Genomic DNA, 57671 nt, shown 5'->3' on the forward strand with positions numbered 1-57671 from the left:
TCTGTTCAAAGCTATCACTAGCCGATTTTGCAGTCTTAAGTACTCGATTACGGTTAATTATCATCGCCCACGAGTAAATAGACATACTCACCAACAATAACATTACAAACTTAACTAATAGGCTCGCCTGCCAAAACAAGCCGATAAATGACATATCAGAGTGCACCGAGTAAATCCTCTTTAAGTGTTTCAGGAATGGCCGTGGCCTTCATTGATGACAATGTGACACAAGCCACGGTAACCATTCCGTGGGCAATGACTTGTTGTGCAGCATTTGTGATTGTTTGTTCGAAAACCATGCTTGCTCGTTTCATCGTATCAATTCGCGTTGTTACGTTGAGCATTTGGTTAAATCGAGCAGGAAGCTTGTAGTCGATAGTAAGAGAACGAACAACAAAACAAAGATCTTGTTCCATCAAGGTATCTTGATCGTAGCCGAGTTCTCGTAGCCATTCTGTACGCGCTCGTTCAAAGTACTTGATATGGTTAGCATGATAAACAACGCCTCCCGCATCAGTATCTTCGTAATAAACCCGAACAGCTAAAACCGACATTACACCTACCCTAGTATTTCAATTAGAAAATACTATACACAGGCAAGTGCATAAGGTTAAGACTCAAACCACTTAATTTAGAGAATTGCGTGAGAAAACTGGGGTAACGGCTTAAAACTAAACACTTTAAGCCGATTTTTAAACCACACTGTCGTGACTAAACGACAGCATTTTTAACGCTTAGGTATATCAAAACCCAAGTGTAAATAGGCTTTATCGCTAGCAATGCGACCACGTGGGGTACGTTGTAAATAGCCTTGCTGAATAAGAAACGGTTCGAGTACATCTTCAATGGTTTCTTTATCTTCACCAATGGCTGCAGCAAGGTTGTCTAAGCCAACGGGACCACCTGCAAAAGTTTCCGTTATCGCTTTGAGTAGCTTAGTGTCCATGTAGTCGAAACCAGCACTGTCTACGCTCAGTAAATCTAGCGCCTTAGCAGCTACTTCTTGCGTTACTTTGCCATCAAATTTTACATCAGCAAAATCACGAACACGTCGCAGTAAACGGTTAGCGATACGCGGGGTTCCTCGTGAACGCCTAGCAACTTCCCACGCCCCTTCAGCATCAAGCTCTAAATTTAGATAATGCGCACTTCGTTTAACAATCTCAGCCAAGTCGTCGGTTTTATAAAACTCCAAGCGTTGCACAATACCAAAGCGGTCCCGCAAGGGTGACGTTAACATGCCAGCGCGCGTGGTGGCGCCAATCAACGTAAATGGGGGCAAATCGAGTTTAATCGAGCGGGCCGCTGGGCCTTCGCCAATCATAATGTCCAGCTGGTAATCTTCCATCGCTGGATACAGCACTTCTTCAACTACTGCGCTAAGCCGGTGAATTTCATCAATAAACAATACGTCGCCAGGCTCAAGGTTAGTGAGCAATGCTGCCAAGTCACCGGCTTTCTCTAGTACAGGGCCAGAGGTGGTTTTAATATTCACATCGAGCTCGTTAGCCACAATGTTGGCTAAGGTGGTTTTACCTAACCCCGGAGGACCAAAAATTAACAAATGATCGAGCGCGTCATCTCTGCGCCTAGCCGCTTCAATAAATATTTCTAATTGCTCAACTACCGCTTGCTGGCCGGTGTAATCGTCCAACTTTTTGGGTCTAATTGCGCGGTCTACAGTTTCTTCTTCAATCACCGGCGTGGCGGAAACTAAGCGATCTGCTTCAATCATTTACTCTACCTTTGTTCACAAAGCCGCTTTTAGTGCTTCGCGGATCAACTCTTCACTGATCATGCCGTTTGAATACACTTGCTTAACCAGTTTTTCTGCTTGAATGCCTTTATAACCCAGCGACTCAAGCGCTGCAACGGCTTCTTCTTTAGGATCAACTGTAGCCACCAAGGGTAAGTCACCATGGCTAGATAAACTATCGCTTAATGGTGTAGCGGGTAGTTCGGCGTTCCAGTTCTTCAAACGGTCTTTCATCTCTACTAACAAACGCTCTGCGGTTTTTTTACCAATGCCTGGCACTTTTACCAAACTTGATAAGTCTTCGTGTTTAACCGCGAATACAAATTGCTCGCAACTCAAGCCAGACAAAATGGCCAAGGCCACTTTAGGCCCAATACCGTTTACTTTTATCAGCTCGCGGAATAACGAACGCGAGGCTTTGTCGTGAAAGCCATAAAGTAATTGGGCATCTTCTCGCACAATAAAATGCGTTAATAAACGCACCGACTCACCCAGTTCGGGCAATTGGTAAAAGCAGTTCATAGGAAGTTGTATTTCGTAGCCTACTCCGGCTACATCTATCAATACAAAAGGTGGGACTTTTTCTTCTAAGATACCTTTAATGGTAGCGATCACTGCAAAGACTCCTAACTTTAGATAGCGTAAGCTTACCTTAAATACTGGATATATATCCAGCCCTCTATATTTGAAATTGGAAAATGTGTTGGCTAAGGGATGATTAACTCGCGCAGCGATAACTCTATGAGTCTGTTAGCGATATATCTAAAACAAAAAGTTGACATTACAATTGAACAAATAACCAACAAGGAGAGTGTACGTAAACTAAATCGAGGTAATACATGAATAAATTAATGCTTATCGTTTCCGCTAGCCTAATTGTTTTAACGGGCTGCTCTAACACTCCCACTACTTACCATGGCGTAACGTTATTGGAAGACGACCGAGATATCTCCCAATGCACCGCACTTGGCAGTGTTTATTACACTAGCCACCATGATTCAAAAGGACATGAAGCTCGCGATGAATATGTAAAATCGGTACGCCCGCAATATCCAACGGCAGACACAGTATCAATCACCAGCTATCGTCAGGGCTCTAAAAAAGCCTTTAGGCGAGATGTGGCCATTAGAGGAATTGCTTATCAGTGTTACGACTTAGCCTCAGCACACACCTCTACTGGCTAATTACCTAAATTGACCAAGCCTCATACTTAAATAAGCAAGAGGCTTGGCCGTATAACTAATGTAAGCTTTTATGCTTATGCACTAAGTTCCAATCGGCCAAAATAGCGTAGGCCGCCGGAATAATAAACAATACCATCATCGTTGACGCTACAATCCCAAACACAATAGACACCACAATAGGCTGCACCACTTGTGCTTGTAAACTAGTCTCTAACAACAACGGCAGTAAACCCGCGGCGGTGGTAAGTGAGGTTAAAAACACCGCTCTGAAGCGTTCTTTACTGGCGTTCACCACCGCTTGATAAACATCGTCTCCTTCATCTAAATGGTGCCGAATATATTGCACCAACAATATGGAGTCATTCGTCACAATCCCAGCCAATGAAATAAAGCCTAGTATAGAGGGCATACTTAGACTGTGCCCTAACAAAAAGTGTCCCCACAACACACCTATTAACGCCATGGGAATAACAGTTAATACGATCACGGGTTCAAGGTAACTTCTAAATTGAAAGCTCAAAATGGCAAAAACACCAAAAATGCCAATTGTGAAGCTCTTACCCAAAGACGACCCCACTTTAGCGCTCTCTTTAGCCTCCCCTTCAAAATCAACTCTTAAGCCAGGTATCTTAGCAATTAGCTCCGGAAGAAAACTTTTTTGTACCAGTTGCATCACTTCGTTGGTATTAGCAACTCGAGTATCAACATCAGCCATCACAGTTACCGTGCGTAAGCCGTCTATACGCTGAATGCGGACAAACGACCGTTGATATTCTAAGTTGGCAATTGAAGATAGAGGCACTTGTTTTCCGTCGCTAAGCACTACCGGGAAATTAGCCAAGGCTTGTAAACTACCGGATTGCGACTTATCTAAACGTACATCGATTTGAATGTTTTCAGGGCCAAGTTGAAATTCATCTGCAATCGCTCCTTGATAAGATGCTCTCAGTTGTTCAGCCACCATTTGTCCGTTTACATTAAAAGATTCAGCGCCGCCACGTAACGAAATTACCACTTCTTCTTTACCAGGTCGCATGTCATCAAGGATGCTATTCACCCCTTTAAACTGGCTCAAATAGGCTTGCAACTCTACCGAGGCAGTCTTTAAGGTGTCTAAATCTGAATGCTGTAGCCTCACTTCAACAGCTCGTCCTGCTGGCCCCATAGTAGGTTGCGTAAACGCCAACGCTAACGGTAAAGCTTGCTCACCTACTTGTTCGCGCCAGGCACTAATGAACTCTTCGATATAAGTATTGCGCACTTCTGCTGATAGAATATCTAAACGAACAGTTGCCACATGCGGACCAGATTCTCCGGCATCAGCGTTGTAATTGTATTGAGCGGTAATGTCGTGAATTAAACGCTGCGGCTCGTGATTCTGTTCGGTAAATTGTTCGCCAACTTGACGGGCAGCAGTCACAATTTCTGCCACTAAGGTTTCGGTTTGCGACAAGCTTGAACCGGGTGGGAGAATGATTCTTGCTTCAGCAATATCACCATCAAGTTCAGGGAACGCGGTAAACTTTAGTAAACCGCTTACCACCAACGAAAACGATAGCAGCAATAAGCCGAATACCGCACCCACAGAAACATAGCGCCACTTAACCACAAATGTTACGGCCGGCACTAATTTGTTAAGGCGAAAATCTTCAAACATATTGAGGAACTTGGCTTTAAAGCCAGACTCTGGCTTTTCAATGCCTTGATGTTGCAAAGTGTGGCGCAGGTGGTTTGGCAAAATAAGAAATGCCTCTACTAAGCTAATACATAGCACTAACAGCAATGCCATTGGCACTACGCTTAACACTGCGCCCATTTGGCCATCTAGCCACATCAAACTACCCAGCACAAAAATGGTAGTAAAGAAGGATGAAATAACCCCTGGTGCCGCTTTTTTAACACCCTTAACTACCGCTTCGTCAGCACTCATTCCCCGCTCTAAATGCGCTGCAATTGACTCAGCGATCACAATCGCGTCATCCATCATAATGCCAATGGCCATTAGCAAACCGACTAAGGTCATAATGTTGATCGATAAGCCAAACACCGACATTAAGAACATGCCACCCATAAAAGCAACGGGCAGACCGGCGGCTATCCAAAACGAATATCGCAACGAAAAGAACAGCCACATGCTCAAAAATACCAAAATGATGCCCTGCCAGCCGTTTTTAAGCATCATGTTTAAACGGTCGCTCAACAGTGACGACATATCATTGGTTAAGGTTAGGCTTACCCCGTTTGGCGCAACCAGACGCTGGTCATCAACAAAACGTTGAACCGAATCTTTTATTCGCAAGGCATCGTCGGCTTTGTTTTTACTGATTTTGAGCATCGCAGAGGGCAAGTCGTTAAACAGTATTTTTTCTTCATCTAGCTCAAAGCGATCACTAATATTTGCGACATCGCCTAAATACACCACGCTGCCATTGCTGTCTGAGGCGACAACGGTTTTTGCTAATGCAATTGGGTCTCGTTTTCGCTGGTCAAAACGGATCAGCAAATTCTTTTCGTTTAATTCAATGGTGCCTGCTGGCAAATTGATATTCTGTTGGCTAATAGTGCTAGCAATATCGTTAACACTTAAGTTCAGTCGCCGTAGCGCTGTTTGGTCTAATTCCACCCGTAACTGGTGATCAGAAAAGCCACTCACACTCACCATAGCCACGTCGTAATCTACTTTTAGAATGTGTTTCAATTCTTCAGCATAGGCTTTTAAATCGGGCCAACTAGCTGGCGCACTAATAGCGATATCCACTACCGGCTCAGCCCAATCCATTTCTTTTACGACTGGCGGTTCAATTTGCTCTGGAAAGTCTTTAATGGCGTTTATTTCGGTTTGTATATCCACCAACATGCGACCAACATCTGCGTCTCCGTCTAACTTAACGATTAGCGAACCTAAGCCTTCAACAGCCTCACAGCGTGTTTCTTCAATATTAGACAAGCCGTCTACTGCATCTTCCATGCGCATACATAAGCTTTCTTCTACTTCGCTTGGCGACGCGCCAGGGTAAACCACCGTTGCAATAATAAAGGGGTTAGTAAACTCTGGAAATGTTTCACGCTTTAAGGTACCTAAGCTACTTAAACCCAGCAGCAAAAAGGTGATCATGCACAAATTGGCAAGGGTTGGATGGCGAATAAAGAAATTAAGCATCACCCTGCTCCTTGGTACGCAAGGTCATGCCATTTACAGCAGGAATTAAATCATTAAGAATGAGTATTTGCCCCTCATGTAACTCACCACTAATCGCAACGCCCTGCTCACTTCTAAACAACACATCAATGGGCAGTATTTGCAGGTTCCTCTGTTCATCCATTAAATAGATATTGGCGCCATGTAAAGCTCGCTCTGGCACCACAAAATGAGATTGAGGATAGCCTTGTATTTTCGCTTGCACATACATGCCTTTGGTTAAGGGGATCTGTTGAGCAAGATCCATCGCCGCGAGATTTTGCTCAACCTCTAAAAACATGCCAACAGTGGCTTGAGCTACATTGACAGATTCGGCAACCCTAGCGACTTTTGCTGGCCATTTGTATTCAATGCCTGAAGCAACCAAGCTAATAGACGCATCAAAATTTAAGTCGTCAATGGAAGGTAAACCCGCAGTGTTCTGATAATGTTGAACGCTAGCGATCAACTGGCGCATATCGCCCAACGACAACTGTACATCGGCGACCATTGTGTCGAGTTTTTGCGCCACTACCATGACCGATTGCAAGTTAACTACCTGCTCGTTTTCAATATTAACTTCCGCTATTTTGGCATCAAAAGGCAATACAATTTCGGTTTTACTTAGTTGCCGTTTGGCGTCTTCATATTTGGCTTGCTCTACAGCTAATTGCGCTTCTAATACACGACGATCATCAGGTACTAACTGCAGTGCATTTTCTAACTCTTGAATTACTTTATTTTGTATCAGTACATTTTGTTTTTCATTCTCTAACTCAGAGCTTGAAATAAGGTTTTGTGTTTTAAGTTTTTGTTTTCGTAAGTACTCTTCTTCCACCAATAACGCCCGCTGTCGCTCTATCGATAAACTGGTTTTTAGATTGGTTTCTTCCTGAACTAAGCGGGTGATTTGGGTTTTGCTAGCGTTTAAATTTGCTTCCGCCTGAGTCATTTTTAAGGTGTATTCCAAGGGATCTATTTTTAACAACAATGTCCCTTGTTTAAGAAACCGCCCTTCTTCTAGTTGCGGATGACGAAACACCAAATTGCCACTCACCTCGGCAACCGCTTCCCAATTGGTTTTAGGTTCAACCTGACCAAAAGCAATTGCCATGGGTGCGGCATCAACTTTAGTTAGTGTTGTTACTTCCACTAAGCGAGATGATTGATGCTCAGTGTTTAACGGCACCACTTCTTTACTGGTGATAGCTAACACCAGCACAATTATGCCTATTGCTACGCCAGGTATAATTAGCCAAGGTTTAGTGATGCTCATGAATCGGTTCCTTTGTGTTTAAATAAGCCACGTTGTAGCAATTGAATATTGTGGTCTGCTAGTTTCAAAAACTTAGCTTTAGATAATGCGATTTGATTGGCTTGTAATAAGCGTTCTGGTATCAAAAATGGAAATACCATTAAACTTAAAAAACTTAGCTGAGCTAGCTCTGTGTCAACGTCGTCTAGTAACACATTGTTGCTTAATAGCTGGTCGAATAAATGTTTGCTTTTAAAGCGCCCCATATTATCGATCATATGTTGCAGTTGTTGAGCACTTTCATGTTCTTTAGGGGTGTTGCTCAGCTTAAATATAAGCTTAGGAAAATACGGATTTTCTACCATTGTTTGGTAGTAACTGCGCATCAAGCGACCTAAGTCATCGGCATCAAAATCACGACTGGCTTTATCCAAAGTAGCAAAAACTGGTTTTGCCACACTGTTAAGCATTTCTCCAAACAACTGAGCTTTAGATCCAAAGTAGTAGCGTATTAAAGCCGCATCTACTTCTGCCTTGTTCGCTATCATGCGAATTGACACTTTGTCGTAATCAAGGCTCACGAACAATTCTGTGGCTGCCAACAGCAGCTGTTCTCGAGCTTGGCTATCCCCTTTGGGTCGGCCAACTTTGTTCTTAATGGTCATAATCGTTTGGTTATTCTTCAACTGTAGAATAATTCTAATCTAAATGTTAAATCGGTGCGTTAAGTTAAATTCCTCAATCCAGCGCATTCAATGAATTTTGTGAAACTCATCGCTTCAAGCCATTGTTGAAGAAAGCCTTATTGCAAACTCACAGATGCTTACTCTTTCACGAAGGAGCTTACTCGAAGAGCGGTATTAACCTCAGATATACCGTTAGTTATACGGAAAGTGACATATCTATAAGTCATTTATCGATATTTCTAAGCACTGGGTGAATCAATATACTCCCTCCTAAATAGGATTCATCAGACACCGGACGTCACCATACAAATAAGTATTTAATAAGGTGACACGATGACAAAACAATTTAGCAAACGTTTTCTTGGCGTAATAATCGGGCTAACGGCTTTTATCGCCCCTCATTCCCTAGCAAGCGAACTAACTGAAACCACTTATCAACGTTACGAACAACAAACCGCTTGCGCTGCTTCGGTCATTTATCTGCAACAGAAGGTATCTAACGACGCGTTTGACAGTGGATATACCCCTCAAGAATTAATGAACCTAGAAATAAGCTACGAACAAGCAGCCTTAGTACACTTAAGCACTTGGGATGAACTGAGTCATACCGAGCTAGGTAGCGAAGAAGACCTTAAGCGCATCACCTTCACGGAAATTGGTCGACGATTTGGTTGGATGCAGTCTTTAGACAGCGACAGTTACGCCGAACAAGTACTGAGCGCTCTCAACGACTGTATATAGGATTCAATCATGCTAAAACTATTAAAATCATTACGTAGTAAACGCGCGCTACAAAAACAATTACAACTCTTAGATGTAGATCCTTACCTAAGTGCTATGTTGATGAAAAGCATTACCCGCAACGAATGGGGAAAACACAGTGTTGCAACCAGTCACATGAACGAGGCTCATGCAGGGATATTTAGCTTACACCTCATTGTTATAGCTTCTCGAGAACTCGCACACTTAAGGCGCCAGTGGTTTGGCTATAAGGTATTCAACGAATTGTTAGCAGCTAACGCTTTAGACCTTGGTTATTTGGATCAACAGCAAACGAGTACCGCACTCAATAAAATGAAATGTTTGCAAATGCCGCACTACAACATTGCTAAAACAGTTTGGGGAACCTAATGAGAAGAAGACAAGAACGCAAACAGCTTATATGGTGTGTGGCATACGCCTTATTAGGGTTTACCATTGGAATGGCAACAGTAAAAGCAGAAAACGCCGTTTGCCAAGAGGACTACCAACAGTTTGTTCAAGGCGAAGTATTAAGAAACCAGCACTAGCGCTATTGGTACCGAAACTAAAGCAAGCTGATTACTTTAACGTGAATCTGTTGCTTGCGCCGTTGCAGTCACCGCTAATATCAGCAACACTTGCTCGGTAAATACTTGGATTCACAGAGAGATAAAGGATGCGGAATAAAAAGGACCCGGTTATCGGGCTTGCCCTAGGCAGTGGCGCTGCTAGGGGCTGGTCGCATTTAGGTGTCATTTTGGCTTTACGCGAAATGGGCATACAACCTCATATTGTATCCGGTTGCTCCATTGGTGCATTAGTGGGTGCAGCTTATGCCTGCCATCGAGTAGATAAGCTTACCGATTGGGCCTTAAGCCTATCTAGCTGGCAAGTATTTAACTTAATGGATTTCTCGTTGTATAGAGGCGGATTACTCACTGGTGAGAAAGTGTTTAATGCCGCCGAACAATACATTGGAAGCGACAGCATAGAGCAGCTAGATATTCCTTTTGGAGCAGTAGCCACAGAGTTAGAATCAGGTAAGGAGATTTGGCTACAAAAAGGCAGCGTGCGAGACGCCGTACGTTCATCTTGTGCTATGCCCGGGTTAATGGCGCCTTATCGATTAAACGACCAATGGTTGGTTGATGGAGCAGTGGTTAATCCAGTGCCTGTTTCTTTATGCCGAGCCATGGGAGCGGATGTAGTTATTGCGGTAAACCTAAACAACGATAAATCACGGATTGCACTACTCGATGACGACTTAAACGAGACCCTTAGCCACAATGAAAACCCCAGTAATCAGCCATTTTGGCGTTTATTAGGCGGCGGCAAAGACTACCTCAATTCCATGCTAAGCAATTTAAAGCAACAAAACAGCAACCGCTCTCCGGGAATGATTGGGGTAATGTCTACTTCAATAAACATCATGCAAGAACGATTAACCCGCACTCGTATGGCTGGCGATCCACCAGATATCCTACTTTCGCCTAAACTTGGAGATATCGGCATCATGGATTTTCATCGAGCGGAAGAAGCCATTAGCGAAGGGAAAAGGGTTACTGAGTTAATGTGCCCACAAATCGAAGAAGAGCTTTTTTACCGATAACGAGATAAAACTAGACACTGAATAATATTGATTAATTTAATCAATATTATTGATAAGCAATAGAATATACCAATAAAAACAATAATATATTTATCTTTAGTCGATTTTCATCAATAAAAACTTGCTCTACCCTCAGAAGCGTCAAGGCTCTACAATAAAACTCTATTCGATGGGGGCGATATGCAGATAAACCTTAAACAATTTCAAGCCGCAGACCTGCTATGTATCGCCATTGCGCTATTGGTGTTAAGTCCCTGGGTTAATGGCCCTGCTGCTTTAGTTATAGGTGCCTGTTTAGCGAGTTTTGGATTTACGCCTAAAGCAATTAATATTGGTGCGGTAACTAAACGTTTATTAGCCATCTCGGTGGTAGGTTTAGGTTTCGGCATTTCCATCGACCAAGCCATTGAATACACCCAAAATGGATTTGGCCTTATTGTAGGTTCTATCCTATTTACCTTAATATTGGGCACTATAGTCACCAAGCTACTCGGTATTGAAAGAAAAACCGGCTATCTGATCTCTGTGGGTACTGCTATATGCGGTGGTAGCGCCATTGCAGCAGTCTCGCCGGCGATAAAAGCCAGCAGCAAACAAATCTCATTGGCGCTTGCTACGGTGTTTATTCTTAACGCTTGTGGCTTATTTCTTTTTCCAGTGCTGGGCCACCTATTTGATTTAAGCCAAAGCCAATTTGGCTATTGGGCAGCCATTGCTATTCACGATACATCTTCAGTTGTTGGTGCTGCCGCAGCTTATGGCGACGAAGCGCTAACGGTGGCAACCACCGTTAAGCTAGCGCGAGCGTTATGGATCATTCCGGTAGCCCTATTAAGCGCGGTCTATTTTAAAGAGAAAGATGGAAAATTCTCTTTCCCCTACTTCATCGTTTTTTACATACTCGCCATGCTGGTGAGCAACTACGTGCCTATGTTTAATAGCTTATATCAAGGCTTGTTTAGCATATCTAAACAATTATTGGGTGTGTGTTTGTTTTTAATCGGCTACGGGTTAACCGCAAAGAATATGCAAAGTACTGGAATCAAACCCTTATTATTGGGAGTAAGTCTTTGGATTAGTATCGCCAGCGCCTCATTACTAATAATACTGGCTTACTATTAAAAATAGCTTGAATGGCTTGAACGCTTTGGTAGGTTGAAAATAGGCTTAACGAGATTGTTTATTTCGCTTAACCGAGAATGAGCAAAGTAACATAGCAATAACCGCAACAAACGCGCTAGCTTCAAAAATAGCTCGGGTAAGATCAGCGCTAACCCAAGCAGCAATCAAACTTATCACAACAATTAATAACAATAACTTACGTAACATAGCATCTCTCCAGTTAAGCTTATCCTAACCCTTGCTAAGCCCCTTACAAATTCACTTTTCCTATAAGCTATTTCCCTTACTTATATAGTGCCACTGATAGATACGCGAATAATAATTAGACATACATCACATTTTTGGTAGAATCGTCGGCGATTCCTAAACTTACGGCAGAAATAATGCTTCGAACTTTGCTCTATCGAATTCTTTTTCCATTCATTATTGTGCTGCTGGTTATGATCCTAGCCATTTTGCAAATGCAGAAAGTGACCTTAGCGAAGTTTTACGACAAAGAGCTCAGCGTGTCTGATTACCTTAATTGGTTTTCTACCCACCCCGCCAACACTGTTGATGTACTCACCGTACTTAAAGCCAAACAGCCAAATCATCATGGTGGAACCACCAAAGATTGGTGCCCTAGCGTAAGTTCTGACGACGGTTTTGTTCATATTAGCTATTTAGACGAGCAACCCGTTTGTTGCATGTTGGGTAAAGGCCAACGTTACGTTTATTACAAGGAAAATGAACAGGAAATCACTTTACTGTGTGGCCGTTGGCCAAGAACGGAAGTAGTGAGCGTGAACAAGAAAGGAATGCGCGCTGTGCAGTCCTATCGTAGTGCCAACCCAATTGTTCAACCTTAATGTTCGTCAAAGTAGTCTTTGTTACGAATATACTTGCGCATGTAATGGTAAGTAAAAGGAAGCAGTAACCAACTCACTATCGATTTAGATAAGCGATACCAGGTTGGTGTGTTCTCGTAAATTTTCTCGTCATGCAACCAAAGCATTCGCCCTACGTGCCAATACATAAATGGCACTGGCGGCAAAAACGTGACTACATCTAAGTCACAACAAATTCGATAGGTTTTTCGGTGTAGCGTGTAATGCTTTTTAAAATTCCACAATCCCGTTGCTGGTTGACCAAAAGTAACCACCCGTTTAACTTTTTTGGGATACTTCCTCTCTAAACGATCTGCCACTAACACAGCCATGCACCCACCAGAGGAATGCCCAGTAAGTGATATGCGTTTTCCCTGTGCCATTAAGGGTAACAGTATCGACTCTAGCCGCTGGTATACGGTCAGCTGGTGTTTGCTACGGTGTGGATCACAACTTAACTGTTCGAGCAGCTGCAAATAGCCCCAGTGCACATGATATTGGAAGCCTTCTGCCACATATTTTTTAGGTATAAATGCCAAGTTAACTAACCAATCAAAAATGTTCATTGAGCCGCGAAAAACCACAATTACTTCGTCTTTGTTTTCCTTCCACAATACACGTGTGGTAGAACGTCCCCAGCGGTCAAACACATCTTGATAAACGTATTTGTCTAATTGCTCAACCATGCCTTCCATCGCAGAGGGATAAGCAAGTCGGCACAATACTGCGTAGCGTTCATATTGGTAACGTTTTAGCTTTTTGAGTTTAGCTGTGGTTTCTTGATGTACAGTGTGGTTCAACAGCAAATCCCAGACTGAATAAGGTAGCTTATTGAAACACAGTGTTTCCTGCGCAATATGACACTTTAGTGAAACACAGTGTTTCCTGCGCAATATGACACTTTAGTGAAACCACACAACTTAACCTTATTCAGCGTAATGCTTTAGCCAGTATTTTTGAGCTCGTTGTGGGTTTGGGGCAACAAGTTTGAACACATAACCCTTAGTAGTGGCGTGCGCCGCAAAAAAGCTGATAGCTTGAACACTACCACTTTCTTTTCGCTCTACCCTGCCCCAATGTTGATTGAAACTTAGTAAATCAGGAAAAGCTAACTGTAATACTTGTTGGCGACATTGCTCGTCACTAGTGGGGAAAAGCACCAGCAAATTTGCTTGTTGCCAAGGTTTGTTTTGGCTAATCAAAGCAAGCTGCTTTCCAAGGGTTGCTGTCCAAGCTAACTCAACAATGACTAACCGGCCTTTTAAAGGTGCAAGCGTTTTGTTGATACAGCTAGAGCTAGTAGGAAGGACAACTTGTATATGGTCTTTTAGTTCAGGCTCAAAGCCTGAGCTTTGCGTATTAGCGAGATGTTGAGTTAACTCTGTTACTTTTTCCAATCTAAGCGTAAGTTTTGGATAAGCGCCTTCTACTACCTCTAGGGCTAACTGGTTAGCATATAAAAGTGGGCTAAAAAGTACTAATAGTGTTATCCATAACTTCATATGTCACATCCTTCTACTCTACCAGTTTTAGTCTTAGATGAGGTCTAATCTGAGGTCAAGCTTTCTAACCACGCTTGTATTTGTTTTGCAGTCCAATCGGGTGCGTCTAACGGTAAGTCATGCCCGGCGCTTGTATGTTGCTTATGTGTGCAGGCCCAATGCTTGGCGAGCTGCCCACTACATTCCGCACTAACCAACTGATCTTGCTGACTACTTAACACCAAAACAGGCACCACTGGTTTAATGGCTAATTTAAACAACATCGCTGCTTTTAACTGACTAAAGGCATTTGTCTTTGTTACAACATGTTCCTTTGACCATGCTAGCCAGTTTTCCACAACATCGCCATGTAAGGCTGGAAATTGGCTTGTTACCTTCATTATGCGCTGCTGTCGTTGTCTATCTGTTTTAGCAAATAAAATACCCCACACTTTTAGGTATGACTGCCATCTTAAACGCTGATAAAACGGCGAAAACGCTGCGTTTGAAGAATTGATTAATGTTATCGAGTGTATTTCTTGTGGGTATCTATCTGCCCAATCTACTGCCAACATTCCCCCCAAAGAGATCGCGACTAAATCAACCTTGTTTATCTCAAGCGGACTTAGTTTTAGTTGAATCCTCAAAGATTGTCGCAACTCGGCAATACTTGACGGACTTCTATGGTTTGCAAGCGAACCATTCCCAGGAATATCAAAGCTTAATATTTTTCGCTCAGGCAAAGACTGTTGAAGAGCAGTTTTGAAAAATCCCCAATGGCGTTGCTCGCGAACCAAGCCTCGAATAAGCACGATTGGATGAGGCTCCCGACTTTTATTTGTCATTAAACCATTTTTCCTTAGCCAATTTTGTAGCACGCTTTAGCGGCTCAGTTTGATGAAGTACGCGCCAAGAGTAGCTGGCGTTAATTAAAAACTCCATTAGCACCAGGTGTCGCCTTAAAACACGCTGAACCCGATGTGGTTTCATTGGATGGTACAAACCTAAACTACTAAACACTTGTAAGGGGTTTTTCTTTAACCAACGCCAAGATCCCATTTCCAAGGTTAGTGGGATGAAGATGCCTGGTCGTTTTAATGATTGCTCGTAGCAATAATCCCAGAGATCACCATTGCAGACGTAATGTTTGGTTTGAGGCTCAAATAAGTAGTTTTGATGGGGAAAGCTCTCAAAAAATACCTGGCGTAAACGATATACAGAACCAATATCTTCAATAGCCTTGGTGGCAGACTTTGCATAGGGAAACCAAATTCGATCTTGGTGACCAAAACCACTGTGGCAATCCAACACTAAACTAAATGGCCTGCCAAAAAGGTGTTGTTCGGCAAAGTCATAAATGACTTGGCTTTCTGTTTCCATAACGCCGTTTTTATTCCCCTGATACCAAGGTAACCGTCGACTAATACGCTGGCCTCCCACCATAAACGTAGCCTTACCTTTCGCATAACTAGGAGAATTGCGCATTAGGTCTACCCCATTACCATTAGCTCTTCGCTGTAACACCATTCCGCTCGGGTTTACGATGGGAATGAAAACCAGATAACACGCCTCTAACAACAACTGTAGTTGTTTGTCCCAATCCAAACGGTTTAACAAACTATCCATAAAAGACAGCACAACTTGGCTACCAATGCGTTCTACTCCATGGACCCCACCAACAAAACAAATAGCAGGTTTGTCTTGGCTCGCATTACCGAGTGAGATCAGATGTACTGGAAAGCTGTCGGTTTTACATTCAACTTGGCAAAGCTGTTTTACCGTGACTTTGTCTTGGTGTTTATTAAGTAAGGCTAAAAGCTGTTCCATCTCTGGAAATTCAGATTGGCTTCGCATCGCTAGTCCACTTGCTATAATTGGCAAAATACATCTAGCAAAAAGCCATTGCAGATATATTACACTGGTGACTTATTTAGACCATTCAGCTTTTGGAAGTAGTTGATTTTGCGAGAAAGCTTAGCTTCAGTTACACTGCAATTAAGCGTAAAAAAGGATACATCATGCCACTTAACGACAAGCTCGATTTTTCTTCGGTTTTGGCTACCGCCGTTCACGATATGAAAAACTCTTTAGGCATGTTGACCCAATCAACTGAAGCAATCGCGCTTCGTTCTAAGCAGAATGGCCGTGAAGATAGCGAAGAGTTATCTCGCTTGCATTACGAGGTGTCTCGTTTAAATGGCAGTTTGATGCAGCTTCTCGCGCTATATCGCTTTGAAAAAAAACAATTACCCATGACCATTGAAGAGAATTATCTAGAAGATTTACTCAACGATGTGTACTACAAAAACAAAAGCTTCATTGAACAAACCCAAATGAAAATAGATATTGAGGTGGATGAATCTCTAAGCTGGTACTTCGATGTCACCTTAATTGAGTATCTGTTAAGTGATGTAGTAATTAACGCGCTGCGCTATTCTAAAAAACAAATTAAAATATCTGCAAAACAAGCCGATAACTATTTATGTATACAGGTAGATGATGATGGCGATGGTTTTCCGCAAAGCATTATTGACCTAGCAAATGCAAAAGTAGCGTCTCAACTAGATTTTGTTAATAATCGTAGTGGTTTAGGTTTGTTTTTCGCGAAATTGATCGCTAAAGCACATATAAATTCGGGCAAGGAAGGTAGAATACATATCGAAAATGGCAGCTTCTTAGGTGGTAGTCGTTTTAGCTTGTATCTCCCATAGCCCAGTAAATAGGAAATTTTCGGTTAGATTATGGTATTTACCTTAGTATTGCTTGGCGTTGGCGCATTGTTGTTTCTGGTTATCGGATACAACATGGTGCAACAATTTAAACAAAAACAAGAAACAGAACGTCGTTTAGCAATCGCCAAACAAAAGGCCATTATTAACGAGACTGAAGAACTGTTACTTCACTCCTCTATTCTCCCCTACAGTAAAGAACTGGTAGAGCTTTTACACAAACGTATGCTAGAAGCGCTTAATCAAATTAAAAACACCGACCCCAGTGTAAAAGGCCTAAACAACCGAATTCGCGCCACCCAAGGGCAACTGAGTCAAATCAAAAATGCAGGTGAAATAAGCGACAGCGCATTTCGTGCTCCAGATACCGACAAAGACGCCTTACAGATGCTGCAAATCGTTAAAAAAATACGTGCCGTGGTACGTTCAGAACACGCTAAAGGCCGTTTAAACACCCAAGTATTTGTATTAGAAGACCGCCGTTTAGAGTTAATGCAACTTAAGGTGAATATTGAAAACGCCTTAAAACGTGCCATCGAAGCCCAAGCGCTTCGCCAATGGGGTACGGCTCGCCAGTTACTCAACAAAGGCATTTCTGCACTGAGTAACATCTCTGACCGTGATGCCTACTTGGAGCAAAAGCTACAAGATATGCGCCGCATGAATCAAGAAATGAGCGACAAACTGAAGTCTGACAGTAAACAAGAAGCTGAAAACTTAGCCGAAAAAGAAACTGACGAATTGGATGTTTTATTCCAACCTAAGAAAAAATGGTAAGCCTAGCCTTACATCTTCACCCTACTTCACTTGCATAGCTTTACAGGCCGCTCAGCGATTACACAGAGTTAGACCTAACCATTAAAGCTATGCGAGAATAACCTCAAATAAAAAAGCTAAAAACTCAACCATGCGCAAAACACTTCAACAGATCTCAAGTGACCCTTTTCATGGGGTGTACTTTATTGGAACCACTCCACCTAAACAAAACACCGACATAGAGAAAGTAAGTGATATTGCTGACAAGTTACTGTCTCGTTTAGATGAAATTGATTACGACGGTTTAATTGTTTACGACATTCAAGATGAAAGCAGTCGTATAGACAAACCACGGCCGTTCCCTTACATGCAAACACACGACCCGCGCTTGTATGCTCAACTTTTGATGCACAAAAGCCAACGCTCGGTAATTACTTATAAAAGCGTCTCACAGCGCAATGAAGCAGACTTTGTTAGCTGGTTAAAAGAAGCTTGGCACCAATACGAAATTCGTGATTTGGTCTTAGTAGGCAGCCCTGCGGCTAGCAACGACATTCAATTAAGCTTGGCTGATGCTTATAAGGCAATAGAACAGCATTCACCCGATTTTTATTTGGGTGGTGTAACCATTGCTGAGCGCCACGCTAAGAAAGGTGACGAACACGCGCGCTTGGTGCATAAAACCGAGCAAGGTTGCCAGTACTTTGTGTCTCAAGCGGTGTACAACGCCCAAGCAACCATCGACATGCTTACCCGTTACGCACACGAATGTAAAAAGACTCAGCAAAAACCGCAACGCATCATCCTTACCTTCTCCCCTTGTGGCAGTGCTAAAACCTTGGAGTTTATTGAATGGCTGGGTATATCGGTACCAGAGGCGACCAGCTTGCGTATTCTCGATGCGGAAAAGCCGCTTAAAGAATCGATTCTAATTTGCTACAACAACTTGGTACAAATTCTAGAAGCCTGCTTACCCTTAGGGATACCGCTAGGTTTAAACATTGAAAGTTTAACCAATCGCAAAGAAGAGATTGATGCGTCAATTTTGTTGTATAAGTTGCTTAAAGCCACAATGGACAAAAAGTTAGCTCAACTGCAGTTAAACAACTAATCCGCGTTAACCACGCCCAATAAAAAAGGAAGCCTAGGCTTCCTTTTTTAGTGACATAAGTGGCCTACTTTTTAGGCTTTTTACGTTTATCTTCTTCTACCCACTTACCGGTGGTGTGGTAAGCACGCCACCCCGTAGGTTTGCCTTCAACTTCAGTACTTAAATACTGTTCTTTCGTTTTACGGCTATAACGAACTAGAGACTTAACGCCATCGGGATCTGCTACCGGGCCATCGGCTAAGTAATAGAACTTCTCAGGTAATCTATCTCTGAAGCGTTTCAACTCTTCAACTAAAGGCGCGCGTGTCTCTCGTGAGCGTGGGAAGTTGCTAGCTGCCATAAAGATACCAGATGCGCCGTCACGCAATACAAAGTAGGCATCACTGTTAACACACTCTAGTTCAGGCAGATGAACGGGATCTTCACGTGGTGGAGCCACTTCGCCATTTTTAAGGATTTTACGCGTATTACTACAATCCTCTCCTGTACAAGCCATGTACTTACCAAAACGACCAGTACGTAGCTGCATGTCGCTGCCACACTTTTCACACTCAACAATCGGGCCGTCGTAACCTTTAATTTTAAAGCTACCTTGCTCAACCACATAACCCTCACAATCAGGGTTATTACCACAAACATGCAGTTTACGGGTTTCGTCAATCAAGTAACTGTCCATTGCGGTACTACAAACCGGACAACGCTCTTTAGCACGCAGTGCTTCAGTTTCTTGCTCTTCAGAGTCGGCGGCTACAGCCTCCTCCCCAGGGATCAAGTTGATCGTGCACTTACAGCGTTCTTTCGGCGGTAGCGAGTAACCCGAACAACCTAAGAATACACCGGTACTTGCTGTGCGGATCCCCATAGGACGTTCACAGTCTGGACATTTAATATCGGTGATCACCGGGCTATTGCTACGCATGCCGGTTTCGTCATCATCTGCTTTGGTTAGCTGGCCTTTAAAGTTTTTGTAAAACTCGTTTAACGCCTGTTTCCACTCAAAACTCCCGTCAGCTACTTTATCAAGACGCTCTTCCATATCGGCAGTAAAGTCGTAACTCATTAAGTCTTGGAAGCTTTCGGTTAAGCGTTCAGCGACAATCTCACCCATTTTCTCCGCGTAAAAGCGACGAGCCTCAGTGCGAACATAACCGCGATCCTGAATGGTTGAAATAATTGAAGCGTAAGTAGACGGACGACCAATTCCACGTTTTTCCAATTCACGAACCAACGAAGCTTCGTTAAAACGCGCAGGTGGCTTAGTAAAATGCTGTTTAGGATCAAGTTCTACAAGGTTTAGTTTGTCGCCTTGGCTAACAGCAGGCAATACGCCATCGTCAGCTTTACTTGCTTTGCCTACCGGTTGTACTTTTGTCCAACCGTCGAAGCGTAAAATTTTACCTTTAGCGCGTAATTCATACTCGGCGGCATTCACAGTAACTGTCGTCGCATCGTATTGTGCATCGGTCATTTGACATGCTACAAATTGGCGCCAAATAAGGTCGTACAATCGCTTGGCATCTGCGTCAACACCATCAACGTGTTCGCTTAATACCGTAACATCAGAAGGTCGGATCGCTTCGTGAGCTTCTTGGGCGCCTTCTTTGCTCGAATAACGCAAAGCGTTTTCTGGCAGGTACTTAGCACCAAAATTATCACCAATATAGCCTCTAGCAGCCTCTACAGCGTCGTTACTCAAGTTTGTTGAGTCAGTACGCATATAAGTAATGTAGCCGGCCTCGTAGAGCCTTTGAGCTAGCATCATGGTGCGTTTCACGCCAAAACTTAAACGCGTGCTCGCGGCTTGTTGTAACGTAGAGGTGATATACGGGGCTTTCGGTTTTGAGCGAGTCGGCTTATCTTCGCGCTTAGCAACCGTGTAATTAGCGCCTTTTAAACTATCAACCGCAGCAGTTGCCTGCTGCTGATTAACCGGTTTAAAGGCTTGGCCATTTTGTTTGGCCACTTCTACCCGTAAACCTTCGCCCAATGTCGTCGCTAGGTCGGCGTGAATGTCCCAATACTCTTCAGGTACAAAGGCCTTAATTTCACGCTCTTTTTCTACCACTAAGCGAACCGCTACAGATTGCACGCGGCCTGCAGATAATCCTCGAGCGATTTTCTTCCACAGCAATGGAGAAACCATGTAACCAACAACACGGTCTAAGAATCGACGAGCCTGCTGGGCATTAACCCGGTCCATGTTTAATTCGCTGGGTTGCGAGAAGGCATCTTTAATCGCAGATTTAGTAATCTCGTTAAATACCACCCGCTTAAAACGGCTATCATCACCGCCGATAATTTCTTTTAAATGCCACGCAATTGCCTCTCCCTCGCGGTCCAAATCGGTTGCGAGATAGATGGTGTCAGCATTTTCGGCGAGAGCTTGAAGCTCGCTAACTACTTTTTCTTTGCCAGGCAAAATTTGGTAATTAGCTTTCCAATCTTTTTCTGGGTCTACACCCATTCTAGCCACAAGTGCTTTCTTGTCTTTGGCCTTCTTTAACTTGGCTTTTTCTTCAGCACTTAGGCCCTTTGTAGACACTGGCGCTGCTTTCTTTTTATTGGTCGCGCTACCACTGCTAGGCAGATCACGAATGTGTCCAACACTTGATTTCACCACATATTGGCGTCCCAAGTATTTGTTAATCGTTTTTGCTTTAGCTGGTGACTCTACAATTACCAGAGATTTGCTCATATTGTTCTTTTTACCATTGTGTCCGTCTGGTTGGCCCACCGACGGAAAGTAGTAGACAGTTGTTCTTTTTTATATTGCTCGAGAGTTAGCATAGGTCAATAACTTTTTTAAATCTTTGGTTTATTGGGTGAATAATTAAGCACTCGACCACAAAGATACAAACTGATAACATCTGAAACTCCCTATTAAGGGTAGTGTTATACGCTTGATTTTCTTCACATGCCAATATAAATAACCATTGGTAAAGATTTTTTCAACAAAAGATAACTCATTTTTCGATGAGCGTAGTAAAAGGAAGACTATGAAACATTTTGAAGTCAACTTTGACGGTTTGGTGGGTCCCACTCACAATTATGCCGGTCTTTCATTTGGTAATGTGGCTTCGTTATCCAACGCCCAAAATGCTTCCAATCCAAAAGAAGCAGCCAAACAAGGTCTTCTGAAAATGAAGGCCTTAAATGATTTAGGGCTAACTCAAGGCGTGCTGGCCCCGCAGCAGCGTCCAGATTTAAATTTATTACGTCGTATCGGCTTTAGCGGTAACGATGCGCAAGTGTTGCAACAAGCCGCAAAGAAAGCTCCAGACGCTTTACTGGCCAGTTATTCAGCATCAAGTATGTGGACAGCCAACGCAGCAACCGTATCACCTAGTGCAGATACCGAAAATGGAAAAGTACATTTTACTCCAGCCAATTTAACTAACAAATTGCACCGTTCCATTGAGCCAGAAGTGACAGGCAATATTCTAAAAGCGGTATTTTCTGACAGTAAATATTTCGAACATCACCAACACCTGCCCGAAAATGACTATTACGGTGATGAAGGTGCAGCCAACCATACCCGCTTGTGTAATAACTACGGTGAAGCGGGTTTGGAACTATTTGTATATGGCAGAACAGCGGCTAACAGCAGCGCCCCTGCCCCTACTAAGTTTCCAGCAAGGCAAACCTTAGAAGCCAGCCAAGCGGTGGCGCGCTTACATGGCTTAGACGCTGATACTGCGATTTTCATCCAACAGAACCCCTCAGTGATTGACCAAGGGGTTTTTCATAACGATGTAATTGCAGTAGGCAACCAAAATGTCCTGTTTTATCATCAACAGGCATTTTTAAATACTCAGCAGCAACTTAAGCATATTCAGCAACGTTTCGGCGAAAATAAACTACATTTCATCGAAGTTAGTGACAATGAAGTAAGTCTAGATGAAGCCGTTAAAAGCTATTTATTTAATACTCAAATCATCACTACCGCGCCTGGCGAGATGGCCATTATTGCCCCAACTAATTGCCAAGAGTCTGAGCAAGTACATCGCTATTTAGAAGATTTAGTCGGCCGAAATACACCAATTAAACAAGTACATTATTTTGATGTTAAACAAAGCATGAGCAACGGTGGAGGCCCGGCTTGTTTGCGCTTACGTGTAGCTTTAAACGATATGGAGTTAGCTGCTGTGAACCAACACACCATTATGAGTGAGCAGTTGTTTAACACCTTAAATAGCTGGGTAGATAAACACTATCGCGATAGCTTAGCGTTTGATGATTTACGTGACCCGCAAATGATTACAGAAGTGAATACCGCTTTGGATGAGTTAACCCAAATTCTTCACTTAGGTTCTGTTTATCCTTTCCAACAAAACTAACTCGCAGATACAAAAAAGCCTGATAATAATCAGGCTTTTTTCATTCAAACTAAATGCTATTTAGTCCAGTCCCAAGACTGTGATTGAACTAATTTCATTACGCCACGTTCAACCCCAACACTAGCGGCTTGGCTGAGTTTTTCAGCGAGTTTTTTCTTAGTGTGATATTTAAACTGAATAACTTGTTTATCGCTAAACTGTTCCATTAAGTAATCATCACTAGTACTGACTTCGTCTACCAACTCTAAACCAAAAGCTTGCGTGCCATACCAGTGCTCACCAGTGGCTACCTTGCTAATATCCAATTGCGGGCGAAACTCTTGCACAAACTCTTTGAATAGCACATGGGTCTCTTCCAGTTCGGTTTTAAACTTCTTACGTGCTTCGTCAGTATTCTCACCAAACATGGTCAATGTACGTTTAAATTCGCCAGCGGTTACCTGCTCAAACTCTATATCGTGTTTTTTCAGCACTTTATTAAAGTTTGGTAGTTGCGCTATCACACCGATAGACCCAACAATAGCAAAGGGTGCTGCAATAATTTTGTCTGCAATACAGGCCATCATATAACCACCGCTTGCGGCAACCTTATCAACCGCAATAGTCAGCTTAATACCTTTCGCTTTAATACGTTTAAGTTGAGATGCAGCTAACCCATATCCATGAACCATACCGCCGCCACTCTCTAAACGAACTAAAACTTCGTCTTGTTCTTTAGCTGCAACGAGTACTGCGGTAACTTCTTCGCGCAAACTCGCGACTTCTTTAGCGTCAATACTGCCTTTAAAGTCGATAACAAATAACCGTGGTTTGTTTTGTTCTTCGCCTTTTTTCTTATCTTCTTTTTGTTGGTGTTTCTGCTGCTTCTTATATTGCTTAAGCTGCTCTTTACTCATGAGGTTATGATTCAGCTTGTCTTCTATCTCATCTTGTCGCTCACTAAGATCAGTGACCTCTAATTCGCCACTCTTGTGCTTAGTTTTTGAAGATACCGCGATAACCACAACCACCACAGCAATAATGGCGATAACAATGGTTAAAGCCTTCGCAAAAAACAATCCAAACTCGATCAAAAAATCCAAACTTCTGCCCTCTTAAATTCAAGCTGTTATTAGTACCACAGCTTGAAAGACTAACCAAGCAACAAAAAAGGCCTGCGCGATGCAGGCCTTAGATTGGTTATTTTTTACTTATTGAGCGGTACTAATTACCGAGCTGTCATTCACCACTACCGTCGCGTTTCCAGCATCGGCACTTACTGCATAGCCCACAAATTGGCTTTGCATTTCAACGGTTGTCGCTAAACTCACCGTCGGTGAAATCAATGAACTATGAGAGCCTTGGCCAAAGCGAATCGCATAACTACCCGCAGACGTTACTGCTGCGCCCTCTAATCCCATGGCAGCAATTAGCGGCTCGGTTCCCACTAGCGGTAACGTTGGCAGCGAGTTTGGTATCACTTGGTCACCACTTCCTTCGCTACCATCACCTACAACCTCATGCACCAATACTGGCATAGAAAAGCCTGCTTGCGCATAGTTTAGCGGGTCTGCTCCATCTACTACTGTTTGGCCCAAAGCACCAAATACTTGAGCAAAAGCCGCATAATTGGAGTCAATAACTAGCTGCGCTGCTTCTGGGTAGGTGGCTTGATAAACCGCAAACTGCTCCAGTGCCGTGGCTGAGTCGTTATCTTCAAACCCTAAACCGGCAGCCACTAAACCTAAGTAACCAGGGTTTGCTTTAAGATTTGCTTCAACTAAGGGGGCAAAGCTAGGCGAATTTTGGAAAATACCTGCTAAACCACCACCTGGCACGCTAAACGAAGCACTTTGCAAGGAGTAATCTATGGGAAAGCCACTAACCATGACTTCACCAGCTAATGCGGCGGCGCCAACTCCAACAATAGAGCCTAATGACTGGCCAACAAAGTGAACCTTGCTACCATCTAATTCTGCCGGAGCCGTAGCTGCTTGAAGTGCAGCTCGCAGGGCTAATAAATCAGCACTAGATTGGCGCAAGTTTTCTCGAATGCTTAAAAAGCTACCTAGATTTGCAAATACTTGCGCATCAGCATTAGCACTTAAATCTGCATTTCCATCGCCTGTTAAATCAATGCCACGGGTGCCGTGATAAGGTAAATCCATTGCTAACACCGCATACCCTTGAGCAGCATAACTTGCGGCTATGCCCGCGGCAGTTTCTTTTAACGAGCCAATCCCATGTTGGAATACCACAACTGGCCAACCATCTGCTGGCATAGTTTGTCCAGTTAAGGTTTCGTCAGGAAGGTAAATATCTAGGTTGAGTAAAGCAGTACTGCGTGTTTCTGGAATCGGGTTATAAGCAGTTAAATGGCGATGAGCATCAACCGCTTTAGTCTCACCATCTTCAACATAAGTTAGCCCTGCTAAATCTGCTTGGGCTAGCATAGTTCCCGCTGTTGCTGTATCGCCACTGGCAACTAGCACTCCAAAAGCTGAAGTATCAAACCCTCTAGCAAAGGCCTGTGTCCAAAAACTTGTGCCACTTGCCTGGTCGGCAAAGTCCGCATTAGTTTGTAACAACTGAAGAATGGCAACAGGGCTGTCCGTTCTAGCTTGCGCCCACTTATTCATATCAGCCCCCGTAATGTCTGGATTATCTAAGTCAGACAAATAATAAGGAACCGATAAGGTTGATTTGAAGTACTTAGCAGCAGCAAAACTCGGCTGGCTAGCGCCTAACACGGTATTTGCTACATCTTCTGCAGTGCTACCAGTATCAACCAATGCACCTAAAGGCAGTAGCCCGCTCAGTGCCATACCTCCGTATACTTGTTGCAATGCGCTAAGTACACTTCCTACTGATTGCGTAGTAAACACCGCGGCGTAACTAACAGCTTCTGTTACCCCTTCAGCAGCTAACAGACCATTGTTGAAGCCAGTTAAACCTTTTAATTGCTGAGTGGTTGCATCGTCTTCAGCAGTAGCTGCAGTGCTTAGTAACTGATAACCACTGCCCGCTTCTACCGGGCGACCGTTGCTATCTAACAGCGATTCTGTAATCGCAACCATGTAAGATGTTGCCGTGGTGAAAGGTTTAAGCGGCGTAACAACTATGTTGCCGTCGCTAAAGGTAGCAACGTAGTCTTCGCCATAAACCAACTGTTCATCAATCCTACAAGTTTGGCCGGCTGAAAAACTACCGCCGTTTTCGGTCACATCGGCACAGGTATCAACAAAACCAGAGGCTCTCACTTTGTAAAGCAAAACGCCTGCAGCAAAGGTGCTTTCATCTAAGGTAGTATCAATTTCTGCATTATATTCGCCTTCTTCGTCACCATAACCAAGAGGAATACTAAACGGTACGCTGGTCTGCCAGCCATCTAGGGCGCCAAGTACGTTGGTAATAGATTGATACTCTTGCGTAGCCACAATAGCAGCTTCGCTAGGTAGATTAACGGTCCCGTCTTGGCTGCCATTAAACAGCAAATTATTTGGTGTAGAAACATCACCAATCAGCGGATTGAAACGAATTTTTACTGAGTTTGGCTCATTTGGCGTGATATCATTACTGAAATCAAAAGGCGAGTTGCTACTACCACAACCTGCAAGAGTAACAGAAGTAAATAAAGTGACAGCTGTAGCTATTCGGGACAAACGCATATTAGCAAATTCCTTTTTATTGTATGTTTTTCAAAGAAACCTTAAACATTTGTTTACATTTTTGCAACAGGTCTAACCAGGCGTTAAACAGATGTTTAAATATTAAACAAATATTTGTGGGCTAACGCACATCTACAGGAACAAATAATGAGCACGGAAATCTCTCCTCAACACTTTCAAGCCAGCGCAGATGAACTTAAAGATAAAGTAATTTTGGTTACCGGTGCAGGCGACGGAATTGGCCGTCAGGCAGCGTTAAGTTTCGCTGAATTAGGTGCCACCGTTATCCTCCTTGGCCGAACAGTTAAAAAATTAGAAGCTGTATATGATGAGATAGAAGCGCTAGGCGCACCGCAGCCCGCAATCATTCCGCTTGATTTAAAAGGCGCCAGTCAACAGAACTACCTTGATATGGTTGCCACAATCGACAATCAATTTGGCCGCTTAGATGGCGCATTATTAAATGCCGCGCATTTAGGCGTGCTTAGCCAATATGTGCAAATTGATGAAGATCTTTGGGATCAACTGATGCAGGTAAACGTGAAATCTCAATTTCTACTTAGCCAAGCCTTAGTACCACTGATGCTTAAAAGCGATAAGGCCTCATTGCTGTTTACCTCTTCTAGCGTTGGTAAAAAAGGTCGCGCCTATTGGGGCGGATACTCGGTATCTAAGTTTGCCATTGAAGGCATGTCTCAAGTGATTGCTGATGAATTTGACAAAACTGGCCTGCGCAGTAACTGTATTAATCCTGGGGCCACTCGCACTCTAATGCGCGCTACGGCCTACCCCGGTGAAGACCCAAAAACGTTGAAAACGCCTTTAGATATCATGCCTAACTATGTGTACTTGATGAGCGATGCGAGTGCTGGTGTGACCGGGCAAAGCATTGACGCTCAAGCGAAATAGAACAACTACCTATGAGCATACCCTTTCGAGCAAAAAGCACATTAGAACAATGGCGTATTTTTCAAGCGGTGGTGGATTACGGAGGGTATGCTCAAGCTGCCAGTCAGTTAAACAAGAGCCAATCTTCGCTTAACCATGCGGTAAGCAAACTGCAAAACCTACTTGGCATTCAATTGCTCGAAGTAAAAGGCCGTAAGGCTTATCTCACGCCAATGGGCGAAGTAATGCTTCGCCGAAGTAAATTACTCAGCCAAAATATTCAAGAGCTCGAACTGCTCGCTGCAAGTTTAGAACAAGGCTGGGAACCACAATTGAGCCTAGCCTGTGAAATTATCCAACCTCGTGCTCCTATTATTAAGGCACTTAAAGCGTTCTTGCCCGAAAGCCGTGGAACCCGAGTAGAAGTCATTGATACGGTAATTACTGGCGCCGATGAAGCAATTACCGATGGCAAAACCGATTTAGTGATTACCGGATTGTTGCCTAAAGGCGTATTGGGCGAGCGACTTAGTTCCGTTACTTTAGTGCCTGTAATTCATCGCAGCCACCCATTAGCTAAAATGCCCCAACCAGTGTCTATCGACGAAGTATTACAACATGTACAGCTGGTGGTGCGTGATACTGGGAAAAACCCTCAACCTGATCGTGGCTGGCTGCGTGCTGAGCAACGTTGGACATTTAGCGGCTTTAATCAAGTACTGGAAGTACTCAATCAAGGTTTAGGTTTTGCCTGGTTACCAGAGCATGTAGCAAAACCATTTTTTGAAGACGACAGCTTGGTTGAGTTAAATATTCAAGGAGGGGCATCTAAAACGCTAAATACCTACTTGGTGATTCCTCGACCCGAACAACTCGGCCCTGCGGGTCAATATTTCTCTAAGCTATTGTTACAACACTGTAAGGCTGCTCGCTAAGGACTGACATGTTATTAAATTGCGATATGGGCGAAAGCTTTGGCGTATGGAAAATGGGCATTGATGAGCAAGTAATGCCTCATATTGATATGGCGAATATCGCCTGCGGTGGACACGCTTCAGATCCCGACGTAATGAGTAATACCTTAGCCCTAGCAAAACAACACAATGTAAGCGTAGGCGCGCACCCAAGTTACGCTGATATTGCCGGTTTTGGTCGGCGTTCAATTCCCTACCAGCCCGATCAAGTAACTCACCTAGTTCTAGCGCAAGTAGGCAGTTTACAAGCCTTATGCCACTACCATCAACTCCACTTGCATTACGTAAAACCGCATGGCGCGCTTTACAACGACATGCATAAAGAGCCCAGTATTTTTGAATCGGTGGTTAAAGCTGTCGCCTCACTCACCGGCGATATTAAGTTAATGGTTCACGCTACCCAGTCTGCTGGATTTATAGAGAAAATTGCCGAAAGCTATCGCATCGAATTAATCAAAGAAGCCTTTTGTGATCGCCGCTATTTGGCCAATGGTCAACTGCAAGCTCGCAGCGTAGCTGGCGCGGTAATCACTGAACAATCCCATTTGATTAATCAAGTCACTACTATCCTATGCAATCACAAAGTGGTCTGTGCAGACGGTAGTGAATTAGCCGTAAAAGCTGACACCTTGTGTGTTCATGGTGATAATCAAGCCGCGCTTGATACCATCAAACAAATAAAGCAGCACATCATTCAAGCTAATCGAGGCAGCTAGCCTGATATGTACTGTATTGATTATGTAAATGAAGACAGCATTTTAATTAGCTGTAAAAACTCAAAAGATTGCTCATCCCTGCCCGCGCTTTCTCAAATACTCAAACAGCAGCTCCGCGGCATTCTAGATATCATTGTGGCAGCAGACAGCTTACTGATCGTATTAGAGTACAATGCCGATATCGATGCTTTACTATCAGTGGTAACCCAGTTTAACCCCAGTGAAGTAGTCAGCGGCTCGGCAAATGTTATCAACATCCCCGTATGTTACGAATCAAAGTTAGCGCCAGATTTAGCTGAAGTTTGCCAATTAAGTAAGCTAAGTGCTGACCAAGTAAAAGATCTACATCAGCAGGCAAGGTACCAGGTTAAAGCCATTGGATTTATGCCCGGTTTTGCTTATTTGAAGGGTTTACCTGCTCAGTTACAACTTCCGAGAAAAGCCGTACCCGCTTCAAAGGTTGCGGCAGGCAGCCTAGCCATTGCTGAAGACATGACTGCGGTCTACCCCGCTAGCAGCCCTGGCGGTTGGCATATTATTGGCCAATGCCCAATGCAGCTATTTAATAAACTGTCTGCTCCAATGTGCCCTTTTAAGGTCGGTGACGAAGTACGCTTTGTTGCCATTACTTATCAAGAGTTTATTGCTTTTAAGGAGACCCGATGAGCTCTCCAGCCGCCATGAATATAATCAGAAGTGGTCCGCATACATTGGTCGTCGACCAGGGCCGTTTTGGTTATCAAGACATAGGAGTCAGTCCTGGTGGGCCGGCAGATTTACACGCTTACTATTGGGCAAACCGTTTATTAGGCAATTCAGTAAACTGTGCAGCATTAGAAGTTACCATTGGAGGTGCCCAGTTCCAATTTAGCAGCAGTTGCACAATCGCCGTTTGTGGTGCAAACATGCCAATCACAGTCACGGCGGCTAACACTAATACCTCAATAAACTTAACCACTTGGCAAACTATAAAGGTAAACGCTGGCGATAGGCTAAGCCTAGCCCCTGCACGTAGTGGTTTGCGCAGTTATTTAGCAATATCTGGGGGATTTAATATCACGCCAGAGCTAGGCAGTATGAGCAGTTCAATAAAACAAAAGTTGGGAGCGTTTAATGGTCGCTTGCTGGCGGCTGGAGATAAGCTTGAATACATAACGTCATGCCAACACCCAGCACTCTCACAGCAACAGGTGCCAAACCGCTTTCTGCCTGATTACCAACAAACACTAAAGCTAGCGCTTATTCCAAGCTACCAATTTCAACAGTTTACCCAAAAAGACATTGATATCTTAAGCCATCAAACCTATACGCTTAGCGAATTAAGTGACCGAATGGGCCTACGATTGGTCGGTGATCCATTAGTAGATATTCCTCCCAGTGGAGAATCTGAGGCCATTGCTTTGGGTGCGGTGCAGGTTCCTCCCAATGGGCTACCCATTGTATTGTCGGTAGATAAACAAACCATTGGCGGTTACCCCAAACTAGGCTGCATAGCCCGCCTAGACCTATATGCATTAAATCAACGCCGCCCTCAGCAAGCAGTGCAGTTTTACATAAGCTCTTGGCAAGTTCAGCGACAGCGTTGGTTGGCATTTCAGCAGTTCTTTTCAATACCACTGGGCGTAACAAGAAATGCCTAAAACAAAACAAGCTACACAACTTAGAGATTTAAAAGGTTTTGGCCCTAAAAGCGAAGAAATATTGGCCAAAGTGGATATTCCCACCGTCGAACAATTTATGGCAAGCGACCCTTTTGAGCTTTATGCCAAACTTAAACAAACAGTTAAAGGTACTGGATTAAATTCGATATACGCAATTATTGGCGCCCGCGAAGATCTTCATTGGCAAATCATCAAACAACAAAGAAAAACCGAAATTCTACTAAAACTCGACGATATGGGCCTTGCACCTAAATAGACGATATTTTTGAGTTACTAGGCTAAGAACTACAAACTCAGCCAATGACGTAAGCTATTTACGATATGGTCCATTTCACTCAGCTGATTTAGTCGATCGATAGTTTCTAATGCAATAATCGGTGAATCCGTCACTATGCCATCAACCCTCAGATAATAAAGCCTCTCCACGTCGGCTGCGCTATTTACCGTCCACACGTGCACTTGCTGGCCTCGCTGCTGAGCACTTAACAAGCGCCAAGCATTTACCCATTGTTGGTTAACAATCAACATATCTACGTTTTGCTGTACATCGGTTTCACCAAAACTAGCAGCAGCAATAAAGGCAGTGCTAATGTTTTTTGCCTGCGGAGTATCACTCATTTGAAGCTTTAAGGTTTCTAGCAGTTCACCATCTAAACTACTTATGATGACCGGGTGCGGATAATCTTTGAGCGCGTCCAGCAAGGCAGGAACCAAAGCCAAAGAATCGTTGTAGCGTTTGAGTTCTATATTCAAGGTTATCTTGTCTGCACTTTTAGCTAACCAAACAGGCAAAGCTTGAGGCGTACTAAAACCCGCATTAACAAAGGCTTGTTGAACTTGTTCAAAGCGACTTAAATGCACTACCGCGCTATCGGCTGTTAAACGCCGTAAATCTCTATCATGCACAACCGCAATTTGGCCATCAGCGGTTAACTGTACATCTATTTCTGTGACTTCTAACCCAAGGTTTATCGATTTTTGTAAGCCTTCTAAGCTGTTCTCTAGCGCTAACCAGCCACCAGCTCGGTGGCCCATCACCACAAAAGAGTTGGGTGCGGAAAAGCGCTGGCTAAAGCGATTAATTTCATCACTTATTTCGTTAGCGCCAAGCACCAACACCGCCAAAAACATCAGTCGTAAACCTAAATGCAAACGATGGCTTTCTCTTAGTACCCGCTGATGAGCCTGTTTTAGCCCAGAACGATTACGTTTCACCAATACTTTGAACATATAAAACTGAATGCTGGCATATAGCCAAGTATCAAGAAAGCTCAGTACCGAACCACCAGCAAGCACAGCAAAGCTAAATAAAAATAGCCATAAACTGGTGACCTCTTCAGGCTGCCACCAACTTAAACTAAATCGTAGCAACCAAATAAAGCCACTAATAACCGAAACAAACACCAATGCACGCAACGCAAACCAACCGGCATTTAACGCCAAGATAAGTCTGCGTTGATGGCGGCTTAATTTGGTTGAATCTCTAAGTTGATTGCTAAGCGGCTTTTTTTGCAGCATGCAGTATGGAAGCGCAAACCACCAGTTAAGCCACTTTGCGCCAAGCCATAGCGCTAATGGGATCCCTCCTACGCTTACGGCAGTAACAAAAATCCATAATTGATTACGCTGTTGATCGAGATAATAGTTTATGTCCCAGTCGGCCAGCATTAAGCCAAACAACCAACGGCCAATAAACAAAATGGTACAAGAAATACTGATTAACAAAGCAGATTGCAAAAACGCTAAACGGGCAATTAACCAAGAGCGATTCAGCAATAAACGAACGGCTTGTGATACAGAGCGCCGATTAACTTCATGCTGAGCCAGCAGTAAAGTAATCACCCCCTGCTGTAAGAAAAAGTTGAACAACGCCATGGCAACGAGCCAAATAGCAAACAGGTATCCACTGGGCGAAAGAAAAAAGGCCAGTAACTGCTGATTAGCAACGCCTTGTAAACCATACCAAGACATTAAAGATTCGCTCACCACAATCGACACAGGGGCTACTACTGCCAACCAACATGCCTGCACCAGCAAATAAGCGCCAAACATTGCAATGCCGCGGCTTTTAAGCGAGCCGGCTAAATAATATATAAAGTGTCGAATACGATGTAATGCGTTGGGGAGAATCACTGGGTATTTAGCCCCAATATAGCGACCATTTGTTTTACTTGTTGTTGCGATACTTGCAATCGACTTAACTCTTTATCTGAATCTTTTTCTGCAGCCATGGCTAAGGCATATCGCTTATCGAACTGAGAAGGTAATGCTGTTGAGGCAGCGCTATGAAAATGCCTGAGTCCACTATTTAATAGACCGAGTATATTGTGTTCTCGCAATCCACCAGCAGCCAACCATTCAATGGTTGGAAAACATTGTTGCATGTCGAGTAACAAGTTGAGTCCATCTTCAATGTTGTTTTTCTGACCAGAACTAAGCACACGTGTAATATTCAATGCGTCTATTTGTTTTGCTGCCTTTTTAGGCTCAGCCACACAATCAAAGGCTCGATGAAAGGTAGTACTAAGCCCCTTTGCTGCATTAACCAATTGTTGGCATGCAAGTTCGTCCACCGAAGCGTCAGCATTTAGCGCACCAAAAACCACGCCATTAAAGCCTAAATCTTTAACCATCGTTATATCGGCAACCATTTGAGCAACTTCGTCATCGCTATAACAAAAGTCGCCGCCGCGTGGCCTAATCATTACAGTAATGTCGATTTGGCTTAAATAATCTTTCACCAATAACAAGGCGCCATAACTAGGAGTCGTGCCGCCTTCTGCTTGGCCTGCGCAAAACTCTACCCGTGTAGCGCCACCACTAATAGCGTTTTTTACATCACTAATGCTATAGCAGCAAATTTCAAGAACAGGAGAATTAGATTCAGATTTAAACAAGTTTTGGCCGACGTTCACGGGTTAAGTGTTTTTATTATAACGAATTATGCTCTAGCTTCACCTTCGTAAGCGATACATAATTAGCTTTTTCATCGATAACCCTCGATTTTTATAGCAATAAACCATGAAACTTTGCCTAACTATAGAGAATCGTTAAGCTTTAATGCATTAAACCAAGCGACCCATAGCGTTGATTTTGAGTTCACAACTTAGTAGTTCAAACAAGCGTTTTGCTAAATATCTGTGTATATTAAACGGGTTATTCTAGGGAAAGAAGACACTTTTAGGTGAAACCATGAAACGATTTCCACTTTATTTATTAACGGTGGCATTAAGCATCAATGCTAATTACACCTTAGCTAATGAGTATTTATTTGTAGGTACTGGTAATGTTAGCGGCGTTTATTACCCCACTGGGAACGCCCTTTGTCGCTTGCTAGAGCAGAGCAACGAACACCGAAAATTAAGTTGTACTGCCGAGAGTTCAGGCGGTTCCAGCGACAACGTGGAAGCACTGCAAAGTGGTGATATTGATTTAGCTATTGTTCAATCAGACGTGCACTGGCAAGCCTACCAAGGTAGCGGCGAGTTTGCTGAACAAGGTGCCTATAAAGAAATGCGATCTCTTCTTTCCCTCTATGCTGAAGCCTTAACTATCTTAGTGCATGCAGACATGAACATAGGGCAAATAGAGCAACTTAAAGGACATTCGCTAAACCTTGGGCCAGAGGGTTCAGGCCAGTATTCAACCATGCAACTGGTGATGGAAGAACTCAATTGGCAAGCCTCTGATTTCTCTAAGTTAAGTAATTTAAAACCCGACGAGCAAAGCCGTGCCCTGTGCAGTAAAAAAGTAGACGCAATAATCTATGTGGTTGGGCACCCTAATACCTCTATTACCCGCGCCACAACAATGTGTGAGTCCAACCTTATTAGCTTGTCTAAAAAGACCATTATGGCCTTAGCAGATAAGTATGATTACTTTTCGCCAGTGACTATCAAAGGCGGCACCTACCACGGTAACCCTGACGATGTTTCATCTATAGGGGTAAGTGCCACCTTAGTGGCCGACAAGCAACTTTCGGAACAAACGGTTTATAACTTTGTTGCGGCAATTTTTGAAAACTTAAACACCATGCGTTCACTGCATCCAGCGCTAGCCGATCTGCAAGTAGAAGATATGATCAATACCAACTTAACCGCTCCGCTGCATGACGGTGCCAAACGTTACTATCGTGAACAAGGTTGGATAAAGTAAGGTGCAGGCGGGTTTAAAAACCCGCGTGTTTGGCTAACTGACTTAACGGTAAATCTAAAGAGTCACACATTCGGTCAAGTTCCTTCCCTAGAACTTGGTGCCAATCTTCACACTCCCCTTGCCAACCTAAGTGCTCAAGCCAAGCTTGCCTAAATGTTTTGTTAGTGAACAAATCATGCAAGTAAGAACCTTGAACATTGCTAAGTTGCCAGCCCGTATCAGCTTCGACAAAGCTAGCTAAGGGCTCAATGCACACTGTTTTACCGTGATGAATTTCGTAACAATTCAGCTCACTATTTTGCCAACTCAGCTGCCGTTGGCGAGTCGTTTTTTGATCTGAGTATTCGGTAATAATTGGCAGTAAAGACAGGCCCTTAAAGCTCTCTCCTTCTACCGAATTAGGATCAAGATTTTGCTCGCCTAAAATTTGCAATCCTCCACAAATCCCGGTGATTAACACTCCAGCAGAAGCCGCTTTAATGATCTCATTATCCAAACCACTCTTGGCTAAGTGAGCCCGACTTGCCGCAACATGTTTCGAACCAGGCAATATAATCGCATCAAATTGGCTAAGATCTTGGCAGTCACGCATTGGAACTACGTTCACACCTTGTTGGTAAATGAGAGGATCAAACTCATCAAGATTACTGGCATAAGGGTAAACAATCAGCGCAACGTTTATGCTGCCGGCTTGCCAAGTACTGCGGTGGAAGAAATTGTCTTCTTCAGGAAGTTGATGCGCAGTCCAAGGGATGACCGCAACAATAGGGATACCGGTTTTTTCCTCTAACCACACATTTGCATCGTGTAACAAGGCTTGCTCACCACGAAACTTATTAAGCACAAAACCCTTAACTCTTTGTTGCTCCGCTTCACTTAAACACATCCAAGTACCCAGTAAATGAGCGTAAGCGCCACCTCGGTCAATATCTGCAATTAAATATACTGAAGCATTGGTATGCAATGCTACTTCCATATTCACAATGTCACTTTTACGCAGGTTAACTTCGGCTGGGCTGCCAGCACCTTCAATCACCAATAAAGGGTGTTTACTCTGCAAACGCTGCAAACTGGCTGTAACGGCCGGCCAAAGCACCGCTTTACGTTGGTGCCAATCTTTAGCCAGCAGCTCATGGCTCACCTTACCGTTCACCACTACCTGCGCGCCCTTTTCACTATGCGGTTTAAGCAGCACAGGATTCATATCGATAGAGGGTGTTTGTTTGGCGGCAATCGCTTGAAGATATTGCGCTCTGCCTATCTCGCCGCCTTCGTGGGTTACCGCAGCATTATTACTCATGTTCTGCGCTTTATAGGGCGCGACACCAAGGCCTCGAGTAGCTAAAAAACGACACATTAAGGCGCACACTAAGGATTTACCCGCATCACTAGTGCAACCCATAAACATGATAGGATTGGTTGTTGAGAGCTGTAGTTTCATTAGTGAGTGTTTTCTACCAGTAATACCGACAGTACGTCGCGCCAAGTGACCAAGCCGAGTAATTTATTCGCCTCATCTATCACCGGTAAACAGCTAATACTTTTATCCACCAGCAACTGCCCGGCATCTCTAACGCCGGTAGTCGGTGTGCTGCACAACGGCTCTCTGGTCATAACATGATGTACCCGCTGGGTTAACGTTTGTACATCTCGCTGATTTTCTGCGGCTTTACCTAAATAAGGACTTAGCGCAGCCAGCAAATCAGATTCGGTGAGCACCCCTACCACTAAATCTTCGTCATCAAGTACCACCAAATGATGAAAGCTCACGTTATCAAAAATGTCTTTTATGTCGAATAGGCGTTGATCCATTCCCACAGTGACAACTCTGGTTTGCATAATATCTTTGATTATCAAGTGATTCTCCAATCCGCTGATGTTTCAACCATTATAAACACAACAATGGCTTTTTCGCTGTTTAGTTAATGACAACTATAGAAAAATTCATGCACATACGTACACTAGGGCGGTAACTAATTAGAGTAAGAAATCATGGCCTATCAAATTATTCCGGTAACTCCTTTTCAGCAAAATTGTAGCCTCATTTGGTGTGAAGCAACCATGCAAGCAGCCATCGTTGATCCAGGTGGCGATCCCCAGCTCATTCAAGCTGCGGTTGATAAGGCAGGCGTAACCGTAAGCAAAATCTTGCTAACGCATGGTCACCTTGATCATGTTGGTGCTAGCAGCCTTATTCAACAACGTTACCAAGTGCCGTTAATCGGCCCACATATAGAAGATGACTTTTGGATAAGCAAAATGGCCATGCAGTGCCAAATGTTTGGTTTTCCTGAAGTGGCTAATTTTACTCCAGACCAATGGCTAGAACATGGCGAAGTGATTGAAGTGGGCGAGTTAAAATTGGAAGTACGCCATTGCCCAGGACATACTCCTGGCCATGTGGTATTTGTTGATCACGACAATAAGCTAGCGATTGTAGGCGATGTACTGTTTAACGGCTCAATTGGTAGAACAGATTTTCCAAAAGGCGATCACCCTACTCTCATTAACGCCATTAAAACTCAGCTTTACACGCTAGATGATGAGTATCAGTTTTTACCAGGTCACGGCCCCATGTCTACTATAGGGCATGAGAAACAACATAACGGCCATACCCGCTAAACACAAAAAAGCACCTTTTGATTCAATACTTCAAAAGGTGCTTTTTTATTATCTATACCATTACACTGGGCCAATTAGCTTGTGTTTATCACGATAAATCAAATAAGCACAACTTAACCAAACTCCCACCGCCATAAAGAATAATGGATACTCCCTCGGACAACCTGCTTGCAAACAACTTAGGTCGGTATACGGAAATAGACCTAAAGGCGTGAAAATATGGAAGAAAATCGCGCCCGACATAATACCCAAACCCAACAAGGCACCATAAAGGCGAGTTGCCTTACGCAAAATGAGAATGCTAGCAATCAGCTCAGCTAAACCAATTACGGTTTCACCGTATTGGCCAAACAAGTCGCCAATTAGCGTTAAGCCTAAACCTTCCCGCATCCATTGCCCTACCGTTTGAAAAATGTAAACGGTGATATCTGCTGGGCTACCAAACCAACCTGCAAATTTAAATACTAACGATTGTAAAAATACAAAAGCCACATAAATGGCAAGCACCAACGGTATATGTTTTTTCAAAGCAAACTCCCTGTTTTAAGCTTTTGTTTAAGCGTAGTTGATCAAATTGCTTACGCCTGTTTAAGCGCCAAGCATGTGACCCGACAACCAAGCCTTCGCTTTCAAAAAAGCTCAGCCGCTAGGTAACAAAACGGCTGAGCTTGAACAGAGCTTATATTGGAATCGCTAAGTATTGTTAAGCGGCAACTCCAGTACTGGCGGTTTATCTTCACTAAGCGTTCTGCCCGAAAAACGCTCTCTTAAAGATTGGAATAACACAAAAAACGCTGGCACAAATAAGCAACCAAGAATCGTAGCCGCAAGCATCCCACCAAAAGACGCCATGCCAATTGCTTTCATCGCCGATGCCCCCGCAGACGAAGCGAGCATTAATGGAACCACACCTAAAATGAATGAAAATGCGGTCATTAACACTGCACGAAAACGTAACTTAGCAGCCGCTACACCCGCCTCAACAATACTGTAGCCTTTCTCTTCCCGTAACTGCTTTGCAAACTCAACAATAAGAATTGCGTTACGACTTGCCATGCCAATTAACAACATAATGGCAATTTGGGTATATAAGTTCACGGTAGTGCCACTCACTAACACCGCAGACAACACGCCAAACACAGCAGTAGGCACTGCAAGCAAAATCGCTAAGGGGGTTAACCAAGATTCATATTGAGCAACCAAAAACAGGTAGGTAAACAACATGGCAAAAGCAAAGGCAATTAAGCTAGCGTTACCGGCTTGTTGCTCTTGTAAGGTTAAACCTGTCCATTCGTAACTAAAGCCACTAGGTAGAACATCTTCTGCTACTTGCTCCATCGCACTAATGGCTTGGCCAGAACTAAAACCAGGCATAGCAATACCGTTAATGGTGGTACTCCCGGCAACGTTATAACGCACCAGCGAACTTGGGCTCAATACCGTAGATACCGACACTAAGTTGCTTAAACGTACCATCTCGCCTTGAGTAGAACGCACATACAAATTAGACAAATCATCAATCTGTTGTCGCGAATCAGCTTCGGCTTGCAACATTACTCGATAGTTGCGTCCACTTTTAGTGAAATCGTTAATATAGCTACCGCCGTATTGCACATTTAAGGTATTTACGATATCGCCAAAGGCAACGCCCATCGCAGCCGCACGCTCTTCGTTAATATCTAGAAACAAGTTAGGCATGCTAATACTAAATGTTGAAAACGCCGAGGCGATCTCTTCGCGCTGATTGGCTTCAAGCAATAGCTGTTCTAGTACTTCTGCGGTGCGTTCAGACCCGTGGCCCATTTCATCTTTTAGGACAAATTCAAACCCATTAACCATACCTAAAGCTGGAATCGCCGGTAAACCGAAGGCAAAACCTACGCCTTCTGGCAGTGCATCTATCGCACTTTGTACTCGAGCAATCACCGCGTCTTGGTGTTGTTGCTGGTCAGTTCGCTGCTCCCAGTGTTTCAAACTAAATACCAATAAGGCTGAATTTGAATTACTAGACTCATTAAGCAAGTTGTAACCCGCTGCTGAAAAGGTCATCTCAATATCTGGATCATCACTAAGCGACTCAATCAGCAACTTGGTCATATCACGCGTACGATTTAGCGCGGCCCCTTCGGGTAAATCAATCACTGCGAAAAACGTTCCTTGATCTTCATCAGGCAAAAATCCACCTGGTAGCTTAGCGCCCATCCACGCACTTCCAGCGATCACAATGGAAAACAGCAATACCGCTAAGCCTAAACGGCGACACAATACTGCCACTGATTTACCAAAGACTTCGGTAAACCTTTCAAAACCACGGTTAAAAGCCCGAAAAAAGCGGTTAGGTGTTAAATCGCGGGTCATTAGCAATACACACAAGGCAGGCGTTAAGGTCATCGCCACTAGGGTAGAAATAACAACCGATACTGAAATGGCAATACCAAATTCAGCGTAAATAATGCCTACCATGCCCGGCATCACCAAGGTTGGACCAAATACCGCTAACAGCACAGCTGCAGCCGCTATACAGGGTCCAATCACCTCTTTCATGGCAATTTCTACGCATTCTTTTACCGGTTTAGTGGTTTCGTGTAACAGGCGTTCCACGTTTTCAATCACCACAATGGCTGCATCGACCACCACACCAATGGCTAACACCAAACCAAACAAGCTGATCGTATTAATAGTCGAGCCAAACGCTTTCATCACCGCAAAGGTAGCAATCAGGGAAACCGGAATAGCAATTGCGGGGATCAACGTAGCTTGCCAAGTTTGCAAAAACAGGTAAGTCACCAATGTGACTAACACTAAAGCGATAATGAGCGTTTCTTTCACATTGTAAATAGATACATCAATGAATGCAGTAGCATCGTAGGGCAAGGTAAACACCATGCCATCAGGTAAGCTTTGCTCAAGTTTAGCCATGGCTTCTTTTACATCCGCCGCGACTTGCATAGCGTTAGCAGTAGGGTCTTGATAGACCATCATTGCTACCGACTCTTTATTGTTTAGGTAGGTATCCACTAGGTACTTCTGCGCACCCAGTTCAATACGAGCAACATCTTTTAGGCGCACTAAACTACCGTCGGCATAAGCTTTAATCCGAATGTTACCAAAGGCTTGTTCGTTGGCTAATCGTCCTCTAACTTGCACCGTATATTGCCAGTCATTATTCCCAGCAACAGGCTCTGCACCAACACTGCCCGCTCCGCGTACTGCATTTTGATCCGCAATAGCGGCAGCAATATCATTCACCGTTAGGTCTAGGGCTTGCAGGCGTTCAGGCTCTAGCCATACGCGCATCGCATATTCTTTTTCGCCCAAGGGCGTTACTTTACTCACCCCTTTTATTCGTGAAAGGGTTTCTCGAACAATGCCAGTAAGGTAGTAACTCAGCTCCAAGGTATCATGAGCACCAGATTGCGAGTTTAGGCTAGCAATCATTAACATAGACGGGCTCATTTTTTCCACGTAGATACCCGAGCGACGTACTTCTTCGGGCAATAATGGCTGGGCTGCGTTAACCCGGTTTTGTACTAACGTGGCTGCACGGTCGGCATCAAAACTTGTTTCAAAAGTCACGTTAAGGTTATAAGAACCATCGTTGTTCGAGGTAGATTTCATGTAAATCATACCTTCAACGCCGTTCACTTCTTTTTCAATCACCGAGGCTACAGTGTCGTTTACGACTTTGGCGTTAGCACCGTTGTATTGAGTAAATACATTGATCATTGGCGGTGCAACATCAGGGTATTGCCCTACCGGCATGGTGTAGGCGGCTAACGCACCTAATACACTCATGATTACCGATAAAACAATGGCGGTTTTAGGGCGAGAAATGAAGAATTTAATCATATTAACCTCGCTGTCTTACAAGACTACCATCTGTCAGTTTCTGCTGGCCTCTAGAGACCACCACTGTGCCATCATCTAAGCCTTGTAATACCTCGGTTTGATTTCCTAGCTGGTCACCCAGCTCAATAGCTTGCAACTGAGCTTTACCGCGAACCACTTTAAATACTGCGGGGCCGCTTTGGGTTTGCACCAAGGCTCGACTAGGGATCACCACAGTGTTTTTGTGTTCCCGTAAAACAACTTCTACAAATTGACCCACAAATACGCTGTCGTCGTTATGAAATTTGAAACCAACAGCTAATGCGCCTGTAGCCGGGTTTATTTTGTTGTCGATGTAATCAAGATCCCCCCCTATTGGGTACTCACTGCCATCTAAGAATCTCGCCAGTACTTCAAACTGCGAAGTGCCATTGCGGTATTGTTGAACCGCTTTAAGCACAGTTTTTTCATCAATGCTAACGGTCACTTTAAAAGCGCGGTCATCAACAATAGATGCGAGTTGGTAACCCACACTCACGGTATCGCCAGGGCTGAGTTCAGCTTGACTAATTCGACCAGCACGAGTGGCTTTAATTTCGGTTCTACTAAGCAGTAATTGGGCGTCGTCTACTTGCTTTTCAATCGCCTTAAGACTGGCTTGATTGACTAAAAATTGCGTTTCAATGTCTTCAAGCTCTTGCTTAGAAATTGCATCACCCAGTTTTTGGGCACGCTGCAAACTGTTTAAAGCGGAATGGTATTTTGCTCGTAAGTTAACCAAATTGGCTTGTAAGCTGGCTAGGTTAATTTCAAATTCTAAAGGGTCTAAACTAAACAGGAGTTGCCCAGTTTGTACGTAATCACCTGCTTGAAAATGTTTATCTAGCATGGTGGAGGTTACCCGCGATACCACTTTTACTTCTTCATCTGGAAGAACAGTGGTGGTGTAGATTTCTTCAAATACCAAGCTCTCTTGGCTGGCATTAGCTAAGTCCACGGGAATAGTGTCACTTACCGCACTTTGTAGTGGCTCATTACCAGTAGAAGTTTCACAGGCTGTTACAAACATGCTCGCCAACAACATACTTAATAATCTTATTTTCATTTTCTGCCCTTGTTTTGGATTTATTATCCTTAGCGTTTAGCAATTGGTTACTTCCCTGCAGGAGCATGGTAAGCCTTAGGTAGAAATAGCTTAAATTAGGAGCTGTAAGGACAGCTTATAGCCAAGAGGTATTGTGAAAAAGCTAGATAGTAAAAAGGGAGCCCAATGGCTCCCTCTCCTTACTGGCTAAGTTTAACAATCATGAGGCTTCACAAAGCTCTGGATTGCCAGCTTGTTGCTGCCGTTTATCTAAAGCGCCACTGATTCTTGTGAGAAGCAATGCGCCCAGTACAATTAGCGAGCCAGCCCAAGGTGTATGCATAACACCAACCTTAGCTACAATCATCCCACCGCCCCACGCACCTAAGGCGATACCAACGTTAAAAGCCGCAATGTTTAAACCAGAGGCTACATCTACCGCGTTTGGTGTATGTTGCTCGGCAAGCTTTACCACATAGACTTGCAAACCCGGTACGTTGCCAAAGGCAAACGCTCCCCAGACTAAAATGGTCGCTACCGCCGCTATAGGATTAACAGCAGTAAAATTGAACACCATAAGCACTGTAGCTAAACCTAGAAATATCCAGCTTAAAGCTTTAATGGGCCCCATTTTGTCGGCCATCTTTCCGCCCCAAATGTTGCCAAACGCTACCGATACGCCATAAACCAACATAATTAAACTAATTGCACTGGCGTTAAAACCACTGATGTCTTGCAAAATAGACGCTAAAAAAGTAAATGCGGTAAACGAACCACCGTAGCCAATAGCGGTAATCGCATAAACCAACAGTAAACGCGGCTGGGTAAGTACCCTTAATTGGTCTTTTAATTTGGTCGCTGGTGGTTGTTTTAGGTTATTAGGCACTAATAACGCACTGCCGATTAAAGCGATAAGGCCCAAGATGGCCACCACTAAAAAGGTTGTTTCCCAACCAAAGTGCTGGCCAATGTAAGTACCTAAAGGTACACCAGTAACCAAAGCCACCGTTAAGCCAGTGAACATAATCGCTATAGCACTGGCGGCTTTATCTTTAGCCACCAAGCCAGTAGCAATGGTGGAACCAATTGAAAAGAATACGCCATGCGCCAAACCAGTGAGAATACGCGCCCCCACTAAGGTTTCATAACTAGGCGCTTGCCAAGCGAGTAAGTTTCCCGCTACAAACAAACTCATTACCGCCAGTAATACGTGTTTTCTATTCCACTTACCGGTTAAAGCGGTAAGTACCGGAGCGCCTATAGCCACACCCAAGGCATATAAGCTTACCAGTAAGCCGGCAGAAGGAAGCGAAACCGCTAAGTCTTGCGCCATGGTGGGGATTAGCCCAACAATAACAAACTCGGTGGTTCCTATGGCAAATGCGCTTAAGGTAAGCGCGAATAGAGCTAATGGCATAACAGTAATCTCTCGTCATCGATTAAGTTGTTGCACTGCGCAACAAGTGATGGCGAGCATTATTATCCAAAGAACTATTGTCAAAAATGGCACTTAGAACAAAATACTTTTGTAGAAATTATTGTTAATCCGCTAGGTAAACTGATCTAGAAGTCGCTAATATTAAGCAACCTTATTGTTAGAGTGTGGCTATGTTTACCCTTAAAAACCGATCTGATGAACTCGAAATACTGCTAGCGGTGGTAGACAGCGGTGGCTTCTCGGCTGCTGCAGACGCCTTAGACATTCAAGTGGCTAAGGTATCTCGAGCGGTTAGCAAAATAGAGAAGCAGCTAGGCATTACTATTCTTAATCGAACCACCAGACGGGTGGTACAAACCGACGAAGGCCGCCAATTTATAGAAGCGGTACGTGTAGGCTTGAGCCAAATTCAACAAGCTGAAGAAGACATTATTAGTAAGGGTGAGTTGCCTCAAGGCAGGCTGCGTGTTGATGCCGCCAGCCCATTTGTGATTCACCAATTAGTGCCACTAATTGGTGAGTTTAAACGCGCCTACCCCAATATAGAACTAGAGCTAAATACTAACGACGGTTTTGTGGATCTGCTGGAAAAGAAAACCGATTTGGCGATTCGCATTGGTACATTAGCAGACTCCACCCTGCATGCTCGCCCCATCGGCGTGAGTAACTTGTATATTGTCGCCGCGCCCGCTTACCTGGAACAGCGCGGGGTACCGCTGCAGGTTGCACAACTAAACGAACATGAGCTGATCGGCTTTAGCGGGGCAAAGGTGCTAAACCATTGGCCATTAAAAGGATTTAAATCAATGAATCCTGCCATTACCGCCAGCAGCGGAGAAACCATTCGCCAGTTAGCTTTAAGCGGCAATGGCATTGCCTGTTTGTCGGGATTTATGGTGAAACACGACATCGAGCAAGGAACCTTAGTGAGTTTATTCCCAGCCCTGCAGGTAGAAGAAACTAACCAGCGTCAAATTAACGCGGTGTATTACCGTTCATCTAAAGTAGCGCGACGCATCACTGCGTTCATTGATTTTATTAAACCTCGCTTAAGCTTGTAAGTTGCAGCTTGACTTGGAGTTAGCTCCAAGGTTTAGGCTACACCTTGAGTCGCAAACTTTGGGTCATTACATCAGAGGAAAAGATCATGAAAAGTAACCGATACCAACGCGGATTAGACAAGCTTAATGAAATAGACGGTGAAGCAGGCCATAAAGTTATAAATAGTCTTGCTACTATTTGTCCTGACCTCGCTAAATTCACCATTGAATTTCCCTTTGGCGACATCTACAGTCGCCCAGACTTAGATTTAAAATCGCGAGAAATCGCTACCGTATCTGCCCTCACGGCAATGGGAAACTGCGCACCACAACTTGCAGTGCATATTCATGGCGCGCTTAATGTAGGCTGTAGCCCAAATGAAATTACCGAAGTGATTTTACAAATGGCGGTATATGCAGGGTTTCCCGCAGCAATTAATGGCATGTTAGTCGCGAAACAGGTTTTTGAAGAACGTGGCATTTTAGAGCCTTCACAATAACAAATAGTTAGTTAAACTGGCATGGATCATCGCCAGTTGCGACTAGGCACTTAACACCAGTACTAAATATTGCTTAGGGGTGATTTTGGCGATGCTTTTACACTCTCGTGTCATGTGGGCTTGGTCAGAAAAGCCCTGACTTAGTGCCAACTCTGCTAAATCTACAGTAGGCTGGTTCTTTAGGGCCTTAAGAGTCATTTTCACTCTTAAGGTTCGTTGCCACTGCTTTGGGGTCATGCCCATCAACTGTTGAAAATGCCGCTCAAGTTGACGCTGGCTTAACGCCACTTTGTTGCTCAGCAAGCCAATGTCTTTTGCATATTGCATAAAGTTAATGGCTTGAGTAAAACTTTGCGGTGGAGAATCAACTGCACTCAAACTGCGCTGTAGCCACTTGTACATCGCAATAATTCGAGACTGCTGCCCCCTAAGTTCTTGTAATTGTTGGCAGAGTAACTGGAGTTGGTGATTGCGTTGCGGCTCGATACTATCATTAGTGTTTCTTGGCAGAGTACCAAAAAACCCTGTACTCACTCCGGGTAAAAACCTAAATCCTGCAAGCTGTGCCTTGGAAGGTAAGGTGATTGAACGCGCCACTTTGCTAACCGGCAAAATAATCATTCCTGCTTCATACTGTTTGCCATCTAAACGCAGCGGCGGCCCTAAATTAAACAGCACACCGCTGCAGCCGTCGGCCTGCAACCAGCGTGTCATTGAGCCAGCACTTTGGCCATCAAGCGAAGCCGACCACAAGGCTTGAATGGTATCGGCCAAACGCCCCTTGGGTCGAAATAAAGAAAACCTAAAACGCTGGTCAACCTCGTTCAATATTTGCTTAGCTGGGTGTATAACTGCCTACCTTTGATGTAAATGCTTTCGCGATTCTATTCCAACTATTGATCGCATTAATGGCAATGGTCAAATCAACCAGAGATGGCTCACCAAACGCTTCATGCGCTTTACGATAAAGCGCATCACTTATCGGCTGCCCTGCGCTAAGCTGTTCAGCCCAGCTCAAGGCCATCCGTTCATTCTGCGTGTACCAAGGCATATCTTTCCAGGCGCTCAAACCTATAATCCGCTGCGCTGTCTCACCAGCTTTTAATGCATCTTTACTATGCATATCAATACAAAACGCACATTGATTAATTTGGGATATACGCAATTTAACCAACTCCCACATGGCTAAGTTTACGCTGTCAGATTCAAGAAATCGGCCTCGTAAATAGTCCTCTTGTTGCATGAGGATCACCATACCCTTCGGCGCATTAGCAAAATAGTTCAGTCGAGTTGTCATGGTCTTCTCCTTTTTAGTTACAGAAAGACTAACGGGAAGCCCTAAAGGTTTATTGAAGATTTTCGACATCCTTCATCAGCAAACAAATTGCAGCTGTAAGTTAGCCTGAAAGGTGCTTATTTAACTAATATTAATAAGGCGCAGATAATAGACACATACAAACAACAACAGTGAAAACAGACCATGAACAACCTTAGCAAAATTCTTATTGCCTCTGTACTTGGTGCAGTGTTTTACAATAGCGCAGCCACAGCTAACATTGTAGAGATTGAAATCTACCAAGATGGTATTGAATACGAGTGTTTACAAGATACTCAAACTGGCAAAATTTTTAACTGTGAGCGTGATTAATATGAAAACCTACTTAGCTATACTTGCCGCTTTAATTGGATTCACCGCCAATGCCGACACGCTTAACAACGCTATACAATGGCAGGTTGGCGACAACAATAATGCCATGATCGTAAGTAAAGATTTAGGTTACGTAGCCGAATTTAGTTTTTACGATGGCGGGGTTATTTTCTCTAGTACCTTGCGTGGTAAATGTGCCGGTACACAGCAGCGCCATCAGGTACAAGGTAAAACCGTTGAATTTACCCTAAAACAAAACAACGAACATTGTTCATTGATTCCAACAAACAATAAAGACAAAGCAGTAGTGAATGGATCGTTTAATCGCTTAAGTACGGTGAGTTTTAACAACGCTACATTTACCACTAAGGGCTTTCACGACGCCTTGGTAAGGGCTGAAAAAATCCGTTTTACTCGCACTAACAGCTAAGCTTGTAAAGGGTAAAGCCGTTTCAACAAAATACATGATGTTATTATCGGTTTTCACCTCCTCCGGTTAACCACATTCAATATTTGTTTCTACGTAGAAGTTGAACAAGGACGTTGCTAAATCATAAACTCAATTAGCCAATAGGTTCTTCATTTTTAATATGAAGATTTGGAAATACCAATAACCCTTAGTAACCGCCCCCTTCCCTCCAAGTCGACAGTTTTGAATAGCTCATCGTCAAACATTAACAACAACACAGTTACTCGGAACTTAGCCAGTGTCTTCTCTATTGCTAATCATTGTCTATCCCTTAACATTTAGTATGCAAAAAACCGCATATTATTCATTAACTTAATAATGCATCCTCTGCTTTAGCGCAGTCGAATAATCAACCAATAGCTGCTCGTTATTCCACCACCCAGTATTCAGTGACAAGGCCGAAACTATAGTTACTAAACCATTAAGGTATTACAAAACAACAAGTTAAAGCTCATACAACTCCGACCAGAAGGTATATTAGATTTACTTAGTAGTCTCTCGTTTCACCACCACGTACTCCGCTTTGAGCTTCTGCACATTTTTGTAAAACAGCTAATTATTCACCCACTCGAAATAAATATTGATCAACCAATTGTGATGAAGATCTAAATATTGGGTTACCAATAATGTTACTAATTTCTTATTGATACGATTATTGGTCAACCTATGTAGTTATTTAGGGACACTAATAAGCCAATAAGGAGGTTGGTAATTCTAGAATCGCTTAACCAAGGGAGTGGATACCAGTGTTAAATAATTTATTTGAAATAATCATATTACTTAAGCCCTTGGCTTAAGTGTTGCTGCTGGTGACTAACGTAATTGGTAAGTAACTCCCCTAGTGCTTAAGCAAGTAAACAATCAATTTTGGTAACCAATATTGGTGTACCAAAAAAAGCATATGCGTTTAAAAAATAGAGAAGTAGCAAACGCGAATAGATAACTAGGATATAAACATAGGAAGTTTTATGACTATTAAGGCAAAGAAAATGGCTCCACTCTACTTTGCCGTCAGTTCAATTCTGAGCATAGGTGTATGTTCAGCGGCGACTGGCGAAGCAATACGAGTAGAGGCCGAAGATTTCGTTATGATTGGCGGAACCTTCGATGATGGCCAAATTGCTGCGGTAAGTACTTATACGGTAAATGGCGCAACCGCAATCAACTTTGTAAACAAAGGTGACTACTTAGATTATCAAGTAGACATTGCCGAAGCAGGGTCTTACAGCATTGAATACTTTATTGGCACTGGTATAGCAGACGGTGCGGAAATTGAAGTGCTAGTAAAAGATGGCGGTGCTTGGGTTTCTCAAGGAAGAACCACAGTACCAGCGTCAGGTTGGGACAACTATCAAGCGCTAGACTCTAACCACACGCTAGAGCTGCCCAGTGGCCAGGTCGATATCAGAATATCAGCCTCTGGCACTAACGATTGGCAGTGGAATTTAGACTACTTTACCCTGCAAAAAGTTGCTGACCAACCGGTTGATCCAGAACCTCCGGTGGTATTACCCCCAGAGGCGATTATTACCCAAGCGAGTAGCTTTGCGTCTAGTGGTGGCACCTTTGCCGATGGTCAACCCTCACCTGTTAGCACCTACACCAGCAATGGTGTAAGCGCGATTAACTACATCAACAAAGGCGACTATGTTGATTACAACCTAAACATTGCAGAGTCAGGTGATTACAGTATTGAGTACTTGATTGCTACCGCAATTGATAGCGGTGCAGAAATTGAAATACTGCTAAACACTGGCAACGGGTGGACATCAGTAGGTAAATCTTCAGTAGCAGCTGGTGGCTGGGATAACTTCCAATCTCTAAAACCTAGCTACCTGTTATCCATTCCTAGTGGTTCAGTACAATTACGACTAAATGCATCAGGCAGTAATGATTGGCAGTGGAACCTAAGCAGCTTTGCTCTATTACGAGAAGCTGATATTACTGATCCAACGGACCCTACCGATCCAACCGACCCTACTGATCCAACGGACCCTACTGATCCAACGGACCCTACTGATCCGACGGACCCTACTGATCCAACTGACCCTACTGATCCAACTGACCCTGTTGATCCTCCCGTGGTTATTCCACCGGGTAACGGCAGTGACCCAGTACCAGTAAGTGGTAGCTTTACCCTAGAAGCCGAAAACTACCAAGCAGTGGGCGGCGAAGTTCAAATCTACGACTTGGATAACGGTAAAGCAGTCAATTACTTTAACTCTGGCGACTACTTAGAGTTTTACATTGAGCTAGAAACCGGCGGCTTATACGACGCCAGCTACCGAGTCGCTACCGGTACGCTCAGTGACACAGCCGTAGGTTTAATGGTCACCGACCACAATGGCCAGTTGGCGGTTAAAAACGTAACAACAGTTAATAGCGTTGGCGGAGACTGGGATGCATTTTACACCCAACCTGGTAATGGTAAATTTAACGTCTTTAGTGGCGTAAATACTATTCGAGTTTATGGTGCAGGATCAGCCGATTTCCAGTTTAACATCGACAGTATCAGCTTTAGTCGCGTGAGTAATATTGACCTCGCAGCAGATGGTGATAACGATGGTGTGCCAGATGTAGATGACTTATGTCCTAGCAGTCCAAGTGATGAAACAGCAGACGCAAATGGCTGTACGCCATCGCAAAAAGACAGCGACGAAGACGGCATTAATGATCTCATCGATCAATGTCCAAACACGCCTCCGGGTTCTTTTGTTGACGACATAGGTTGTATTAGCACCGGTGGAGACGATGACGACTTTGATGGAATTCCGAATACCATTGATCAGTGTCCTAACACCCCATTTGGTCAAAATGTTAATCCGCAAGGTTGCCCTGTTTCAGGAAGCGACGCCGATGAAGATGGTGTTGCCAACAGTGTAGATATTTGTCCAAATACATCTGCCGATGAGTTCGCCAATGCCGAAGGTTGTTCAACTTCTCAGTTAAACAATAGCCACACTGTATCGGTTAGTGTAAACGCCAACATCATGCACGAAGTAAATGGGATATCTGACTTTGGCCGTAATCGCCATATCACCATGCACAGTGCCATTTACGAGAATGATTGGAACGGCCACAGTGACCGCCTAAATTACATCGTAAATACTCTTGGTGTAACCTTAGGTCGAGACAACGGTACTGCTACATGGCGCTTTAACGAAACCGCCCAAAATCCAAACGAGGCCAATACGCCAGATTTAGATTGGATGGTTAATCGTGGTGAAGTACTGCGTAACGATTACGCAAACAATGAGTTTTATAAACGCTTCTCATCAAGTAGCACCGAACTAATTGCTGGTACTAACCCACACCCTACTTACCCTACCCTTAGCTGGTACGACAATGGCATTACTACCACTGGTTGGCAGCCGAAAACCATTGAAACCTCAGCCAAATGGATGGGCCATTACTTAGCGAATTACTACGCTAACTCGCAAAATGGAAACGTAGGCGAACCAATGCCTAAGTTCTGGGAAGTGATCAACGAACCTGACATGTTAATGAAAACCGGTCAGTTCATGGTAACTAACCAAGAAGATCTATGGCGTTATCACAAACTGGTTGCTCAAGAGATTAAGCAAGCACTGGGTGACGAAGCACCAATGATTGGCGGCATGACTTGGGGTCAGCATGACTTCTACCGTCGTGACGGTATCTCTCGCTACGCCGACGACTACCTATGTGCATGGGTAGACGAAGAAGCCTGTGAGTTATTCACCAGCAAGATGCAAACTACCGTTGATGATACCCGTGAACAAGACTGGTACCAGTGGGATGTTATGTGGCGTGGCTTTATGGAAGAAGCAGGTGCCGATATGGACTTCTACGCAGTGCATATCTACGACTGGCCAAGTGAAACAGCCGGCGGTCGCGCACCTACCGTTCGCCGTGGTGGACACGTACAAGCCATGTTAGACATGATGGAATGGTACGACGTGAACCTAGGTGGACTAGAAAACCGTAAACCGATTGTAATGTCTGAATACGGCGCAGTAAATGGTGCCTGGGACGAACTCCCACACGAAGAACGTTACGACATAGCCAACCTTAAAGCCTTTAACGGCATGTTAATGCAATTCTTACAACGCCCAGACTACGTAATAAAGTCTATGCCGTTTACCCCAGCTAAACCACTGTGGGGATACAAGCCTGGTGGTTGTGGTTACGATGCAAGCGTTAACTGTACCGCGCCTTACCACTACTCGATGATCATGGAGTCAGAACTAAACAACGGTGATTGGCAGTGGTCTTCTTACATCAAGTTCTTTGAGTTATGGGCTGATGTAGATGGTACACGTGTTGATGCACGCTCTAGCGATCCAGATGTTCAAGTCAATGCCTACGTAGACGGCACAGAGCTGTTCGTCATCCTCAACAATCTTGAAGATTACGACACCAGTGTAAACCTAAACGTAGCGGGCTTAACTGGACTAAACGTAAGCAATGTAGAATTGCGCCAAATGTACTTCGATGGTGTAGAGCACACTAAACTAGAGCGTCGCCATAAACAGCAGCTTCCTTCTAGTTTAACGCTGGCTGGTGATGGAACAGTGGTACTGCGTTACTCATTAAGCAGCGACATAGCCGTTAACCAAAAAGTGGTTGAACGCAAATACTTTGGAGAAAGTGTTAGTGGTGGTTCAGTACCACATCGCATTAGCGTAAATGGTGGTGCTAAAACCGTTAAGGTGAATAACCTTGTCGTGCCTAGCGGTTCTGCCGAAGCAATGTTACGCCTTACCGTTGCCTTGTTCCCAGACCAAGACGACCTAGAAGGTGGTTTGCTAACCATTAACTCTCTAAACGTAAATGGAAACACAGTAACAACGCCGATTGATTGGCGTGGACCAGCTAAATACTCAGCCGACCGTTACTTTGCCACCTTAGAAATTCCTGTACCGGTAGAGTACCTCTCTACCAACAACACCGTAAATGTTGATTTTAAACATAACGGTGAGCTAACCGTAGCTAGCATTGTTGTGTGGGACTTCTCCGCTCCACCGCAACGCTAAACAGTTAGCAAAATCTTGGCCCTAGCACCAAGACCGTAAGCAAAACGCCGCATCCCTGTGCGGCGTTTTTTTTAACAAACATAAATAACAACCTTAGTTCTACGACGCTGTTTTCAAGTTAGCGCTAAGGAGCGACTAAAAGGATAACTAAACCAATGAAAACGTTTAGCTTTACCACTTGCCACTCAGCCTTAGTAAAACTAAGTACAAGCAGTTTACTGGCGCTTACCCTTAGTGTACCTGCCGCCAATGCCTGGCAATGGGGCGATGCGACCAACGACAACAGCTATCAGCAGCTTAAGTCGCAAGCACAAACCGCACGCAGTCTACTAATTCAAACCATCAATCAAGCCGAGCAGCAAGGCCTTAACACCGACTACGCCAATGTATCCAAAGTGGTCATCGATCTATTTCTTAGATACGCAGAATTTGACCGGAAAAATCCGCAAGTTATTCAAGCCAAAATAGACGCTATTTGGTGGAACGAGTTCATCCCTAGCAACTATGCGCAAAACATTCCCTTTGAAGAGTTAAAAGACAGTATCACTGTAGCTGAGCGTGCTGTAGAAGAGCTGCAAGCCCAAATGAACGGCAGCTTAGTATTACAAACCCCTTACGACTTTAGCTCTGGGCCAGTTGTTCTCAAAGGTGACAAGTTCACTATTAATGACCAAGCCGTTTATCCTAGTAGCTTTAATTGGCTACCTAGTGAAGACAATTACATTGATGCCTTTGGCCGAATTGGTGGCGATTACTACCCAGTAGCAGAACTAAAAGAAAGCGGCGGCTTACACAGTTGGTCGGTTAGCGGCGCAGTAGAAGAACTGCAAAAACAAAACAGTAAGTACATGGATCCCAAAGTCTTTTTCTTGGGTTATAACGCCAGCACTTGGCAAAAAAATGCCGCGCCAGAAGCCTTTGAAACTGGCCGACACTTTGTGCCCTTCGATATAGACAACAGCAGCATTCGCAGTTGGTATCAACAACTCATGCAGCACTATATTCCTGGCACCAAAGATCAAGCTGGTCAAGGCACAAGAATTCACTTATTAGCTAACGAACCACACTTTGCTACCCGCGAGGGCGGCTGGTTAGCCGACAACGGGGTATCTGCCACCACCAAACAAAAATACCAAGATTGGCTACAACAAAAATACAGTAGCATTAGCGATTTAAACCAAAGCTATGGCACCCAATATAGCAACTTTACGCAAGCTAAAAACGGCTTAGTGTTGCCAATTGCTAAATCCCTACAAGGTGGCCCCATTTGGTACGATTGGTGCAAATTTAACATGGCGCGTGTTACCGAGTGGTTCAGTTTCTTAAAACGCAACGTTCAGCAGCACGATCCTCAAGCCAAAGTCACCATTAAAATACTGGGCTGGATCATGAGTTCAGAATGGCGAGACCATGGCATCGACATTGAAGCACTGGCCAAGCTGCAAGATGTAATGGGCTCAGATTTTAGTATGGGCCCAAGAGATTTAGTGAACTTTAAAAACAAAGAATTTGAATTTAGAGAGCGCTACAGCATTGAATGGGTAGAGCAATCTCGAGGCTTAGACTTTTATCGCAGCATAGCCCCTAACAAACCATTCTATGATTCTGAGTGGCACGGTTTATCGGCCGAATGGCAACACTTTGACATGGAACCCAACTACGTGCGCTCAAGCCTTTGGTTAGCCCACACCCATGGTATGAAAATGAATACCGCTTGGGTATGGGGCCGCAAAGACGACGGTGATCCAAGCAGCGTAAACTCAATATTTGTGTCAGAGCCAACCACCCAACCCCTCGTGATGGATGCCTACGGCCGTACCATGAAAGAGCTAAACGCTCATACCGACAGTTTCAACCAACTGGTCGATTACGACACAACATTCCGTATTTTCTATTCTGAAGATTCAGCCATTCAAGACGGCAGCTACATTGGCAAACTAACCAAGGTGTACGAAGCACTTAAAATGTTGAATGTAGATGTAGGATTCACTACCGCGTCAGAGTTAAGCAACGTAGGCGCGAACAACGTGATCATTATTCCGCCCACACCCTATTTAAGTTATTGGGAATATAAAGCGCTGCAAGATAACGCTGCTGAAAAAATACTGATCGATCGTCAAGCGTCCTTTGTTAAGAACCAAAACGGCAAGCAACGTAATCAACCACAAATGCCCTCTTATGCCGATATTACCTTTAGTGGCGTATATGACATGGCAGACGAACTCGCTAGCAACGTTAACGCTTTAGCTAAGCAGCGAGTGGTAGATTTCCAAATAACCGATATGCAAGACCAAGCGACTTATGGAGTGTTTGTTCGCCAAGCAACCGACAACAACGGCGACACTACCCTGTCCATCATTAACGTGAGTAAAGACAAGCGTAAACTGCGTTTAGAGCTTCCTAATAAAGTAAAAGATTTAGTGACTGGCAATATGTTATCTCAAGATTTTGAGTTAGCGCCTTATGATGTTTATCTGGTAAAAACCAGCCAACAAGCCTCCGCTGATAACAGCTTAGGCAGCATAACCGTTCCAGCAACCATCAATGCTGGGCAGCAACTATCTGTCGGTGTTAATTACTCGGCAAACGCCCAACAAAACCTAGAACTGCACTTGGTCAGTCGTACCACCTGGGCATCCGTGGCAAAACAACAAAAAGTGGTTTACTCAGCAAGCAATAAAAACACGTGGTTTGGTTTTGAGGTGCCTAGCGATATCAACAGTGGCGACTACGAGTTTAGAGCCATGTTAATACCTGAAGGCCAAACCTGGCGCGAGGCACATGACATACTCAACCAACGGGTGGTGGTTAACGAAAACCAAAACGGTAGTGCCATTCCAAGCGATTGGACCAATCTAGAACTCGCCCACAGTGGACGCTGTTTCGACTTAACCGGTGGCAACACCGCTAACGGCACCGGTTATCAACAATGGGATTGTAATACGTCCAACCTAAATCAACGTTTTAAGTTTGTTCCTGTCAGCGATGGGTGGTACCTCATTCAATCTCAACGAAGCGATAAGTGCGTTGATTTAGACAATGGGTCAACCGCCGATGGAGCGAAGGTGCAACAATGGAGCTGTATGCCAAACAACCAAAACCAACATTGGAAGATAAACCCGAAAGACAATGGCAGGTTTGAGTTAATCGCTCGAAAAAGTAATAAATGTATCGATGCCGAAGGTAAAGCCACCACGAATGGAACACCGCTAGTACAGTGGTCTTGTTACAACGGAGATAATCAGCAATTTACTTTTAAATAACCGTAAATACATCAAGCTTCCTGCAGGGAAGCTTGATGTTACAACATCCGCTTCACAACTATATTGATATAACTAATCACTTCTAATGACAGAGTAAAACAAATATTAAACAAAGGCTTAGTAAATATGTATTACAAATTAAGCGATTTGATGTAAAATCTATTCTTTATCTTGCCTATGCTGTCATGCCACGTTTTACACCATCTACATTAATTACGCTGTTGGGCGTATTTTTAGTTGCCCTTAATTTACGCGCACCGTTTACCAGCTTAGCGCCGGTATTAGAGCAAGTGATGGAAAGCTTATCGCTAACGGCTTCACAGGCTGGGTTTATTACAGCCCTACCCTTAATCTCTTTAGCCGTATTCTCCTCAATGGCGCCTAAGCTCTCCCATCGCATAGGTTTAGAGAAAGCGCTGGTAGTATCTTTAATCTGTATAGCAATTGGCATAGCGGTTCGTTCATTGGGCAATGTATCACCACTTTATTTAGGCACGGTGATCCTGGGTGCCGGTATTGCCTTTGGTAATGTATTGTTGCCCGCAGTAGTGAAAAAGTTTTTCCCTGAGCGAATTTCCGAAGTCTCATCGCTATACATTTTTGTTATGGGTGTAGGCTCTACATTGGCTGCAAGCTTAATGGTACCCTTATCTCATCAAGCACCTGCCCAGTTATTTGGTTGGCAGTTTTCGCTGGCTTTTACTCTCATTTTTCCAATTGCAGCACTAATGTTTTGGTTACCAAGCTTATCTGCTCAGTCAAAATCCAAGCAACACCAAAGCGAAAAAGACGCAACAGAGCACACGCCGCTGTCCTCTCTTTTACGCTCGCCAGTGGCTTGGTTTGTAACCTTAGCGCTAGGTATTAACTCGTTCACCTTTTATGCTTTTGCCGGGTGGCTGCCTAAAATCCTTAACGACGTTGGCTACAGCGAATTAGATGCTGGCTATATTTACGGTTTTTTGCAGTTTTCTACCATGGTGCCTGGCTTAGCACTCATGCCTATTCTGGCAAGAGTACGCAACCATGCCTTGCTTATAGGCCTGTGTGCTTCTGGCGTTGTATTCAGTTTACTTGGCACGATAGTGGCGCCTAATTTGGCCATTATGTGGGTGGGGTTATTTGGTTTAAGTAACTGCTCTACCTTTATTATTGCGCTAAGTTTTATCGGCCATAAAACCTCTAATACTCAGCAAGCGGCTGCTTTGTCGGGCATGTCTCAAAGCATTGGTTACGCGCTAGCAGCTACTGGCCCATCGCTAATTGGTTTTATTCATACAAGCAGTGGCAACTGGCAATGGCCAATTATTACCATCGCCCTATTTGCGTTGGTGTGTACGGTATTTTCAGTACTTGCCGCTAAAGGGAAAAGACTAAAGTTCAACAGTAAGGGAAAGGAAAACCCTAACACTTAGCCCTTCTTGATCACCTACCGCTTAACAACTCAAGCGACTAAAGGAAGTTAGGCAGAGGTAATTACAACAAAACCAGTGGCTAGCATGGCTGGTTTTGTTGTTTTAAAGCGGCAAATTATTCATCAGGTATAAAATGCGTTGCGCATATTTTGTTGCCGTCTGGGTCACGTAAGTAAGCCAAGTAAAGCTGGCGCGGCACTTTACCTCTCACCCCCGGCGGATCTTCAATCGCTGTTCCGCCGTGTGCTAACCCTACGCGATGCCACTCATTTATAATCTCTGGACTACTGGCAATAAAGCCAACGGTCATGCCGTTGCCGACACTGGCGGCTTCACCATCTATAGGTTTAGTGAGGCCCAACACTCCAGACACGGTGGCATACATACAACGCCCTTTGGGGTCTATCACGCCTTTGTTGTATCCGAGTACCAACATAATTTCATCATAAAACGCTTTCGAACGTGTCAGATCATTGGCACCAATCATCACGTGACTA

The 57671-nt window shown here is 43.9% G+C and carries 52 protein-coding genes (2 of these 52 cut by a window edge); 26 read left to right on the plus strand and 26 right to left on the minus strand.

The annotated features are described in order from the left end of the window. The 4 genes from tolQ to ruvA all read right to left on the minus strand — a co-directional run. Positions 1–166, minus strand: partial view of a protein TolQ gene (gene tolQ, locus ACLD71_RS17110; protein ID WP_411991449.1) — the beginning only. It extends 518 nt beyond the left edge of the window; the window shows 166 of its 684 coding nt (coding positions 1–166); it begins with the start codon at positions 164–166; its stop codon lies beyond the left edge, outside the window. After that, a complete protein-coding gene (gene ybgC, locus ACLD71_RS17115; protein ID WP_137674522.1) occupies positions 156–554 on the minus strand; it encodes a tol-pal system-associated acyl-CoA thioesterase in 399 nt (132 codons plus the stop codon). The genes tolQ and ybgC overlap by 11 nt, the downstream gene beginning before the upstream one ends. Before the next feature lie 173 nt (positions 555–727). After that, positions 728–1735: a Holliday junction branch migration DNA helicase RuvB gene (gene ruvB, locus ACLD71_RS17120; protein WP_303515411.1), complete on the minus strand. Its 1008-nt coding sequence runs from the start codon at positions 1733–1735 to the stop codon at positions 728–730. A 15-nt stretch (positions 1736–1750) separates the two neighbouring features. Continuing rightward, positions 1751–2371 carry a Holliday junction branch migration protein RuvA gene (gene ruvA / locus ACLD71_RS17125; RefSeq protein WP_137674520.1) on the minus strand — a complete coding sequence of 207 codons (621 nt, stop codon included), beginning with the start codon at positions 2369–2371 and terminating at the stop codon, positions 1751–1753. 224 nt (positions 2372–2595) lie between these two features. On the opposite strand from ruvA, the gene ACLD71_RS17130 reads away from it, so the two are divergent. Next, complete coding sequence (locus tag ACLD71_RS17130; RefSeq protein ID WP_411991450.1) at positions 2596–2940, plus strand: hypothetical protein; 345 nt, start codon at positions 2596–2598, stop codon at positions 2938–2940. 55 nt (positions 2941–2995) lie between these two features. On the opposite strand, the gene ACLD71_RS17135 is transcribed toward ACLD71_RS17130, so the two are convergent. Genes ACLD71_RS17135 through ACLD71_RS17145 form a run of 3 tightly spaced genes read right to left on the minus strand, consistent with a single transcriptional unit; the run spans position 2996 to position 8038 of the window. After that, positions 2996–6100 carry an efflux RND transporter permease subunit gene (locus ACLD71_RS17135; RefSeq protein WP_411991451.1) on the minus strand — a complete coding sequence of 1035 codons (3105 nt, stop codon included), beginning with the start codon at positions 6098–6100 and terminating at the stop codon, positions 2996–2998. Beyond that, on the minus strand, positions 6093–7394 hold the full coding sequence (locus ACLD71_RS17140; protein WP_411991452.1) for an efflux RND transporter periplasmic adaptor subunit: 1302 nt from the start codon (positions 7392–7394) through the stop codon (positions 6093–6095). The genes ACLD71_RS17135 and ACLD71_RS17140 overlap by 8 nt, the downstream gene beginning before the upstream one ends. Then, positions 7391–8038 carry a TetR/AcrR family transcriptional regulator gene (locus ACLD71_RS17145; protein WP_303515417.1) on the minus strand — a complete coding sequence of 216 codons (648 nt, stop codon included), beginning with the start codon at positions 8036–8038 and terminating at the stop codon, positions 7391–7393. The genes ACLD71_RS17140 and ACLD71_RS17145 overlap by 4 nt, the downstream gene beginning before the upstream one ends. 354 nt (positions 8039–8392) lie before the next feature. On the opposite strand from ACLD71_RS17145, the gene ACLD71_RS17150 reads away from it, so the two are divergent. The 5 genes from ACLD71_RS17150 to ACLD71_RS17170 all read left to right on the plus strand — a co-directional run bounded on the left by ACLD71_RS17150 (position 8393) and on the right by ACLD71_RS17170 (position 11531). Beyond that, on the plus strand, positions 8393–8800 hold the full coding sequence (locus tag ACLD71_RS17150) for a hypothetical protein (protein ID WP_411991453.1): 408 nt from the start codon (positions 8393–8395) through the stop codon (positions 8798–8800). Positions 8801–8809: 9 nt separating this feature from the next. Beyond that, a complete protein-coding gene (locus tag ACLD71_RS17155; RefSeq protein WP_137674514.1) occupies positions 8810–9190 on the plus strand; it encodes a hypothetical protein in 381 nt (126 codons plus the stop codon). Next, positions 9190–9348 carry a hypothetical protein gene (locus ACLD71_RS17160; RefSeq protein WP_303551251.1) on the plus strand — a complete coding sequence of 53 codons (159 nt, stop codon included), beginning with the start codon at positions 9190–9192 and terminating at the stop codon, positions 9346–9348. The genes ACLD71_RS17155 and ACLD71_RS17160 overlap by 1 nt, the downstream gene beginning before the upstream one ends. Positions 9349–9476: 128 nt before the next feature. Beyond that, positions 9477–10409, plus strand: a complete 933-nt coding sequence (rssA, locus tag ACLD71_RS17165) for a patatin-like phospholipase RssA (RefSeq protein WP_411991454.1) — start codon at positions 9477–9479, stop codon at positions 10407–10409. A gap of 180 nt (positions 10410–10589) precedes the next feature. Next, entirely contained in the window at positions 10590–11531 is a 942-nt protein-coding gene (locus ACLD71_RS17170; protein WP_411991455.1) for a YeiH family protein, read from the plus strand. Between the two features lie 45 nt (positions 11532–11576). On the opposite strand, the gene ACLD71_RS17175 is transcribed toward ACLD71_RS17170, so the two are convergent. Further along, entirely contained in the window at positions 11577–11738 is a 162-nt protein-coding gene (locus tag ACLD71_RS17175) for a hypothetical protein (RefSeq protein ID WP_411991456.1), read from the minus strand. A gap of 176 nt (positions 11739–11914) precedes the next feature. On the opposite strand from ACLD71_RS17175, the gene ACLD71_RS17180 reads away from it, so the two are divergent. Further along, a complete protein-coding gene (locus ACLD71_RS17180) occupies positions 11915–12379 on the plus strand; it encodes a hypothetical protein (protein WP_303515432.1) in 465 nt (154 codons plus the stop codon). Here the strand turns inward: ACLD71_RS17180 and ACLD71_RS17185 are convergent. The 4 genes from ACLD71_RS17185 to ACLD71_RS17200 all read right to left on the minus strand — a co-directional run bounded on the left by ACLD71_RS17185 (position 12376) and on the right by ACLD71_RS17200 (position 15732). Then, a complete protein-coding gene (locus ACLD71_RS17185; protein WP_411991457.1) occupies positions 12376–13197 on the minus strand; it encodes a lipase family protein in 822 nt (273 codons plus the stop codon). The two genes, ACLD71_RS17180 and ACLD71_RS17185, sit on opposite strands and share 4 nt — an antisense overlap. Positions 13198–13323: 126 nt before the next feature. After that, the gene (locus ACLD71_RS17190) at positions 13324–13899 is read right to left on the minus strand and encodes a hypothetical protein (protein WP_411991458.1); all 576 of its coding nucleotides are present in this window, start codon (positions 13897–13899) and stop codon (positions 13324–13326) included. 44 nt (positions 13900–13943) lie between these two features. Further along, complete coding sequence (locus tag ACLD71_RS17195) at positions 13944–14723, minus strand: alpha/beta fold hydrolase (RefSeq protein WP_411991459.1); 780 nt, start codon at positions 14721–14723, stop codon at positions 13944–13946. Continuing rightward, positions 14713–15732, minus strand: coding sequence for a DUF2817 domain-containing protein (locus tag ACLD71_RS17200; RefSeq protein WP_411991460.1), 1020 nt, complete (start codon positions 15730–15732; stop codon positions 14713–14715). The genes ACLD71_RS17195 and ACLD71_RS17200 overlap by 11 nt, the downstream gene beginning before the upstream one ends. 164 nt (positions 15733–15896) lie before the next feature. Between ACLD71_RS17200 and ACLD71_RS17205 the strand changes: the two genes are divergently transcribed. From ACLD71_RS17205 to ACLD71_RS17215, 3 genes are all read left to right on the plus strand, one after another. Next, on the plus strand, positions 15897–16589 hold the full coding sequence (locus ACLD71_RS17205) for a sensor histidine kinase (RefSeq protein ID WP_137674506.1): 693 nt from the start codon (positions 15897–15899) through the stop codon (positions 16587–16589). Positions 16590–16619: 30 nt separating this feature from the next. Further along, positions 16620–17384, plus strand: coding sequence for a DNA repair protein (locus ACLD71_RS17210; RefSeq protein ID WP_137674505.1), 765 nt, complete (start codon positions 16620–16622; stop codon positions 17382–17384). A gap of 130 nt (positions 17385–17514) precedes the next feature. Next, on the plus strand, positions 17515–18474 hold the full coding sequence (locus ACLD71_RS17215; protein ID WP_137674504.1) for a methylenetetrahydrofolate reductase: 960 nt from the start codon (positions 17515–17517) through the stop codon (positions 18472–18474). A 64-nt stretch (positions 18475–18538) separates the two neighbouring features. Here the strand turns inward: ACLD71_RS17215 and topA are convergent, their stop codons facing one another. Continuing rightward, a complete protein-coding gene (gene topA, locus ACLD71_RS17220) occupies positions 18539–21169 on the minus strand; it encodes a type I DNA topoisomerase (RefSeq protein ID WP_137674503.1) in 2631 nt (876 codons plus the stop codon). A 301-nt stretch (positions 21170–21470) separates the two neighbouring features. Here topA and astB point away from each other — a divergent pair, with 301 nt between their 5' ends. Further along, the gene (gene astB / locus ACLD71_RS17225) at positions 21471–22811 is read left to right on the plus strand and encodes an N-succinylarginine dihydrolase (RefSeq protein WP_411991461.1); all 1341 of its coding nucleotides are present in this window, start codon (positions 21471–21473) and stop codon (positions 22809–22811) included. 56 nt (positions 22812–22867) lie between these two features. Here astB and sohB read toward each other — a convergent pair whose 3' ends face one another. Further along, positions 22868–23893 (minus strand): protease SohB, encoded by a 1026-nt coding sequence (sohB, locus tag ACLD71_RS17230; RefSeq protein WP_411991462.1) that lies wholly within the window; start codon positions 23891–23893, stop codon positions 22868–22870. 108 nt (positions 23894–24001) lie between these two features. Continuing rightward, complete coding sequence (locus ACLD71_RS17235; RefSeq protein WP_411991463.1) at positions 24002–26458, minus strand: VolA/Pla-1 family phospholipase; 2457 nt, start codon at positions 26456–26458, stop codon at positions 24002–24004. 147 nt (positions 26459–26605) lie between these two features. Here ACLD71_RS17235 and ACLD71_RS17240 point away from each other — a divergent pair, with 147 nt between their 5' ends. From ACLD71_RS17240 to ACLD71_RS17265, 6 genes are read left to right on the plus strand one after another with little or no spacing between them, the layout of a single operon-like run. Beyond that, on the plus strand, positions 26606–27367 hold the full coding sequence (locus ACLD71_RS17240; protein WP_303551216.1) for a YciK family oxidoreductase: 762 nt from the start codon (positions 26606–26608) through the stop codon (positions 27365–27367). A gap of 11 nt (positions 27368–27378) precedes the next feature. After that, entirely contained in the window at positions 27379–28281 is a 903-nt protein-coding gene (locus tag ACLD71_RS17245) for a LysR family transcriptional regulator (protein ID WP_303515460.1), read from the plus strand. A gap of 8 nt (positions 28282–28289) precedes the next feature. Beyond that, entirely contained in the window at positions 28290–29036 is a 747-nt protein-coding gene (locus ACLD71_RS17250) for a 5-oxoprolinase subunit PxpA (protein WP_411991464.1), read from the plus strand. A gap of 6 nt (positions 29037–29042) precedes the next feature. Next, complete coding sequence (locus tag ACLD71_RS17255) at positions 29043–29702, plus strand: 5-oxoprolinase subunit B family protein (protein WP_411991465.1); 660 nt, start codon at positions 29043–29045, stop codon at positions 29700–29702. Beyond that, entirely contained in the window at positions 29699–30676 is a 978-nt protein-coding gene (locus tag ACLD71_RS17260; RefSeq protein WP_411991466.1) for a biotin-dependent carboxyltransferase family protein, read from the plus strand. The genes ACLD71_RS17255 and ACLD71_RS17260 overlap by 4 nt, the downstream gene beginning before the upstream one ends. Then, positions 30669–30953, plus strand: coding sequence for a TfoX/Sxy family DNA transformation protein (locus ACLD71_RS17265; protein ID WP_411991467.1), 285 nt, complete (start codon positions 30669–30671; stop codon positions 30951–30953). Before ACLD71_RS17260 ends, ACLD71_RS17265 begins: the two co-directional genes overlap by 8 nt. Positions 30954–30982: 29 nt before the next feature. Here the strand turns inward: ACLD71_RS17265 and ACLD71_RS17270 are convergent, their stop codons facing one another. After that, the gene (locus tag ACLD71_RS17270) at positions 30983–32749 is read right to left on the minus strand and encodes a glycerophosphodiester phosphodiesterase (protein WP_411991468.1); all 1767 of its coding nucleotides are present in this window, start codon (positions 32747–32749) and stop codon (positions 30983–30985) included. 77 nt (positions 32750–32826) lie between these two features. After that, positions 32827–33594 carry a copper homeostasis protein CutC gene (locus ACLD71_RS17275; protein WP_411991469.1) on the minus strand — a complete coding sequence of 256 codons (768 nt, stop codon included), beginning with the start codon at positions 33592–33594 and terminating at the stop codon, positions 32827–32829. 295 nt (positions 33595–33889) lie between these two features. On the opposite strand from ACLD71_RS17275, the gene ACLD71_RS17280 reads away from it, so the two are divergent. After that, on the plus strand, positions 33890–34852 hold the full coding sequence (locus tag ACLD71_RS17280) for a TAXI family TRAP transporter solute-binding subunit (protein WP_411991470.1): 963 nt from the start codon (positions 33890–33892) through the stop codon (positions 34850–34852). Between the two features lie 13 nt (positions 34853–34865). Here ACLD71_RS17280 and ACLD71_RS17285 read toward each other — a convergent pair whose 3' ends face one another. Both ACLD71_RS17285 and ACLD71_RS17290 read right to left on the minus strand, forming a co-directional pair. After that, positions 34866–36293: a cobyric acid synthase gene (locus ACLD71_RS17285; protein WP_411991471.1), complete on the minus strand. Its 1428-nt coding sequence runs from the start codon at positions 36291–36293 to the stop codon at positions 34866–34868. Continuing rightward, entirely contained in the window at positions 36293–36709 is a 417-nt protein-coding gene (locus ACLD71_RS17290) for a CBS domain-containing protein (protein ID WP_411991472.1), read from the minus strand. Before ACLD71_RS17290 ends, ACLD71_RS17285 begins: the two co-directional genes overlap by 1 nt. A 135-nt stretch (positions 36710–36844) precedes the next feature. Here ACLD71_RS17290 and ACLD71_RS17295 point away from each other — a divergent pair, with 135 nt between their 5' ends. After that, positions 36845–37474: an MBL fold metallo-hydrolase gene (locus ACLD71_RS17295; RefSeq protein ID WP_303515481.1), complete on the plus strand. Its 630-nt coding sequence runs from the start codon at positions 36845–36847 to the stop codon at positions 37472–37474. Positions 37475–37534: 60 nt separating this feature from the next. Here the strand turns inward: ACLD71_RS17295 and ACLD71_RS17300 are convergent, their stop codons facing one another. The 4 genes from ACLD71_RS17300 to ACLD71_RS17315 form a co-directional block, all read right to left on the minus strand. Then, complete coding sequence (locus ACLD71_RS17300) at positions 37535–38002, minus strand: hypothetical protein (protein ID WP_137675292.1); 468 nt, start codon at positions 38000–38002, stop codon at positions 37535–37537. A gap of 165 nt (positions 38003–38167) precedes the next feature. Then, positions 38168–41323, minus strand: a complete 3156-nt coding sequence (locus tag ACLD71_RS17305) for an efflux RND transporter permease subunit (RefSeq protein WP_411991473.1) — start codon at positions 41321–41323, stop codon at positions 38168–38170. A 1-nt stretch (position 41324) separates the two neighbouring features. Then, positions 41325–42407, minus strand: coding sequence for an efflux RND transporter periplasmic adaptor subunit (locus ACLD71_RS17310; RefSeq protein WP_411991474.1), 1083 nt, complete (start codon positions 42405–42407; stop codon positions 41325–41327). A gap of 199 nt (positions 42408–42606) precedes the next feature. Further along, complete coding sequence (locus tag ACLD71_RS17315; protein WP_411991475.1) at positions 42607–43803, minus strand: MFS transporter; 1197 nt, start codon at positions 43801–43803, stop codon at positions 42607–42609. Between the two features lie 191 nt (positions 43804–43994). Here ACLD71_RS17315 and ACLD71_RS17320 point away from each other — a divergent pair, with 191 nt between their 5' ends. Together ACLD71_RS17320 and ACLD71_RS17325 are read left to right on the plus strand one after the other, a co-directional pair. After that, a complete protein-coding gene (locus ACLD71_RS17320; protein WP_411991476.1) occupies positions 43995–44885 on the plus strand; it encodes a LysR substrate-binding domain-containing protein in 891 nt (296 codons plus the stop codon). A gap of 86 nt (positions 44886–44971) precedes the next feature. Next, the gene (locus ACLD71_RS17325; protein ID WP_411991477.1) at positions 44972–45364 is read left to right on the plus strand and encodes a carboxymuconolactone decarboxylase family protein; all 393 of its coding nucleotides are present in this window, start codon (positions 44972–44974) and stop codon (positions 45362–45364) included. Between the two features lie 42 nt (positions 45365–45406). Here ACLD71_RS17325 and ACLD71_RS17330 read toward each other — a convergent pair whose 3' ends face one another. After that, the gene (locus ACLD71_RS17330; protein ID WP_411991478.1) at positions 45407–46192 is read right to left on the minus strand and encodes a helix-turn-helix domain-containing protein; all 786 of its coding nucleotides are present in this window, start codon (positions 46190–46192) and stop codon (positions 45407–45409) included. Between the two features lie 7 nt (positions 46193–46199). Then, complete coding sequence (locus ACLD71_RS17335; RefSeq protein WP_411991479.1) at positions 46200–46661, minus strand: carboxymuconolactone decarboxylase family protein; 462 nt, start codon at positions 46659–46661, stop codon at positions 46200–46202. A 183-nt stretch (positions 46662–46844) separates the two neighbouring features. Between ACLD71_RS17335 and ACLD71_RS17340 the strand changes: the two genes are divergently transcribed. The 5 genes from ACLD71_RS17340 to ACLD71_RS17360 all read left to right on the plus strand — a co-directional run bounded on the left by ACLD71_RS17340 (position 46845) and on the right by ACLD71_RS17360 (position 57174). Then, a complete protein-coding gene (locus ACLD71_RS17340) occupies positions 46845–47012 on the plus strand; it encodes a hypothetical protein (protein ID WP_154675884.1) in 168 nt (55 codons plus the stop codon). Between the two features lies 1 nt (position 47013). Continuing rightward, the gene (locus ACLD71_RS17345) at positions 47014–47442 is read left to right on the plus strand and encodes a hypothetical protein (RefSeq protein WP_303551172.1); all 429 of its coding nucleotides are present in this window, start codon (positions 47014–47016) and stop codon (positions 47440–47442) included. A gap of 1007 nt (positions 47443–48449) precedes the next feature. After that, positions 48450–52496: a carbohydrate-binding protein gene (locus ACLD71_RS17350; protein WP_411991480.1), complete on the plus strand. Its 4047-nt coding sequence runs from the start codon at positions 48450–48452 to the stop codon at positions 52494–52496. Positions 52497–52651: 155 nt separating this feature from the next. Then, positions 52652–55759 carry an RICIN domain-containing protein gene (locus ACLD71_RS17355; RefSeq protein ID WP_411991481.1) on the plus strand — a complete coding sequence of 1036 codons (3108 nt, stop codon included), beginning with the start codon at positions 52652–52654 and terminating at the stop codon, positions 55757–55759. 185 nt (positions 55760–55944) lie between these two features. After that, on the plus strand, positions 55945–57174 hold the full coding sequence (locus ACLD71_RS17360) for an MFS transporter (protein ID WP_411991482.1): 1230 nt from the start codon (positions 55945–55947) through the stop codon (positions 57172–57174). 115 nt (positions 57175–57289) lie between these two features. Here ACLD71_RS17360 and ACLD71_RS17365 read toward each other — a convergent pair whose 3' ends face one another. After that, positions 57290–57671 carry the 3' portion of a VOC family protein gene (locus ACLD71_RS17365; protein ID WP_411991483.1) on the minus strand. 5 nt of this gene lie beyond the right edge of the window, so the window shows 382 of its 387 coding nt (coding positions 6–387); its start codon lies off the right edge, out of view — the gene reads right to left on this strand; the stop codon is at positions 57290–57292.

The sequence above is a fragment of the Agarivorans sp. DSG3-1 genome, from assembly GCF_046774965.1.
Lineage (GTDB): Bacteria > Pseudomonadota > Gammaproteobacteria > Enterobacterales > Celerinatantimonadaceae > Agarivorans.

Excerpts from the sequence above, each read along its gene's own strand:
- ybgC (WP_137674522.1), bottom strand. The coding sequence starts at position 554 with ATGTCGGTTTTAGCTGTTCGGGTTTATTACGAAGATACTGATGCGGGA.
- ruvB (WP_303515411.1), bottom strand. The coding sequence starts at position 1,735 with ATGATTGAAGCAGATCGCTTAGTTTCCGCCACGCCGGTGATTGAAGAA.
- ACLD71_RS17130 (WP_411991450.1), top strand. The coding sequence starts at position 2,596 with ATGAATAAATTAATGCTTATCGTTTCCGCTAGCCTAATTGTTTTAACG.
- ACLD71_RS17135 (WP_411991451.1), bottom strand. The coding sequence starts at position 6,100 with ATGCTTAATTTCTTTATTCGCCATCCAACCCTTGCCAATTTGTGCATG.
- ACLD71_RS17140 (WP_411991452.1), bottom strand. The coding sequence starts at position 7,394 with ATGAGCATCACTAAACCTTGGCTAATTATACCTGGCGTAGCAATAGGC.
- ACLD71_RS17145 (WP_303515417.1), bottom strand. The coding sequence starts at position 8,038 with ATGACCATTAAGAACAAAGTTGGCCGACCCAAAGGGGATAGCCAAGCT.
- ACLD71_RS17150 (WP_411991453.1), top strand. The coding sequence starts at position 8,393 with ATGACAAAACAATTTAGCAAACGTTTTCTTGGCGTAATAATCGGGCTA.
- ACLD71_RS17155 (WP_137674514.1), top strand. The coding sequence starts at position 8,810 with ATGCTAAAACTATTAAAATCATTACGTAGTAAACGCGCGCTACAAAAA.
- ACLD71_RS17160 (WP_303551251.1), top strand. The coding sequence starts at position 9,190 with ATGAGAAGAAGACAAGAACGCAAACAGCTTATATGGTGTGTGGCATAC.
- rssA (WP_411991454.1), top strand. The coding sequence starts at position 9,477 with ATGCGGAATAAAAAGGACCCGGTTATCGGGCTTGCCCTAGGCAGTGGC.
- ACLD71_RS17170 (WP_411991455.1), top strand. The coding sequence starts at position 10,590 with ATGCAGATAAACCTTAAACAATTTCAAGCCGCAGACCTGCTATGTATC.
- ACLD71_RS17175 (WP_411991456.1), bottom strand. The coding sequence starts at position 11,738 with ATGTTACGTAAGTTATTGTTATTAATTGTTGTGATAAGTTTGATTGCT.
- ACLD71_RS17180 (WP_303515432.1), top strand. The coding sequence starts at position 11,915 with ATGCTTCGAACTTTGCTCTATCGAATTCTTTTTCCATTCATTATTGTG.
- ACLD71_RS17190 (WP_411991458.1), bottom strand. The coding sequence starts at position 13,899 with ATGAAGTTATGGATAACACTATTAGTACTTTTTAGCCCACTTTTATAT.
- ACLD71_RS17195 (WP_411991459.1), bottom strand. The coding sequence starts at position 14,723 with ATGACAAATAAAAGTCGGGAGCCTCATCCAATCGTGCTTATTCGAGGC.
- ACLD71_RS17200 (WP_411991460.1), bottom strand. The coding sequence starts at position 15,732 with ATGCGAAGCCAATCTGAATTTCCAGAGATGGAACAGCTTTTAGCCTTA.
- ACLD71_RS17205 (WP_137674506.1), top strand. The coding sequence starts at position 15,897 with ATGCCACTTAACGACAAGCTCGATTTTTCTTCGGTTTTGGCTACCGCC.
- ACLD71_RS17210 (WP_137674505.1), top strand. The coding sequence starts at position 16,620 with ATGGTATTTACCTTAGTATTGCTTGGCGTTGGCGCATTGTTGTTTCTG.
- ACLD71_RS17215 (WP_137674504.1), top strand. The coding sequence starts at position 17,515 with ATGCGCAAAACACTTCAACAGATCTCAAGTGACCCTTTTCATGGGGTG.
- topA (WP_137674503.1), bottom strand. The coding sequence starts at position 21,169 with ATGAGCAAATCTCTGGTAATTGTAGAGTCACCAGCTAAAGCAAAAACG.
- astB (WP_411991461.1), top strand. The coding sequence starts at position 21,471 with ATGAAACATTTTGAAGTCAACTTTGACGGTTTGGTGGGTCCCACTCAC.
- ACLD71_RS17235 (WP_411991463.1), bottom strand. The coding sequence starts at position 26,458 with ATGCGTTTGTCCCGAATAGCTACAGCTGTCACTTTATTTACTTCTGTT.
- ACLD71_RS17240 (WP_303551216.1), top strand. The coding sequence starts at position 26,606 with ATGAGCACGGAAATCTCTCCTCAACACTTTCAAGCCAGCGCAGATGAA.
- ACLD71_RS17245 (WP_303515460.1), top strand. The coding sequence starts at position 27,379 with ATGAGCATACCCTTTCGAGCAAAAAGCACATTAGAACAATGGCGTATT.
- ACLD71_RS17250 (WP_411991464.1), top strand. The coding sequence starts at position 28,290 with ATGTTATTAAATTGCGATATGGGCGAAAGCTTTGGCGTATGGAAAATG.
- ACLD71_RS17255 (WP_411991465.1), top strand. The coding sequence starts at position 29,043 with ATGTACTGTATTGATTATGTAAATGAAGACAGCATTTTAATTAGCTGT.
- ACLD71_RS17260 (WP_411991466.1), top strand. The coding sequence starts at position 29,699 with ATGAGCTCTCCAGCCGCCATGAATATAATCAGAAGTGGTCCGCATACA.
- ACLD71_RS17265 (WP_411991467.1), top strand. The coding sequence starts at position 30,669 with ATGCCTAAAACAAAACAAGCTACACAACTTAGAGATTTAAAAGGTTTT.
- ACLD71_RS17270 (WP_411991468.1), bottom strand. The coding sequence starts at position 32,749 with ATGTTTGGCGCTTATTTGCTGGTGCAGGCATGTTGGTTGGCAGTAGTA.
- ACLD71_RS17280 (WP_411991470.1), top strand. The coding sequence starts at position 33,890 with ATGAAACGATTTCCACTTTATTTATTAACGGTGGCATTAAGCATCAAT.
- ACLD71_RS17285 (WP_411991471.1), bottom strand. The coding sequence starts at position 36,293 with ATGAAACTACAGCTCTCAACAACCAATCCTATCATGTTTATGGGTTGC.
- ACLD71_RS17295 (WP_303515481.1), top strand. The coding sequence starts at position 36,845 with ATGGCCTATCAAATTATTCCGGTAACTCCTTTTCAGCAAAATTGTAGC.
- ACLD71_RS17305 (WP_411991473.1), bottom strand. The coding sequence starts at position 41,323 with ATGATTAAATTCTTCATTTCTCGCCCTAAAACCGCCATTGTTTTATCG.
- ACLD71_RS17310 (WP_411991474.1), bottom strand. The coding sequence starts at position 42,407 with ATGAAAATAAGATTATTAAGTATGTTGTTGGCGAGCATGTTTGTAACA.
- ACLD71_RS17315 (WP_411991475.1), bottom strand. The coding sequence starts at position 43,803 with ATGCCATTAGCTCTATTCGCGCTTACCTTAAGCGCATTTGCCATAGGA.
- ACLD71_RS17320 (WP_411991476.1), top strand. The coding sequence starts at position 43,995 with ATGTTTACCCTTAAAAACCGATCTGATGAACTCGAAATACTGCTAGCG.
- ACLD71_RS17325 (WP_411991477.1), top strand. The coding sequence starts at position 44,972 with ATGAAAAGTAACCGATACCAACGCGGATTAGACAAGCTTAATGAAATA.
- ACLD71_RS17335 (WP_411991479.1), bottom strand. The coding sequence starts at position 46,661 with ATGACAACTCGACTGAACTATTTTGCTAATGCGCCGAAGGGTATGGTG.
- ACLD71_RS17340 (WP_154675884.1), top strand. The coding sequence starts at position 46,845 with ATGAACAACCTTAGCAAAATTCTTATTGCCTCTGTACTTGGTGCAGTG.
- ACLD71_RS17345 (WP_303551172.1), top strand. The coding sequence starts at position 47,014 with ATGAAAACCTACTTAGCTATACTTGCCGCTTTAATTGGATTCACCGCC.
- ACLD71_RS17350 (WP_411991480.1), top strand. The coding sequence starts at position 48,450 with ATGACTATTAAGGCAAAGAAAATGGCTCCACTCTACTTTGCCGTCAGT.
- ACLD71_RS17355 (WP_411991481.1), top strand. The coding sequence starts at position 52,652 with ATGAAAACGTTTAGCTTTACCACTTGCCACTCAGCCTTAGTAAAACTA.
- ACLD71_RS17360 (WP_411991482.1), top strand. The coding sequence starts at position 55,945 with ATGCCACGTTTTACACCATCTACATTAATTACGCTGTTGGGCGTATTT.